49 protein-coding genes and 2 riboswitches are annotated in these 57,671 nt (G+C 49.2%); all 49 genes read left to right on the forward strand.

The window, feature by feature from the left end:
- Positions 1-234, forward strand: a 234-nt coding sequence (locus JFN88_RS11370) for a hypothetical protein (protein ID WP_199019416.1), incomplete at its 5' end; no start/stop codon positions are given.
- Between the two features lie 131 nt (positions 235-365).
- Positions 366-788, forward strand: coding sequence for a YceI family protein (locus tag JFN88_RS11375; protein WP_199019417.1), 423 nt, complete (start codon positions 366-368; stop codon positions 786-788).
- Between the two features lie 247 nt (positions 789-1,035).
- A riboswitch (cobalamin riboswitch) is annotated at positions 1,036-1,236 on the forward strand.
- A gap of 178 nt (positions 1,237-1,414) precedes the next feature.
- A complete protein-coding gene (locus tag JFN88_RS11380; protein ID WP_199019418.1) occupies positions 1,415-2,203 on the forward strand; it encodes a DUF4430 domain-containing protein in 789 nt (262 codons plus the stop codon).
- 587 nt (positions 2,204-2,790) lie between these two features.
- On the forward strand, positions 2,791-6,426 hold the full coding sequence (locus tag JFN88_RS11385) for an S-layer homology domain-containing protein (protein WP_199019419.1): 3,636 nt from the start codon (positions 2,791-2,793) through the stop codon (positions 6,424-6,426).
- 110 nt (positions 6,427-6,536) lie between these two features.
- A complete protein-coding gene (locus JFN88_RS11390; protein WP_199019420.1) occupies positions 6,537-7,556 on the forward strand; it encodes a DUF4430 domain-containing protein in 1,020 nt (339 codons plus the stop codon).
- Complete coding sequence (locus tag JFN88_RS11395; protein ID WP_199019421.1) at positions 7,540-8,445, forward strand: energy-coupling factor transporter transmembrane component T; 906 nt, start codon at positions 7,540-7,542, stop codon at positions 8,443-8,445. The genes JFN88_RS11390 and JFN88_RS11395 overlap by 17 nt, the downstream gene beginning before the upstream one ends.
- Positions 8,418-10,157 (forward strand): ABC transporter ATP-binding protein, encoded by a 1,740-nt coding sequence (locus tag JFN88_RS11400; RefSeq protein WP_199019422.1) that lies wholly within the window; start codon positions 8,418-8,420, stop codon positions 10,155-10,157. The genes JFN88_RS11395 and JFN88_RS11400 overlap by 28 nt, the downstream gene beginning before the upstream one ends.
- Positions 10,127-10,819 carry an ECF transporter S component gene (locus JFN88_RS11405; RefSeq protein ID WP_379166701.1) on the forward strand — a complete coding sequence of 231 codons (693 nt, stop codon included), beginning with the start codon at positions 10,127-10,129 and terminating at the stop codon, positions 10,817-10,819. The genes JFN88_RS11400 and JFN88_RS11405 overlap by 31 nt, the downstream gene beginning before the upstream one ends.
- 120 nt (positions 10,820-10,939) lie before the next feature.
- Positions 10,940-11,608, forward strand: a complete 669-nt coding sequence (gene spoIIR / locus JFN88_RS11410; protein ID WP_199019423.1) for a stage II sporulation protein R — start codon at positions 10,940-10,942, stop codon at positions 11,606-11,608.
- A gap of 176 nt (positions 11,609-11,784) precedes the next feature.
- Positions 11,785-12,852, forward strand: a complete 1,068-nt coding sequence (locus JFN88_RS11415) for an L-threonylcarbamoyladenylate synthase (protein ID WP_332908467.1) — start codon at positions 11,785-11,787, stop codon at positions 12,850-12,852.
- Between the two features lie 72 nt (positions 12,853-12,924).
- Positions 12,925-13,485 carry a manganese efflux pump MntP gene (locus JFN88_RS11420; RefSeq protein WP_199019425.1) on the forward strand — a complete coding sequence of 187 codons (561 nt, stop codon included), beginning with the start codon at positions 12,925-12,927 and terminating at the stop codon, positions 13,483-13,485.
- Positions 13,486-13,582: 97 nt separating this feature from the next.
- A complete protein-coding gene (locus JFN88_RS11425) occupies positions 13,583-14,167 on the forward strand; it encodes a low molecular weight protein arginine phosphatase (protein WP_199019426.1) in 585 nt (194 codons plus the stop codon).
- A gap of 54 nt (positions 14,168-14,221) precedes the next feature.
- Positions 14,222-14,302, forward strand: a riboswitch (ZMP/ZTP riboswitch).
- Between the two features lie 198 nt (positions 14,303-14,500).
- Complete coding sequence (gene rpiB, locus JFN88_RS11430; RefSeq protein ID WP_199019427.1) at positions 14,501-14,959, forward strand: ribose 5-phosphate isomerase B; 459 nt, start codon at positions 14,501-14,503, stop codon at positions 14,957-14,959.
- Between the two features lie 13 nt (positions 14,960-14,972).
- Entirely contained in the window at positions 14,973-15,581 is a 609-nt protein-coding gene (locus tag JFN88_RS11435) for a TIGR01440 family protein (RefSeq protein WP_199019428.1), read from the forward strand.
- Positions 15,582-15,635: 54 nt separating this feature from the next.
- Complete coding sequence (gene glyA, locus JFN88_RS11440; protein ID WP_199019429.1) at positions 15,636-16,883, forward strand: serine hydroxymethyltransferase; 1,248 nt, start codon at positions 15,636-15,638, stop codon at positions 16,881-16,883.
- Positions 16,884-17,132: 249 nt separating this feature from the next.
- On the forward strand, positions 17,133-17,768 hold the full coding sequence (gene upp / locus JFN88_RS11445) for a uracil phosphoribosyltransferase (RefSeq protein WP_199019430.1): 636 nt from the start codon (positions 17,133-17,135) through the stop codon (positions 17,766-17,768).
- 30 nt (positions 17,769-17,798) lie between these two features.
- The gene (gene wecB / locus JFN88_RS11450) at positions 17,799-18,947 is read left to right on the forward strand and encodes a non-hydrolyzing UDP-N-acetylglucosamine 2-epimerase (RefSeq protein WP_269846554.1); all 1,149 of its coding nucleotides are present in this window, start codon (positions 17,799-17,801) and stop codon (positions 18,945-18,947) included.
- Between the two features lie 190 nt (positions 18,948-19,137).
- The gene (locus JFN88_RS11455; RefSeq protein ID WP_199019432.1) at positions 19,138-19,359 is read left to right on the forward strand and encodes an AtpZ/AtpI family protein; all 222 of its coding nucleotides are present in this window, start codon (positions 19,138-19,140) and stop codon (positions 19,357-19,359) included.
- A complete protein-coding gene (locus tag JFN88_RS11460; protein ID WP_199019433.1) occupies positions 19,352-19,732 on the forward strand; it encodes an ATP synthase subunit I in 381 nt (126 codons plus the stop codon). The genes JFN88_RS11455 and JFN88_RS11460 overlap by 8 nt, the downstream gene beginning before the upstream one ends.
- 9 nt (positions 19,733-19,741) lie before the next feature.
- Complete coding sequence (gene atpB, locus JFN88_RS11465) at positions 19,742-20,515, forward strand: F0F1 ATP synthase subunit A (RefSeq protein WP_199019434.1); 774 nt, start codon at positions 19,742-19,744, stop codon at positions 20,513-20,515.
- A gap of 99 nt (positions 20,516-20,614) precedes the next feature.
- Positions 20,615-20,827 (forward strand): F0F1 ATP synthase subunit C, encoded by a 213-nt coding sequence (atpE, locus tag JFN88_RS11470; protein WP_199019435.1) that lies wholly within the window; start codon positions 20,615-20,617, stop codon positions 20,825-20,827.
- 112 nt (positions 20,828-20,939) lie between these two features.
- Positions 20,940-21,425: a F0F1 ATP synthase subunit B gene (atpF, locus tag JFN88_RS11475; protein WP_199019436.1), complete on the forward strand. Its 486-nt coding sequence runs from the start codon at positions 20,940-20,942 to the stop codon at positions 21,423-21,425.
- On the forward strand, positions 21,422-21,961 hold the full coding sequence (locus tag JFN88_RS11480) for a F0F1 ATP synthase subunit delta (RefSeq protein WP_199019437.1): 540 nt from the start codon (positions 21,422-21,424) through the stop codon (positions 21,959-21,961). The genes atpF and JFN88_RS11480 overlap by 4 nt, the downstream gene beginning before the upstream one ends.
- Positions 21,962-21,988: 27 nt before the next feature.
- A complete protein-coding gene (gene atpA / locus JFN88_RS11485; protein ID WP_199019438.1) occupies positions 21,989-23,503 on the forward strand; it encodes a F0F1 ATP synthase subunit alpha in 1,515 nt (504 codons plus the stop codon).
- 102 nt (positions 23,504-23,605) lie between these two features.
- The gene (atpG, locus tag JFN88_RS11490; protein ID WP_199019439.1) at positions 23,606-24,463 is read left to right on the forward strand and encodes an ATP synthase F1 subunit gamma; all 858 of its coding nucleotides are present in this window, start codon (positions 23,606-23,608) and stop codon (positions 24,461-24,463) included.
- Between the two features lie 34 nt (positions 24,464-24,497).
- Positions 24,498-25,901: a F0F1 ATP synthase subunit beta gene (gene atpD / locus JFN88_RS11495; protein ID WP_199019440.1), complete on the forward strand. Its 1,404-nt coding sequence runs from the start codon at positions 24,498-24,500 to the stop codon at positions 25,899-25,901.
- Positions 25,902-25,924: 23 nt separating this feature from the next.
- Positions 25,925-26,326: a F0F1 ATP synthase subunit epsilon gene (locus JFN88_RS11500; RefSeq protein WP_199019441.1), complete on the forward strand. Its 402-nt coding sequence runs from the start codon at positions 25,925-25,927 to the stop codon at positions 26,324-26,326.
- A gap of 267 nt (positions 26,327-26,593) precedes the next feature.
- Positions 26,594-27,064: a Dps family protein gene (locus tag JFN88_RS11505; protein ID WP_199019442.1), complete on the forward strand. Its 471-nt coding sequence runs from the start codon at positions 26,594-26,596 to the stop codon at positions 27,062-27,064.
- A gap of 187 nt (positions 27,065-27,251) precedes the next feature.
- On the forward strand, positions 27,252-29,036 hold the full coding sequence (locus tag JFN88_RS11510) for a proton-conducting transporter transmembrane domain-containing protein (RefSeq protein ID WP_199019443.1): 1,785 nt from the start codon (positions 27,252-27,254) through the stop codon (positions 29,034-29,036).
- A 5-nt stretch (positions 29,037-29,041) separates the two neighbouring features.
- A complete protein-coding gene (locus tag JFN88_RS11515) occupies positions 29,042-30,646 on the forward strand; it encodes a complex I subunit 4 family protein (protein ID WP_199019444.1) in 1,605 nt (534 codons plus the stop codon).
- 5 nt (positions 30,647-30,651) lie between these two features.
- Positions 30,652-31,287 (forward strand): proton-conducting transporter transmembrane domain-containing protein, encoded by a 636-nt coding sequence (locus JFN88_RS11520; RefSeq protein WP_199019445.1) that lies wholly within the window; start codon positions 30,652-30,654, stop codon positions 31,285-31,287.
- A 173-nt stretch (positions 31,288-31,460) separates the two neighbouring features.
- On the forward strand, positions 31,461-34,457 hold the full coding sequence (locus JFN88_RS11525; protein ID WP_199019446.1) for a S8 family peptidase: 2,997 nt from the start codon (positions 31,461-31,463) through the stop codon (positions 34,455-34,457).
- A 47-nt stretch (positions 34,458-34,504) separates the two neighbouring features.
- Positions 34,505-34,753 carry a DUF1146 family protein gene (locus JFN88_RS11530; protein WP_199019447.1) on the forward strand — a complete coding sequence of 83 codons (249 nt, stop codon included), beginning with the start codon at positions 34,505-34,507 and terminating at the stop codon, positions 34,751-34,753.
- 247 nt (positions 34,754-35,000) lie between these two features.
- Positions 35,001-36,425 (forward strand): UDP-N-acetylglucosamine 1-carboxyvinyltransferase, encoded by a 1,425-nt coding sequence (gene murA, locus JFN88_RS11535; protein WP_199019448.1) that lies wholly within the window; start codon positions 35,001-35,003, stop codon positions 36,423-36,425.
- Positions 36,426-36,647: 222 nt separating this feature from the next.
- Positions 36,648-37,748: a stage II sporulation protein D gene (gene spoIID, locus JFN88_RS11540; RefSeq protein ID WP_233167725.1), complete on the forward strand. Its 1,101-nt coding sequence runs from the start codon at positions 36,648-36,650 to the stop codon at positions 37,746-37,748.
- A gap of 75 nt (positions 37,749-37,823) precedes the next feature.
- Entirely contained in the window at positions 37,824-38,570 is a 747-nt protein-coding gene (locus JFN88_RS11545; protein ID WP_199019449.1) for a M23 family metallopeptidase, read from the forward strand.
- Between the two features lie 194 nt (positions 38,571-38,764).
- On the forward strand, positions 38,765-39,052 hold the full coding sequence (spoIIID, locus tag JFN88_RS11550; protein WP_199019450.1) for a sporulation transcriptional regulator SpoIIID: 288 nt from the start codon (positions 38,765-38,767) through the stop codon (positions 39,050-39,052).
- A gap of 216 nt (positions 39,053-39,268) precedes the next feature.
- A complete protein-coding gene (locus JFN88_RS11555; RefSeq protein WP_199019451.1) occupies positions 39,269-40,267 on the forward strand; it encodes a rod shape-determining protein in 999 nt (332 codons plus the stop codon).
- A 113-nt stretch (positions 40,268-40,380) separates the two neighbouring features.
- The gene (locus JFN88_RS11560; RefSeq protein ID WP_199019452.1) at positions 40,381-41,247 is read left to right on the forward strand and encodes a flagellar hook-basal body protein; all 867 of its coding nucleotides are present in this window, start codon (positions 40,381-40,383) and stop codon (positions 41,245-41,247) included.
- A 13-nt stretch (positions 41,248-41,260) separates the two neighbouring features.
- Positions 41,261-42,094: a flagellar hook-basal body protein gene (locus tag JFN88_RS11565; protein ID WP_199019453.1), complete on the forward strand. Its 834-nt coding sequence runs from the start codon at positions 41,261-41,263 to the stop codon at positions 42,092-42,094.
- 19 nt (positions 42,095-42,113) lie between these two features.
- The gene (locus JFN88_RS11570) at positions 42,114-42,455 is read left to right on the forward strand and encodes a DNA-directed RNA polymerase subunit beta (protein WP_199019454.1); all 342 of its coding nucleotides are present in this window, start codon (positions 42,114-42,116) and stop codon (positions 42,453-42,455) included.
- A 359-nt stretch (positions 42,456-42,814) separates the two neighbouring features.
- Positions 42,815-45,415, forward strand: a complete 2,601-nt coding sequence (locus tag JFN88_RS11575; RefSeq protein ID WP_199019455.1) for an Ig-like domain-containing protein — start codon at positions 42,815-42,817, stop codon at positions 45,413-45,415.
- A 339-nt stretch (positions 45,416-45,754) separates the two neighbouring features.
- Positions 45,755-46,207, forward strand: coding sequence for a 3-hydroxyacyl-ACP dehydratase FabZ (fabZ, locus tag JFN88_RS11580; RefSeq protein WP_199019456.1), 453 nt, complete (start codon positions 45,755-45,757; stop codon positions 46,205-46,207).
- Positions 46,204-47,913, forward strand: a complete 1,710-nt coding sequence (locus JFN88_RS11585) for a phospho-sugar mutase (RefSeq protein ID WP_199019457.1) — start codon at positions 46,204-46,206, stop codon at positions 47,911-47,913. The genes fabZ and JFN88_RS11585 overlap by 4 nt, the downstream gene beginning before the upstream one ends.
- Positions 47,914-47,925: 12 nt before the next feature.
- A complete protein-coding gene (locus JFN88_RS11590; protein WP_199019458.1) occupies positions 47,926-50,043 on the forward strand; it encodes a DUF5693 family protein in 2,118 nt (705 codons plus the stop codon).
- Positions 50,010-51,161, forward strand: coding sequence for a polysaccharide pyruvyl transferase CsaB (csaB, locus tag JFN88_RS11595; RefSeq protein ID WP_199019459.1), 1,152 nt, complete (start codon positions 50,010-50,012; stop codon positions 51,159-51,161). The genes JFN88_RS11590 and csaB overlap by 34 nt, the downstream gene beginning before the upstream one ends.
- Positions 51,162-51,170: 9 nt before the next feature.
- On the forward strand, positions 51,171-51,926 hold the full coding sequence (locus JFN88_RS11600; RefSeq protein ID WP_199019460.1) for a WecB/TagA/CpsF family glycosyltransferase: 756 nt from the start codon (positions 51,171-51,173) through the stop codon (positions 51,924-51,926).
- 113 nt (positions 51,927-52,039) lie between these two features.
- Positions 52,040-53,176 (forward strand): glycosyltransferase family 4 protein, encoded by a 1,137-nt coding sequence (locus JFN88_RS11605; protein WP_199019461.1) that lies wholly within the window; start codon positions 52,040-52,042, stop codon positions 53,174-53,176.
- A 156-nt stretch (positions 53,177-53,332) separates the two neighbouring features.
- Positions 53,333-57,412, forward strand: a complete 4,080-nt coding sequence (locus JFN88_RS11610) for an S-layer homology domain-containing protein (RefSeq protein ID WP_199019462.1) — start codon at positions 53,333-53,335, stop codon at positions 57,410-57,412.
- Positions 57,413-57,671: the final 259 nt, after the last annotated feature.

The raw sequence follows: 57,671 nt of genomic DNA on the forward strand, positions 1-57,671 counted from the left end.
AAAACTTCTGAAATTCCGGACGCTGCTAAAAAGCAATCGGGCGGAAAAACCGGTGTAAAAGCAGGTAAAGCAGATAAAGCAGATAAAGATCAGGTTACACTCGAGGAAGTAGAAGGCGTGAATGTGGAAGACATTAAAGCGAATGCCCAAGAAGGAAAAATAATAAAAACTTCTGAAATTCCGGATTCTATTAAGAAGCAGCTGAGTGGAAAAACAACAGGTGTAAAAAAATAAACCATCATAAGATGGGGATGTCCCATAAGTGTTAAAACCAAAAAGTTGGGCGGAACATGGTTTCCGTCCAACTTTTTTACGCAAATTCACCTTGTTTAAGTTCCTAAGTTCGTTGAACATGAACCGGTTTCATGCGGACTCGCGGAGATAAAGGTTCCTGCTCTTGTAAAGCGGAAATTCAGGGTTCCGGCAGCATAGCGATCGATCAGCTCAACTCCGACAGCAAGCAACGGGATGAACATATTATAGGTGCGGATTACTTCGATGCCGAGCAATTCCCGACCGCTGAATTCATAGCGGACTCATTCTCGGGACTTCCGGACAAATGGATTGAAGATCAGGCATATCCCTTTACGATGAATGGCAAGCTGACGGTGCGCGGCATTGAAAAAGAGGTAACCTTCACCGGACAAGCCTTGTATACGGATAACCAAATTAAATTATCCAGTCAAACCGTCGTCACTTTCACCGACTTTGGCATGGTAAGCCCGCACTCGATCGTACTGAGCGCGGAAAATGACGTTAACGTTCATCTTGAACTCGTTTTGCGTTGATTCCGACAAGGTCGGCAAATCGACGAATTCATATTGGGCAATAATAAAACCAGTGATGGCGAAGAGCATTCTCTCTTTGCTATCACTGGTTTTATTTATCCTAATGATAGGATATTGAAAAAACTTATTGATTTATTTTGGCCGGAGCACTCTCTCGCTGCCGAGTGCATAAGTCATGTGATCTATATTCCGATTGCAATTTGCGGAAATTATAGTATACTCTAAATCGGTTGGGAAATTTCAACAACTAAATACCCTCCATAATGGTGCTTATCTTCGCGGCTTAACAGCTGGATGAGATAGGCTTAATAGGGAAGTCCGGTGCAAAACCGGCGCGGTCCCGCCACTGTAAAGCGGAGCAGGCTGTAATCACCCACTGTGCAAACGGGAAGGGACAGCCTTAGCAATGATGCTGAGCCAGGAGACCTGCCACTATGGAACATTACCGCGCTCACGAGGATGAGGAGGAGGTGAAACGGGACTACATATGCCGTCCAGATAATACCCTGGTCCGGCTGTCTCTGCATTCGCATCTTTCTTCAATGAGGAAAGGTGTATTTGTGTTTTCCAGAGGTTATCTACCTGCAGTTCAACACCCACTTTAATTGACGGAAGGAATGTGAAATATGAAGACAAATGTATGGAAGAAAACGCTAGGTTTATGGCTCGGTTTACTGCTTCTTCTTTCTGTACTTCAGCCTGCCCTGGCAATGGCGGCCGGCAGCAGCTCGACCGGAGTGCCGGTACAGGTCCGTATTGAAGGATGGAGCCAGACGATTGTTCCGCTTAAGCAATTTAACATTGCCGCATATGATATTACCGATACTGTGGGGAACAACAGCGTCGGCAACTGGTATCAGACCAGTTCGACACCGCTTGTTATTCACGCCATCATTAAAGCGCTTGAGCTTGATGGATTTGATGTAACGGACCCTGACGTCATTGATGTCCCGTATGGCGGAAACTACATCAGGGGTATTGGTGGAGAAGCGGAGCGTAGCCAGGGCACTAACTCCGGCTGGATGTATAAAGTTAACGGCGTACTTCCGCTTCTTGGGGTAGGGCAGCAAACATTGCAAGCTAATGATTTGCTCGAAGTATATTTTATTGGCGACTACAACACTTACGATTTCGGTAAAATCACGGCATCGGCAACCTCGATTCAGGCTGGACAAAGCGTAACATTTACCGTAACTGGCGAGCCTTCAAGCTGGGGTACTCCGCTACCGTTCGCCCCGATATCCGGAGCTACCCTTAGCATTAATGGGGCTTCGAGCGTCTACACCACGAATGTCAGCGGACAAGCAACCGTTACATTTAACACACCAGGAACTTACAGAGTCACCGCTAACAAATTTGGCGCCAATTACTATAATCTGGTCCGTCCGGTTCCCGTTGTTATTCAAGTGAATTAGTGAATTGGAATTCCATTGTCCTAAATAAAGAAATCATTGTAACAAGTCACGGTGCTTTTGTTGCTGTGACTTGTTTTTCTAGCAATATGGAATTAATAAATATGGCTCAAAACCAAATTAGTGCTGGACCTCTAGGGAGGAGGGTAGCGCTACAGGGCAGAGGATTCTTCCAATCGCTGTTAAAGCCTGATTCCTTTATTTGATAGAGGTTTGCAGGGAGAATCGGGCTTTAACATAGTTTTCATTCATGCGCATATAATTTCCTCGTAGTCTATGAGTTTAATGCTCATCATAAGTCGAGAGAATTCATGATATAACAATCGAGCAGTCGTCGCCCATTGATTGCTGTCGTTGCATATGTAAATCAATTTTTTGAAAGGATAGTGAGCATGAGAACCAATGTGTGGCAAAAGATTCTAGTATTGTGGTTGTCTCTACTTTTATTGTTATCGGGGGCACAGCCTCTTATTATTCATGCAACCTCAAACGATTCACCTGCTGTCGCTGCTATAGCTGAATCAGAGGAAACAACTGACTCCGCAATAACTGACAATGAACCGGCTAAGGAGCAGGAGATTCCATTGAATATGGAAGAAAAGAGTGAAGATGCTCCTGTTCCACTTGCTGCGGACGAAGCGGGTAAAAAGGAAGAAGATACACGAGCAAAAATTACTGATCCTCAGGACATAATCGAAAAAGTAGGTAAATGGATTTTATTTGACACGAATTTTGGAGTGTATAACTCGCTCAATGACTGGGATGCAATGGCATTAGCCTTGGGGGGGCTAGAGGTGCCAAGGATTTATTACCCGGTTGTGAAAGATTTTGTAGTTGTAAATAAGGCAATAACAGATAAGAGTACGGATATTCAAAGAACATTAATGGGAATTACAGCTGCTGGTCTGAATCCTGAGAATGTGGGCGGGTTTAATCTAGTTGAAAAAATATACAATCATCCCAAAATGTTGTCTCAAGACGCCAATGCAGCAACCTACGCCCTTATTGCCTTGGACACGCGCAAATTCGAAGTGCCGGAGAATGCTTTATGGACACGAAGTAAGCTAATTGAACGTTTATTAACTTTTCAGCAAGAGGACGGTAGTTTCATAATTGGTACCGAAGGCAGAACTTCATCGGACCCGGACACGACTGCCATGGCTATTCAGGCACTCGCCAGTTATCAGGATCGGCAGGAAGTGAAAGCAGCGATTGAACGTGCCTTGAATTGGCTATCCAGTGTGCAGACGAGAAGCGGCGGATTTGTTTCTGCGATGGCAACAAACGGGGAAGAATCCAGTGAAAGCTCGGCACAAGTCGTTATTGCTTTATCTGCTTTGGGAATCGATTCTAAAACGGACCCGCGCTTTGTGAAGCAGGGAGGCAGTGTATGGGATGCTTTGTCCAGCTTCATCTATGTTGTGGAGAAGAATCCTGATTATATTGCCTTCAGGCACATGCATACTCATTCTGTGGTCAATGTGATGGCGACCCATCAAGGCGTGCTGGCCGCTGTCGCTTATAAGCGGTTTCTCGATGGCAAATCCAGACTCTACGATATGACCGATGTGGTTCAAATTCCTGAGCCGGCGGAAAACAGGTGGCCGACGACCGCAGAACCCGAAATTATTGATTTTACTCAGGAGCAGATTGATACCGGAATACTAATTGTTGTAGCTCAAAGGACAAGAAATTTAATTGTAACCATACCTGCAGAAAATAAGTATGAGGTTAAAGTTGAGCCATACGGAACTACTGTTCCGGGGCTTGATGTCAAATATGGAGATGTTTCGTTCTATCTGCCGCGAACTAGAATTCAGTTGAACGGAAGCAAGCTCCTTCTTCCGAACGTCCTGCCGGACTCCCCGGAAAAGCTTCAAAGAGATATCAATTTGCAGATCGCACCAGCCAAAATCAAAGAAGTCAAGTCAGCCATCCGCTTCGGAGGGAAGACTTCGACCTCATTCGAGGGTCATGCGACGATAACCTTTAACGGGCAAGGCGATTATCAAGCGGGCTATTATGATGAAAATGATCAATTCCATCCCATCCCTCTAAACAAGGATGCTTCGCTTGCCGCATATTCGTATGAGGAAGATGGGAATCTGGTCGTAAAGATCAATCGATTTGCGGCTATTGTTACATATCGGCCTGACAACAGCGGCGGCAATCCGTCTCCGGGCAGCGGCGGCAGTGATCCTGCAGTGAAGCTGTCCATTGAAAAAATCTCTATCAATGAGGGCTACATTGTAGAGCCGGTGCTCGTTCCGCTTGCGGAAGGGGATACCGCTTATTCATTAATGCGGCGCTATGCTCTAAACCGCAATATCTCCATCAGGGCCATTGGGTCGGGCAGCACGCTATATGTACAAGGAATTGATGGACTGTCTGAATTTGACCATGGCCCTTATAGCGGATGGATGTATTCGGTTAATGGCGTGTACCCGGACCACAGCGCAGACACCAAGTTTCTCAAAGATGGCGATGTTTTGAGATGGAGATATACGAAAGATTTGGGCAAGGATATTGGGGGATATGATTCTATAGTCAGCTCCAATAACAGGGAGGAATTGCAAAAGAAGCTTGCAGAGGTTCAGGCTCTTAAAGAGGCCGACTATACAGCTTCGTCCTGGCGTGAACTGAAGCGGGTTATCGACCTGGTAGAGAATGCGCTCAAGGACAATGCTTACAATGACCTGGAACTTGTCAAACTGTTGAGGGAATTAATCGATGCCCAGAGAAATCTGGTGCCAGCCGCCACCCTGCTGGAGAACTTGAATGCCTTCATTCAAAAATCAGCCGATTGGATTTTGAAAAATACAGATTTCAAGACCTATGATCCCTTCCATGATTGGGACGCAATTGCTCTGGTGCGCTCAGGCAAACAAGTTCCTGATACGTACTACAGGTCACTGGAAAGCTATGTGAAGGAAGTGAACGGCAGCTTCCGCAAAGTGACCGATTATGAACGCACCGTGATGGCTGTTGCAGCCATTGGGAAAGACCCTGCCGCAATTGCCGGATTCGATTTTCTGGAGAAAATCTACAACAATGAGCGATTGACCGCGCAAGGCACGAATGGAGCGATCTATGCCCTGATTGCCTTTGATGCTGCGGGCGCAAAAATTCCGCTGGGCGCTAAATGGAACCGCGAGCGGTTGATAGATTGGCTCCTGACCCAACAGAATAAAGATGGCGGCTTCCCGCTTAGCAAAGATCAGGATGGAGAAAGTGATGTGGATGTCACGGCTATGTCTCTTCAAGCACTGGCTGGTTATCAGCATCAGGATAAAGTAAAGCAAGCCAGAGATCAAGCACTGGAATGGCTGTCCAGGCAGCAGCTTGAAAATGGCGGCATGAACGCTTGGGGCAAGGAGAACAGCGAAAGTGTATCCCAGGTCATCATTGCCTTGTCTGCACTGGGCATCCCGCTGGACGATAAGCGTTTCGTGAAGGAAAAAGGCAACCTGCACAGCAACCTGATCCGTTTTGTGAATGCGGATGGCGGCATCGCTCATAGCGTTGGCGGAGAGTCCAACTTCATGGCGACCCATCAGGGTCTGCTGGGATTGCTCGCTCACAAGCGGTTCTTGCAAAAGGAAAAGGCGCTTTATGATTTCTCGGACATCCGAAAAACAGGTGCGCAAATGGAAGGAAAGCCGGATATAAGCAAATTATTCAAGGATGAATCGAACATCTCGCCATGGGCAGTTGATGCGGTTCACAAAGCCGCAGCAGCAGGGTTCGTTCAGGGGACGGGCGCTTCGGGGCAATTTATGCCGGAGCATGAGATGACACGAGCTGAATTTGCCGCCGTATTGGTTCGCTACTTGGGATTAAATATTGAAGAGCAGACCAATTCGGTATACACTGATGTAATGACAGATCGCTGGTATGCAGCATCCATCGCCGCAGCCAGCAAAGCAGGGATTGTAACAGGCTCCGGTGCAGGCGCCTTCAGACCGGGTGAATCGCTCACGCGTCAGGAAATGGCCGTCATGCTGGGCAGGGCGCTAGGATTTGCAGATGCCAGGCAGACCAGCGGCAAGCAGCCTTCTGACCTGCAGCAAGTATCGCCGTGGGCGGCTCCATCGGTGACTTATCTCTATCAAGCAGGCTTGATGACAGGGGAGAACGGTGCGTTTAGTCCTGCGGGACACGTAACACGCGAGCTTGCCGTATTTATTTTGATGCAATTTTACGAGTCTGACAAACAGGCTGCTTAAGCAAGCGCCTATCAAATTTAGAACCATACAGGAAAAAGAGACGACTCGTCTCTTTTTCCTGATTAAAAGGGCCAACTGCAATTTCACAAGAATGGAGGCGACCGATTATTTTGCATCGGACACAAAGGCGCTGTCTGCTTCTTGTCGCAGGCTTCATCCTGCTGGCAGCTATTCTGGCAGGCTGCTCAATCGGGGAATCTAACGAGATATCAGAGCAAGGGGACAAGGTTTCCAATGCCGCTCACAAGCAGGACGTTGAGCAGGATAATGATGGGACAGAGCAATCGCATAGCGATATAGGGAGCAGCCGGCAGGAGGAAGCCGCCTTGTCGGGCGGCAAATCCGATGGGCAGCCTGTAGATGAGACCGGGAATCAGACCAAGGGCGCAGAAGAATCATCGGCCTCGCCTGACGCACAGACGGCCGCTGATTCAAACGAGCAACCGGCCGCAAATGGGAAGGGAGACTCGGGCAGCCCCGCTGGTGCAGCAGGCGGCGTCGCAAAAGGGGAAGAGACGGACAAGGAAGGAACGAGGTCTTCCAGCGTGGAGACTGTCCCTTCAGGTGGAACATCCAAGTCAGCCGGGCAAGCAGCCTCTGGTTCTTCTGAAAAACCGTCCTCGGGGACGGTGAAGACGCCAAAGCCTGCCGACTCCGCTGCTCCGCCCAACAGCGAAACAGGCAGGGCGGGCAGTACGGCTACCGAGCCGTCCCAAGCAGCCGGGGACAAGGATACGAAGTCTTCTGCTGCCCGCAAGCAGGATACAGTGAACTTCACCATCGTCGGGCCGTCTGATGTGGGGGATATTTTGAAGACGACCGAGGTCAAGATTGAAAAGAACGATACCGTGCTGGATGTGCTGAAACGTGTGACGCGTGCCAACAAGATTCATATGGAGTTCCGCGGCAGAGGCGCAACCGCCTATATTGAGGGGATCGATAATATCTACGAATTTGATTACGGCTCCGGCAGCGGATGGATGTACAACATTAATGGCAAGTATCCAAACCGCGGAGCTGGCGTATGGTCTGTCAAGGCGGGAGACAAGATCGAGTGGCGCTATACCGAGGATCTGGGCAAGGATCTTGGCGTAGAGATGGGCGGTTTATGGGATGGAAAAGAAGAATAAATGGCCCGGCGGCTTTTACTCGCTTCATCCGGCCATAAGCTTCATTTATTTTGTCGTCGTCTTCGGAGCAGCGGTCATGCTGAAGCACCCGCTCTACCTGCTGACCGTGCTGGCCGTGGCAATTGCCATTGCTGTTTTGCAGGATGGGGGCCGCGGACTTGTGAGGCCGCTGCCTTTTTACCTGTTGATGGCACTCATTATCTTCATTAGCAATCCGTTGCTTACGAGCCGGGGCAGGACGATTTTATTTTATTTCAGGGATTTGCCGGTCACGCTTGAGGCGATTGCTTATGGAGCGATATTTGCCGTGTCGCTGCTTGCCGTGCTTATCGGATTTATCGGCTACAACAGCATCATCACCCCGAACCGTTTCTTATATTTATTTGCGAGGTTAGCGCCGCGCACTGTATTGGTCATTACTGTAGCGATGCGGTTTGTCCCTTTGCTGAAGCGCCGGATTATGGAGATCATCCGGGTGCAGAAATCTCAGGGATATTTTTTATATAAAAAGAAGAAGTGGCTTCAGGCCAAAGAAGCGATGGAGACGATGCATACGCTGGTCAGTTGGTCGCTGGAGGAAGCGCTCCAGACCGGCATGTCGATGCGCTCCAGAGGCTACGGATTGGGCAAACGAAGCTCGGCGGTCGTCTACCGGATGGAACGCCGGGACTGGCAGATGCTTGTGTGGCTGGCGGTTACCGGTCTGCTTACATTAATTGGGGCTGCGCTTGGCTACGGTCGTTATTCGGTTTATCCGAAGCTTATGCTCCCGGATTTATCGTATTTAACCGTATTGCATTATGCCTGTTTTGCCGGTTTTTTACTGGCGCCGATTGTAATGGATATCAGAGAGGTGATGAGATGGCGCGCTATCAGATCCGGAATGTAACCTTTACCTTTCCCGAACAGGAGGAGCCTGCCCTTCACGGCATATCTCTGGATATAACGGAAGGGGAGTTTGTCCTGCTCTGCGGTTCGACAGGTTCGGGGAAGACGACGTTCATCCGTCATTTGAAACGGGAAATCTGGCCGGAAGGAAAGCGCACCGGGAGCTTCCTCTACGACGGCTGTCCGCTCGAAGAACTTCCGCCGCAGCGTGCGGCTTCGGAGATCGGAATGGTGTTCCAGGACCCCGAAGCCCAGATAGTGATGGGCACGGTAGAGCAGGAATTGGCATTCGGGTTGGAAAATCTGGGCTTCCCGCCTGCCGTTATCCAGCGCAGGATGGCGGAGATGGTCTCCTTCCTCGGGATGGAGGGCTGGCTCAGGCAATCTGTACATGAGCTGTCCGGCGGGCAAAAGCAGCTTCTGAATCTGGCTTCGGTGCTGCTGCTGCGTCCGAAGGTGCTGCTGCTGGACGAACCGACCGCACAGCTTGATCCGATTGCAGCCAAGGAGTTTTTACAAGTGTTGCATCGACTGAATGAGGAAATGTCCATAACTGTTGTGATAGCCGAGCATCGGCTGGAGGAACTTTTCCCATACGCAAGCCGTGTCTGTCTGTTCCATAGGGGCACGGTGAAATATGCCGGCCCGGCCCGCCAGGTAATTGCAGACGTATGGGCTAGCGGCGATAAAGCAGCGCGGACATTCCTTCCGGCTGTCAGCCGCATGGCATTGGCATGGCCAGACCGCCAGGCAGAAGCCATCCCGCTTACCGTTAAGGAAGGAAAGATGTGGATGGCGCGGGTGGAGGGAGAGCGGGGAGCCGGCCGTGATGCAGGAGAGTCTTCTCAACCTTCGCCTGTTGATGATGCACCAAGCAGCGGCAAACTTCGTATACGCGGCCGTTCCTCCGCGGATGCCATCATGCTCAAGTGCCGCTCGGTCTTTTTCCAGTATGAGAAAGACTCGCCGTTTCTGCTGCACGGCTGCTCCTTTGAAGTTCGCAAAGGGGAACTGATGGCGCTCATGGGAGGCAATGGAGCAGGAAAATCAACCTTGCTGCGCGTGCTGTCCTCCCTGCTGAAGCCGCAAAGAGGAGCGGTAGAACTGGACGGGAAGCCGCTGTCCAAGTGGAAGGAGAAGGAGCGGATCGCCCGTATCGGCTATCTCGCGCAAAATCCGCTGCTTTATTTCAACCGCGATACTGTACGGGAGCTGTTGGACGAGCGGCTCAGCAGGCTTGATCTTTCAGAAGCGGAGCAGAAGCGCCGACTGGAGGAGATGGTAACCCTGTTTGAACTCGAGCCGATTTTGAACCACCACCCTTATGATATTAGCGGCGGTCAGCAGCAGAAGACCGCTCTGGCTCTTGTTCTGCTCGCTGATCCTGAGCTGTTGCTGCTTGACGAGCCGACCAAAGGCCTGGACCCCTATCAAAAGGAAAAGTTGGCAGAGCTGTTGGGAAAATGGCTTCAGGGCAGCCGTTCCATTCTGATGGTCAGCCATGATGTGGAGTTCGCAGCCCGCTATGCCACCCGAAGCGCAATGCTGTTCAACGGATCGGTGATTGGACCGGAGGAAACCTCTTCCTTTTTTCAGCAAAATTATTTCTACACTACGGTAGTCCAGCGTGTCGCGGCAGAGCGGTGGCCTTCGCTGGTGACCGAAGAGGATGTGATCAATAGGTGGCAGGCATTCGCCAAGGGCTCTACCTAAGCGGTTTCGCGATCGCTTTTGTGCTGCTGATTGCAGCGCTATGGCGGGAGGAATATTATCTGCCGCTGAGTATTATTATGATTGTAGCTGTCATGATACCTTTCTGGGTCCGATTTGAACGCAAGTCCTTCCATGCCGAAAGCATGGTCATGATTGCGATGCTGGCAGCGATTGCCGCAGTGGGGCGTGTGCCTTTCGTCTCGCTCCCCAGCGTCCAGCCAACCTCCTTTGTCATTATTGTAAGCGCGCTGGTGCTTGGACCGGAGGTGGGCTTTATTGTAGGCAGTGTGGCTGCGGTGGTGTCGAACCTGTTCCTGGGACAGGGGCCGTGGACGCCCTGGCAGATGTTTTGCTGGGGGATGATGGGCTTCTCCGCCGGACTGTTGCGACACCGGCTATGGATGGCGACGCGCTGGGGCCGGATCGCATTCGGATTTGTCTGGGGCTTTCTGTTCGGCTGGATCATGAACATTTGGTATATTATCGGTTACTTCGGCGAGATGACCTGGCATACTTTTGCCATGGCTTATGCGGCGAGCTTTTATTTTGATTTGGCCCATGCGCTGAGCAATGTGTTTTTCCTGGGACTGTTCGCCGGACGCTGGATCAAGATATTGACCCGGATGAAGGTGAAGTACGGTGTGCTTCAAGAAGATTCGTGATTGAAAGTTTTGGAGATTGATAGGTTTAAAGAGTGAGCAGGCGGACATACTAGGGACATAGACGTTCCGGAACGCAAGCGGCGCACCGACGGGTGCGGATGAGAGGAGCTTGTGTGTCATATGGTAATCCGCAATCATACTCGTAATTCGTTTCGCAAGTCGTTTGGTCTTCTGGTCTTTGCTTTGGCTGTTCTTCTGATGAGCTGGGAAGGGCATCGCATTGATGCTGCAGTTGTAAACGGGGCTATTCCTGAGGAAGCGATCCGGCTGCGTGTGCTGGCCAACTCGGATTCTCCCCAGGATCAGGCTATCAAACGTCATGTGCGTGATGCGATCGTGGAGCAAATGGCTGGCTGGGCGCAAGGCCCTCAGACGATCGAGCAGGCGCGGCTGATGATCGAATCCCGTCTTCCAGAGCTGGAACAGACTGTTGGCGAGGTGCTGGAGACCCGGGGTTTCACATACGGATACAAGGTAGAGCTCGGGGTCGTCCCTTTCCCTACCAAAATGTACGGAAAAACCGTCTATCCGGCTGGCGATTACGAGGCATTGCGAATTACGCTCGGCAGCGGTGAAGGACAGAACTGGTGGTGCGTGCTGTTCCCTCCCCTTTGCTTTGTAGACGGCGTGAGCGGGGAAGCGACAGTGTCGGCAGCGGCTATGGAATCTCCAGACAATTCGGCAACAGGCGGCACTGCGGATGCGTTCGAGGCTCCAGCGCCGGAAGTGAAATTTTTTATCTGGGAGCTTATCCAGTCTGTCATAGATTTTTTCAATGACCTGTTCTAATCGACGCTATCAGATGGCCCGGTATGGTTCATACATCGGGTCATTTATTTTTGTTTTATGGTATAATTACTCGTCAGTCAACAGATTTGGCTATATAAGCTGAACCAAAGAAACGAAAATCGCTGTTTGATTTGGGCCTTATTTTCAACATAAAGGATGAGTGCGAAGTGGAACCCATAAATACCCGTGTCTGGCATCTGCAGCAGGATGAGGAGTCAAACAGGCAGGATATCGAGGAAGCGGCGGCTTGTCTCAAGGAGGGCAAGACGGTCGCTTTCCCGACAGAGACGGTCTACGGCCTCGGGGCAGATGCCCGAAACACAGATGCTGTAGCAAAAATTTTTACGGCCAAAGGACGGCCCTCAGATAATCCGCTCATTGTTCATATTGCCTCTACAACTCAGCTTCTCCAACTGGTCAAACCGTGGGGAGAACTCGCTGACCGATTGATGAAGCGTTTTTGGCCGGGAGCTCTAACCATTGTGCTGCCCGTCAAGGAGGGTGCTGTATCCGCTCTTGTCACAGCGGGCCTGGATACATTGGGCGTGCGAATGCCGCAGCACCGTACCGCACTGCGGTTGATTGAGTCGTCCGGCTGTCCGGTAGCTGCTCCGAGCGCCAATCGTTCCGGACGTCCAAGCCCGACGCTTGCCGCGCATGTAGCTGAAGATTTATCCGGCAGTATCGACGGCCTGGTTGACGATGGTCCGGCGGGTGTCGGGCTGGAATCGACCGTTATTGAAATTGTAGAAGGTCTATCGGGAGAGGCAATTCGTATTCTGCGCCCCGGAGGGGTAACGCGCGAAGAGTTGCAGAAGCTGGGGCATATTCTTGAGGAAAGTGATCCGGCTGGCAGCATAGGACCGGAAGCGGCTCCCCGTTCTCCAGGCATGAAGTACAGGCATTATGCCCCGCGGGGAAGCGTGCGGGTCGTGGATGGAGAGCCAAAGCATGTGCAGGCGCATATTCGGCGCGAGCTTGCCGCCGCATCCATTCGGGGCGAACGCACAGGGGTGCTTGCTTTTGAAGAACATGCAGGCAGGTATGAGGCTGATCTGGTCCTCTCCTGCGGCAGCTTGTCCGACATACGCAGCGCTGCGCACGGTCTGTATGCCGCGCTGCGTGAATTCGACACCCAGGGCATTGAGCTGATCTGGGCTGAGGCGTGCAGGGCCGAGGGAATAGGAGCTGCATATATGAATCGTCTGATTAAAGCGGCGTCCAATCAGCTTCAGCATGTCTAGGCCTGGCTGTTCGTCATGATCCTGAGCCTGTCCGCATATGAATGAGAGAGAAGCGGACAAGGGGGTATATGGATGATAGCAGCAAACGCGTATGCGGGCCAATTTCTGACTATCCTTTTTATGGCGATTGCGCTCGGCATGGACGCGTTCTCGCTTGGCATCGGCATCGGGTTAAAGGGGATTCGTCTCCGGGATATTTTAATACTGAGTTCAGTCATTGCGCTGTTCCATATTTTAATGCCGCTAGCTGGCATGTTTACCGGCGGTTATATGAGTTCATTGCTTGGCGATGTAACAGTACTGGCAGCTGGCGGGTTGCTCATCTTGCTCGGCGGTCATATGATATATAGCTCGTTCAGAGGAGATGCTGTCCCCTCCTTCAATCACCGCACTTTGTGGGGCGTGCTGGTCTTTTCGCTCAGTGTCAGTATTGATTCGTTCTCCGTCGGTGTTTCGCTTGGAATGTTCAATACGGATTTGCTGATGACGGTCATGATGTTCGGCATTTTTGGCGGGTTGATGTCTGTGATGGGTTTGCTGCTTGGCAGACGTGTCAGCCATAATTTGGGCGAGTACGGAGAAGCTTGCGGGGGGATGGTTTTGCTCGCATTTGGGGTCATGTTTTTATTATAATTAAAACGTGGTAAGCTATGACATATAAGATGAACAACAAACAAAGTCGGATGACCACAGTGTACATGGATGATAGAACCAGAAGGAGGCGCACAGCATGAAACGCATCTTGTTTGTATGTACAGGCAACACTTGCCGAAGCCCGATGGCAGAGGCGCTGCTCAGACAAAAGGCGGCTGTCGCAGGGCTTTCTGTTGAATCCCGTTCCGCTGGAGTTTCGACCATGGACGGGCTTCCAGTATCTCCTTTTGCTTTGCAGGCGCTTGCTGCGATGGATATCGTTCACTCTGGCTCTTCGAGAACGGTGACTGCCGAATCGGTCGCAAGGGCGGATTTGATTTTAACTATGACTACAGGGCATAAACGCCATTTGCTGGAGCGCTATCCGCAAGCTGTAGATAAGGCTTATACATTAAAGGAATACGTAGAAGATGATCCCGGTGTGCTGGCAGATATTGCAGAGCTGGAGACGCTGTATACCGAACTGCATATGAATCGGGTGCTGGGAGGCAAGCTTAGTGACAAGCAGCGGCAGCGCGTGCTGGAACTGGAGCGACGTATTCCCGGATTCGATATCGCCGATCCATTCGGCGGGCCGCTTTCCCGATACGAGCAGGCGGCAGATGAGATTTCCATCTTGCTGGAGCGTCTTGTGAACAAGTTGCGGAGCGGGGAAATTTAGGCGAACAGAAGATTGATTTTGCTGCGAAATTCCGTTATGATGAAGAAGATAAAGCAGATCCGGTGTAACTGGCGACGAGAGTGGGTAACCACGATGGAGCATCGGAGTAAACGGCCGGTCGCCTGGGCAAAGAGCTTGCGTGTGTAGTTTGCGCGCTTGCTCTTTTTCGTCTTTTTTGGGGATATGTGCATTTATAAATTTCTTGGGAGAGTGTCGCTGAGCTAGGAATTCTTGTCTTTTAAGATAGGACGAATCAGGTATAATAAGTACGAGCGAAATGAAGCTTATGCCCGGCAAAAGACCTTGGGCAGATCTTATGAGGGGGATTTATGAATGAAAATCGCTATTGGTGCTGATCATGCCGGCTACCGGCTAAAGGATGTTATTGTGCCTTTCCTCCAGGAACTCGGTCACGAAGTTGAGGATTTGGGATGCAATTGCGAGCAATCTGTCGATTATCCGGATTATGCGATCACCGTATGCGACCGCGTCGTTCAGGGCGCCGCTGACCGTGGAATTCTGATCTGCGGCACCGGAATCGGCATGTCCATCGCGGCTAACAAGGTCCCTGGCATTCGATGTGCGCTGGTACATGACCTGTTCTCGGCTAAGGCAACGCGTGAACATAACGATACCAATGTGCTTGCACTGGGTGAGCGCGTTATTGGCCCGGGGGTAGCCCAGGAAATTATTCGTATCTGGCTGGAGACGCCTTTCTCCGAAGGGGAGCGCCATACCGGACGGGTCAACAAGGTTAAAGAACTGGAACACCGGTTCAGCCTTCAACCGTAAAGGACGGACCCTCATGGATACCAGACTTCAGGAAATTACTATGCAGATGGAGACGCTGGTCCGAGAGCTTGCAGCTGCGGGCGGACTAAAGCCTGGCCAGCTTCTCGTAATCGGAGTCAGCACCAGTGAGGTGCTTGGCCGCCATATCGGAACGGCAGGTACGCTGGACGTAGCGCAGGTTATTTATGAAGGAGTAGCTGCTGCTCAGGCGCAGCTTGGATTTTACCCGGTCTTTCAATGTTGTGAGCATCTGAACAGGGCGCTTGTCCTGCCGAGGGAAGCGGCGGAACGCTATGGTCTGGAGGAAGTTGCCGCAGTCCCGGTTCCGGGGGCGGGCGGTTCAATGGCCGCCTATGCTTATCGGCATCTGAAGGATGCTTGTCTGGTGGAGACGGTACAGGCTCACGCTGGAATTGATATCGGGGATACGTTCATCGGGATGCATCTGCGGCGGGTAGCTGTGCCGGCGAGACCGTCAATCAAGCAGTTTGGCGAGGCGCATATAACGATGGCCTGGACAAGGCCAAAGCTGATCGGCGGCGCACGGGCCGTCTATACGATCAATGATTTTAAAGTTGAAGATTCACCCTCTGTGAATTATCAACCAGATACCTGTATGTAATTTTATTTATATAAATATTTTGCCGTCAACACGGTTTCAGGAGGAGAAAGTACAATGGAAAACTTACGCAAGCAGGACCCTGAGATTTTACACGCGCTTAATCTGGAGCTTCAACGTCAGCGCGACAATATTGAATTGATCGCTTCCGAGAATATTGTAAGCGAAGCGGTTCTGGAAGCTATGGGCTCCGCTTTGACTAACAAATATGCGGAAGGTTACCCTGGCAAACGCTTCTATGGCGGTTGTGAGTATGTAGATATCGCTGAGGATATCGCACGCAAGCGTGCAATCGAGTTGTTTGGCGCCGAACATGCCAACGTGCAGCCGCACTCCGGCGCACAAGCGAACATGGCTGTCTATCTGGCGGCTCTCAAACCTGGGGATACTGTACTCGGCATGAATCTGGCCCATGGCGGACACTTGACGCACGGCAGCCCGGTTAATGCTTCCGGACTTTTGTACAACTTTGTGGCGTACGGCGTAAGTGAAGACAGCTTTACAATTGATTATGAAGAAGTTCGCAAGGCAGCGTTCAAGCACCGTCCGAAAATGATCGTTGCAGGCGCAAGCGCATATCCGAGAATTATCGATTTTGAAAAGCTCGGTCAAATCGCTAATGATGTAGGCGCGCTGTTTATGGTTGATATGGCGCATATCGCAGGTCTTGTTGCTGCTGGACAGCATCCGAGCCCGGTTCCGCATGCGCATTTTGTTACCACTACAACCCACAAAACATTGCGTGGTCCGCGCGGTGGTCTGATCCTGTGCCGCAAAGCATGGGCGCAAGCAATTGATAAAGCAGTATTCCCTGGAACACAGGGCGGCCCATTGATGCATATCGTGGCGGCCAAAGCGGTTGCATTCGGAGAGGCGCTTCAGCCTTCCTTCAAAACATATGGTGAAAATGTAGTTAAAAACGCGAAGGTGCTGGCAGAAGAACTGATTTCCCGCGGCCTGAACATTGTTTCCGGCGGTACGGACAACCATTTGCTTCTGATCGATACTCGCGGCCTGAATATCACAGGTAAAGAAGCGGAGCATGTGCTCGACCAAGTTGGCATCACAGTAAACAAAAATGCCATCCCGTTCGATCCGACCAGCCCGTTTGTAACAAGCGGCATCCGTCTGGGTACGCCTGCTGCAACTTCCCGCGGCATGGATGAGCAAGCAATGAAGGTCATTGCTGAAGTTATTTCTGATGTGCTGCACAACACCAAAGACGAGGCGGTTCTGGCGGCTTCCAAAACTAAGGTTCGCCAGTTGACAGCTCAATACCCGCTTTACCAAACTTTGAATTACTAATTTTCACTCTGACAGGGCGCTGCTCCAGGTGCGGGTAACCGCATTTTTAGGGCGGCGCTTTTGTCGACTACTCCTCATGTCTTTCCTTCAACTTATGCCAAATCATTCGGCTCAAACCTGCTTGGACTTATGGTTGAATACCCTGCCCTGTCAAAAAGTTCTCCAATTGTTTTTCGTGCAGCCTTGTCCTGACAATGCTATAATAGTTGGGATAAAAAAGTTGAACAGATGGTTAAGGAGGACGAATTCATGGGCAGATTGATCGTTTGCGATCATCCGCTAATTCAGCATAAGATGACATTTATTCGTGATAAGAATACGAACACCAAGGATTTTCGGGAATTGGTCGATGAGGTTGCGACCTTGATGGCTTATGAGATTACACGTGATGTACCGCTTGTCAGCGTTAATGTCGAAACACCGGTAGCGGTAGCGGAATGCAAGGTGGTATCGGGGCGAATGGTCGGGCTGATCCCAATTCTGCGTGCTGGTTTGGGAATGGTAGAAGGCATGCTGAAGCTGATTCCATCGGCCAAAGTTGGACATATCGGACTAGCCCGAAATCCCGAGACTCTTAGGCCCGTGGAATATTATATCAACCTGCCGACCGATGCGACGGAACGTTTGCTCATTGTCATTGATCCGATGCTGGCTACAGGCGGTTCGGCCAATGCGGCGATCGAATCGCTCAAGAACCGCGGATGCAAGCAGATCAAGCTGATGTGCCTGATTGCTGCTCCGGAAGGTGTTGAAGCTGTCCAGAAGGCACATCCTGACATTGACATTTATTTGGCGGCGCTTGACAGTCGCCTTGACGAGCATGGCTACATTATCCCAGGCCTGGGCGATGCCGGAGACCGCTTGTTTGGAACTATGCATAATTAATAAGGGGCTAACGGATTAGGAGTGAGAATGTTGTCAAAACTGAAAATAATGACGATTTTTGGGACACGTCCGGAAGCAGTGAAGATGGCGCCGCTTGTGCTGGAACTTCAAAAGCATCCGGAACATATTGAACCGCTTGTTTGCGTTACGGCCCAACATCGTCAGATGCTTGATCAGGTTTTGGATTATTTCAAGATTAAGCCAGAGTATGATCTGAACGTCATGAGAGAGCGTCAGACCTTGACAGAGACCACGGTTCGCGTATTGCAAGGACTTGAGCCTGTTTTGCATGAGTCGCAGCCGGATATGGTGCTGGTCCATGGGGATACGCAGACCGCTTTTTTGGCGAGTTACGCTGCATTTCTTCAGCAGATTCAAGTCGGGCATGTGGAGGCTGGTCTGCGCACATGGAACAAGCTGTCGCCATATCCGGAGGAGATGAACCGCCAGCTTGCCGGCGTCCTGTCTGATATTCATTTTGCGCCTACGAACCGTTCAGCGGATAATCTGCGCAAGGAGAACAAGCCGGAGTCTAATATTTATATTACAGGCAACACAGCGACGGACGTCTTCCAATATACCGTTAGCAAGGACTTTACACACCCTGAACTGGAATGGGCTAAAGGCAAGCGCCTGATTCTTATGACGGCACACCGCAGGGAGTCGATCGGCGAACCGCATCGGAATGTGTTCCGTGCCGTTAAACGGATTGCAGACGAGTACGAGGATGTTGCTATTGTGTATGCCGTGCATCTGAATCCGGCAGTGCGGGAGCCAGCCAATGAAATATTGGGCGGACATCCGCGCGTCCGGCTGATTGAGCCGCTTGATGTGTTCGATTTCCATAACTTTTATCCTCATACTTACATGATTATGACGGATTCTGGCGGACTACAGGAGGAAGCGCCTTCCTTTGGCGTGCCGACGCTCGTGCTTCGCGATACAACGGAACGTCCAGAAGGTATTGATGCGGGCACGCTTGAACTTGTAGGCACAGATGAAACTGTCATTTATGAGCGGGCCAAGGCTCTTCTGGATGATGCGGAGATGTACAGCCGGATGAGCAACGCAGCAAACCCTTACGGAGACGGGCAGGCATCTGTTCGTATTGTTCAAGCCATACTCCATCATTTTGGCAAGGTGTCTTCACGACCGAAAGCGTTCACAGAACGTTCATAATTCGTCCCGGGTGCAGGTGATGTCCCCAAACCGGACAGCATACAGTTGTACTGTATGGTTAGGAGGTCCTTTGAACCCATAGCCATCAAGGGTTTTTCGATTTAAGTTCACCAAATGTTTGAATTTATATTGATTGACAAACCTTGCGTCGCTTCGATAAAATATATGAGGATTGACAGGGGTATAAGCCATGAATCCAAAGAATAAAAGGGACAATCCGTTGCTTGCCGCCGGAATGGTTGGCGTGCTGGGCATGAATGTCGCAATTTGCATGTGCTTAGGTTATTTCGTCGGAAGCTGGCTTGGCGGCTCTAAGGGCTGGACCGTGCTAGGTCTTCTTACCGGATTGGCGGTCGGTATTCTGTCCTGCATTTTGCTTGTCAAAAAGGTTCTGGAGGATACCGATGGATGAAATCGTAAGGCGTGCGGTGCGTTCTGCCCTTTTTTTGGTGGCTGCTTGCCTTGTGGTCCGGTTTATGGTTCCTGACGGCAAAACTATTGCTGCAGGCATCATATTGGGCGTAATGGCAAGTCTTATGAATGCGCTTTTGTTGCGAAGAAGGATCAACCTGATTGACCAGGCGCTCCAGCAGGAACGCCCCAAGCGAGTTAGCATCGGGTTAGGCGCGCGATTGGCTACGGTGTTAATTGTTGTCATGATAGCGGTTAAGTTTCCGGAACAGTTCAATCTGCCGTCCACTCTGATTTCCAGTTTTTATGTGCAATTGGTAGTTTTCGCAATTGCTTTTGTTCAAAGCTTGAGAGATTCCAGCGGAAAGGGGTGAAAAACTAATATGCATGAATTCCCGATAATTGAGCTCGGGGGGCTGAGTTTCGATCTCTCTTCCATTATCGCGATTGTTGTATCCACCATCATCTGTATGGTTCTGGGTGTTCTGGCGACCAGGAAGCTTTCGGTTGCCAATCCTTCCAAAATGCAAAATTTTATGGAATGGACCCTTGAGTTCGTACACAATACGGTTGCTAGTACAATGCCGCTGGAGAAAGCGAAGAAATTCATCACGCTTGCAGCGACGCTAATCATGTTCATTTTCGTTTCCAACCTTTTGGGACTGCCATTCGGTGTAACATTCGATGCGCATCATGAGGTGAAATGGGGGAATGTGGTTGTCGTTTCTCAGGAGCTTGTTGATGAAAAGGGTGGAGCCGCTCATATTGCTTTCTGGAAATCTCCGACTGCTGATATTGCTGTGACATCAGGTCTGGCGCTCATCGTATTCTTCCTGATCCACGTGCTTGGAATCAAGATGAATGCGAAGCATTATTTCAAACATTACTTCCATCCATATCCGATATTCTTCCCGCTCAACCTGATCGAACAGGTTGCACGGCCGGTTACACTGGCACTCCGGCTTTACGCCAACATTTTCGCCGGTGAGGTTCTGATTTCTACGATTCTCATGCTGAAGTGGGTTGGTATTCCACTGCTTGCTGTATGGCAGGGCTTCAGTATTTTCGTAGGCGCGATTCAGGCTTTCCTGTTCACAGTTCTAACGATGGTATATATCGCGCAAGCGGTTGTCCATGAAGAACACGAAGCACATTGATTTCCCGTATGAACCTGAATAGAGATACTATTCTTTAATCAGGATTAGCAATATATAAACAGCAATACTAAAAAACCATCCTTAAGGAGGATCTTACAAATGGATTTATTGGCAGCAGCAATTGTTATCGGTTTGGGCGCAATCGGCGCAGGTTTTGGTAACGGTATGATCGTAAGTAAAACAGTAGAAGGTATCGCTCGTCAGCCAGAAGCGAAATCCGCTCTGCAAACGACAATGTTTATCGGTGTTGGTATCGTTGAGGTAGTGCCGATTATCGGTGTTGTACTTGGTTTCCTGATCTTCTTTGGTTAATAATTAAACTGAATCATTTCAAGGCGGGGAAGGCCTTTGCCTCCACGCCTTCGTTATGATTGTCGTTCCCTAAATCTATTAGGAAACCATTTGCGGAAAGGAGTGTTCAGCATTGAGTTTTGAATGGACATCGACAGTGATTGCCATTATTTCATTTGGCTTATTGTACTGGTTCCTTAGCAAGTACGCTTTCGGGCCGTTGTTCGGCATCATGGAGAAGCGGAGAGAACTCGTTCAAGAACAGATTTCAACAGCAGAACAAAATCGCAAGCAGTCCGAGCAGCAGCTCACTGAGCAAAAGCAAGCGCTCCAGGATGCTCGCAAGGAAGCTTACGAGATTATAGAGCAAGCAAGAGTGACCAGCAGCAAACAGGCAGACGATATTTTGGATACTGCCAAATCTGAAGCTTCCCGTTTGAAAAACGAAGCTGTCAAAGATATCGAAACCGAGAAAAACAAAGCAATCGCTGCCCTTCGCGGTGAAGTTAGCGGAATGTCTGTTAAAATCGCTTCCAAAATTATTGAAAAGCAGATTGACGAGAAATCCCAGGAGCAGCTGGTAGACAAATACCTCAAAGAGGTAGGAGGCAAATCATGAGCCGCGATACTGTCGTAGCGAAGCGATATGCCAAAGCGCTATTCGAGCTGGCGCAGCAAAACAACGCTGTGGCAGCTGTTGAGAGCGAGTTGGGGCTTGTTGCGCAGGCAATTGCCGGTGATGAGCAAGTCTCCAAATTTCTCGGAACTCCTAATATATCTTCGGACGCCAAGTCTGAATTGTTAAAGACTGCGCTGAATGGACATGTATCTGAGGATGTGCTGAGAAGTATTGATTTGCTGATCAGCCGCGGCCGGATCGGAATTATCAGTGAAGTTTATGAAGCTTACAAGAAAATCGCTGGCGAGGCGCTTGGCCAGGCTGATGCGACTGTATACACAGCCCAGAAGCTCTCGGAAGAAGAGCTAGCCAAGGTGGCTGCGCAGTTCGGCGCATTGATCGGCAAGAAGATTCGTGCAACACAAATCGAAGCGCCTGCATTGCTCGGTGGCATTCAAGTGCGTATAGGCGACCGCCTGTATGACGGAAGCTTGTCCGGCAAGCTGGAGCGTCTCGAAAAATCGTTGAAAGCATAAAGCACTGTTAAGATAGGGGTGAGCGAATTGAGTATCAGACCTGATGAAATCAGCACGCTGATTAAACAACAGATCGAAAAGTATAAATCCGAGATCCAAGTCGTTGATGTTGGTACGGTAATCAACGTCGGTGACGGTATTGCCCGCATTCACGGCCTGGAGAATGTAATGGCCGGCGAATTGCTTGAATTCGCCAGCGGCGTAGTGGGCATGGCGCAAAACCTTGAAGAAAACAACGTTGGCGCCATCATTCTTGGACCTTACACGGATATTCGCGAGGGGGACCAAGTTAAAAGAACGGGCCGCATTATGGAGGTTCCGGTTGGCGAAGAGCTGCTGGGCCGCGTAGTTAACCCGCTTGGACAACCGCTTGACGGCAAAGGACCGATCAAGACGAAGCAATTCCGTCCAATCGAATCCCCTGCACCAGGCGTAATTGACCGTAAATCGGTACATGAGCCAATGCAGACGGGTATCAAAGCGATCGATGCGATGGTTCCAATTGGCCGCGGCCAACGGGAATTGATCATCGGTGACCGCCAAACCGGTAAAACAGCGATTGCAATCGATGCGATTATCAACCAAAAAGGCAGCGGAATGAAATGTATCTACGTTGCTGTAGGACAAAAACAATCCACGGTTGCAAACGTAGTGGAAACACTTCGCCGCAATGGTGCGCTTGATTACACGATTGTAGTAACGGCTTCTGCATCTGAGCCATCCCCGCTGCTCTTCCTGGCGCCTTATGCCGGTTGTGCAATGGGTGAGTACTTCATGTATAAAGGCGAGCACGTGCTTGTTATCTATGATGACCTGTCCAAACAAGCGGCAGCTTATCGTGAGCTTTCATTGCTGCTCCGTCGTCCGCCGGGCCGTGAGGCATATCCGGGTGACGTATTCTATCTTCATTCCCGTTTGCTGGAGCGCGCAGCGAAGCTTAGCGACGCACTTGGCGGCGGCTCGTTGACAGCCCTGCCGTTCATCGAGACGCAAGCGTCCGACGTGTCCGCATACATCCCGACAAACGTAATATCGATTACAGACGGTCAGATTTTCCTTGAGTCCGATCTGTTCTACTCCGGTCAGCGTCCAGCGGTTAACGTTGGTATCTCGGTATCCCGGGTAGGGGGCTCTGCTCAAATCAAAGCGATGAAGAAGGTTGCCGGTACACTCCGTCTGGACCTTGCCGCTTACCGTGAGCTTGCGGCGTTTGCCCAGTTCGGTTCTGACCTTGACAAATCCACGCTTTCCCGCCTGAACCGCGGTGCGCGCACACTGGAAATCCTGAAACAAGGCGTTAACCAGCCGATGCCGGTTGAAAAACAGGTTATCAGTATCTATGCAGCAGTTAAAGGCCATCTGGATGAAATCCCGGTTGCCGATATTCTTCGTTTTGAGAAAGAATTCCTGGCTTTCCTGGATTCCAACCATGCGGAGATTGCAGCATCGATTCGCGATACGAAAGACCTTGTAGCGGATAACGAGAAAGCGCTTGTGGATGCAATTAATAAATTCAAACGCAGCTTTTCTGTTTCCGTTTAATATATAACCAAACACCAGGCCCAGGGATCACGTGGGGTTCTGTCCTGCTTAAGCGAGGATCAGGCTCCACTGTGGACCGGGCAATAAAGGCGGGTGAAATGAATGGCTAGTGGACGCGATATAAAACGCCAAATCAAATCAATCCAAAACCAGAAGCAAATCACCAAAGCGATGGAGATGGTTGCTGCTGCGAAGCTGCGCCGTGCGCAGGAAGCTGCACAAGCCTCCCGTCCTTATGCGGAGAAGCTGAAGGAAGTTGTGGACAGCATTGCTTCCGGGACGAGGGATGTGAAGCATCCAATGCTTGAGAAGCGTCCGGTTAAGAAGACGGGGTATCTCGTCATCACATCGGATCGTGGTTTGGCTGGGGGCTATAATGCCAACGTACTGCGTAAAGTAACCCAAACCATCCGTCAAAGGCATAAGTCCAACGACGAATATGTATTGTTCGTCATCGGACGCAAAGGACGCGACTACTTCAACCGGCGCAATATGCCAGTTATGGAGGAAGTGACAGGCTTGCCTGACGCGCCAGCTTTTGCGGATATTAAATCCATTGCTTATACATCTGTGAAGAAATTTGCAGAGGGCGCTTATGACGAGTTGTACCTTTACTATAATGAGTTTGTGAATGCATTGACCCAAATTCCGGTTGAAAAGCGACTGCTTCCTCTTGAGGATATGAGCGGCTCTGGCACAGCCACAAGCTATGAGTATGAGCCGTCACCGGAAGGCGTGCTAGAGGTACTGCTTCCAAAATATGCGGAGACGCTGATTTATACAGCATTGCTTGATGGCAAGGCCAGCGAATTTGGCGCCCGTATGACAGCCATGGGCAGTGCAACGAAAAACGCAACGAAGATGGTATCGAATCTTACGTTGACTTACAACCGGGCGCGCCAGGCTGCGATTACCCAGGAAATTTCGGAAATCGTTGCCGGAGCGAACGCACAATCATAGAACGGAATTCAAGAAGGAAGCAGGAGGGAAAAACATGAAAAAAGGACGCGTTGTATCCGTCATGGGTCCAGTTGTCGACGTTGAGTTCGAGCGCGGTCACTTGCCGGAAATTTTGAACGCGATCAAAATTGACCATAAAGGCGATGACAACACCAAAGCGATCAACCTGACGCTTGAAGTTGCCGTTCACCTGGGGGACAACAAGGTTCGTGCGGTTGCAATGAGCTCGACTGACGGTCTGGTTCGTGGCACAGAGGTTATTGATACAGGTGCAGCAATTACTGTACCCGTTGGCTCCGCTACACTTGGACGGATCTTCAATGTTTTGGGAGAGCCGATTGATAATGTAGGCGAAGCAAAATCAGAAGTACACCTTCCGATTCACCGTGAGGCGCCATCATTTGATGAATTGTCCACGCAGGCGGAGATCCTGGAAACAGGAATTAAAGTTATCGACTTGCTGGCTCCTTATGCCAAGGGCGGTAAAATCGGTCTGTTCGGCGGTGCCGGTGTAGGTAAAACGGTAACGATTCAGGAACTGATCAACAACATTGCACAAGAGCATGGCGGGATTTCCGTATTTGCGGGTGTTGGTGAGCGTACACGTGAAGGTAATGACTTGTACCATGAGATGAAGGAAGCTGGCGTTATTACGAAAACAGCAATGGTTTTCGGACAGATGAACGAGCCTCCTGGTGCGCGCCTTCGCGTTGCATTGACCGGTTTGACCATGGCGGAATATTTCCGTGATGTTGAAAATAAAGACGTGTTGTTGTTCGTTGACAACATCTTCCGTTTCACGCAAGCGGGTTCTGAGGTATCCGCATTGCTTGGACGTATGCCGTCTGCGGTAGGTTACCAGCCAACGCTGGCAACCGAGATGGGGCAACTTCAAGAGCGTATCACTTCTACGAAGAAGGGTTCTGTTACTTCCATTCAAGCGATTTACGTGCCTGCCGATGACTATACGGACCCGGCTCCGGCTACTACTTTTGCCCACTTGGATGCAACGACGAACCTGGAGCGTAAAATCTCCGAGATGGGTATCTTCCCTGCGGTAGATCCACTCGCTTCTTCTTCCCGTATTCTTGCGCCTGATGTTCTGGGTGAAGAGCATTACAACGTAGCTCAAGGTGTTAAACAAATTTTGCAGCGCTATAAAGAGCTTCAAGATATCATCGCGATCTTGGGTATGGATGAGTTGTCCGAGGAAGATAAGTTGACTGTTGCGCGTGCGCGTAAAATTCAAAAATTCCTGTCCCAACCGTTCCACGTTGCCGAAGCATTTACAGGAACTCCTGGTAAGTATGTATCCGTTAAAGATACGGTGCGCAGCTTCAGAGAGATTCTGGATGGCAAGCATGATGAGCTGCCGGAAGCGGCGTTTATGTATGTAGGAGCGATTGAAGAGGCCGTGGAGAAAGCCAAAACGCTGTAAGGCGAAAGGCAGGAGGATTTCACATGAGCACCTTTTTATTGGAAATTGTAACGCCTGAGCGCAAGGTATATGCCCAGGATGTTGATATGGTTAGCGTGAAGGGGATTGAAGGGGAATTCGGTATTTTGCCGAACCACATTCCTTTTGTTACGCCACTGCAAATTGCTCCTGTCGTCATCAAAAAAGACCGTCAGGAAGAGTACATTGCAGTGAACGGCGGCTTTGTAGAAGTTCGCAAGGACAAGGTTGTTATTTTGGCTGAAAGTGCTGAACGCCAGACTGACATTGATCTTGACCGCGCGATGGCTGCAAAAAACCGTGCGGAGCAGCGTTTGAAAGCGAAACAGGACGAATTCGATTTCCGTCGTGCCGAGCTTTCCATGCAGCGTGCCATGAACCGGATCAATGTGAAAAAACATCGTTAATCAAATCGTCTTTCGCAGATTACTGCGGGGGACGATTTTTTTAAAATATAAGCATTTATAAACTTTCTTTTATAAATGGCTTCTATTTCTCCGCGAAACGAAGTTTTTGCCCTTCAAAGGACGGCAAAGCCGTTTACGCTTGTGCGGCTAAGATTGCATAAACTGGACTCTCCTTTCACATGATAAACTTGTTTGAGTTCTTGATTACAAGGGTAAACAGATGTCAAGCACATGAAAAACACTATGTTTTTAAGGAGAGGATTTGCAATGGCAACCCATGCCCCCGAAAAAAGACAGCATTCGCTGGAGGTCATCGGAAAACTGAACAGGCAAGTGGCAAACTGGAGTGTATTGTATATGAAGCTCCATCATTTCCATTGGTATGTAAAAGGCCCTCACTTCTTTACCCTGCATGAGAAGTTTGAGGAGCTTTATAATGAAGCTGCTTTAATAGTGGACGAGCTTGCGGAAAGAGTACTGACTCTTGGCGGCAAGCCGACGTCGACGCTGAAAGAACAGTTGTCCCTTGCTTCCATTCGCGAAGCCGAAGGCGGGGAATCTGCAATTGAAATGATAAAGCAGCTTACTGCCGATTTGCAGCAGCTTGCTGCAGAAAGCAAAGAAATTGCGGAGGCTGCTGATGAAGTCGGAGATGCGCCGACGGCAGATATGCTGGTAGGCAGACAGGAATGGATCGAGAAGACCGTATGGATGCTGAAAGCTTATCAAGAGGCTTAAACAAGTATGATTCAGGCAAGCAAGCCAGGCTAAAACCTGCAAAAACGATGGATGTCATGGAGACTTCATCGTTTTTGCAGGTTTTTTTGAAATTTGCGTGAAAGTTATGAAGTTTGAATAGACAATAGACGCAAGAGACAGCATTTGTTAAACTTTTAAAAGGTGATTTCTATAGGAGGCGGAACCGATGCCTACAATGTTTTCTCAATATGCCTGGATTGTGCCTATACTGCCGCTCGCGGCTTTTTTACTCATTACTGCGCTTGGGCGTTCCGCGGATCGAACAGCTTCCTTGTCCGGCGTTGTATCATCGGCATTGGCCCTGTTCTTGTCGATATGGATTTTGCTGGAGCAGCTTGTTTCCAATAACGAATACAGTATCAGCTTCACTTGGTTGAAGGCAGGCAGTTACTCGCTATCGCTGGGGATTGAAATTACCCCGCTTACTTCCCTGATTGCGGCCGTGTTTTGTTTGATTTATTTTTGTGTACAACTATTTTCCTTCTATTATATGGAAAATGATGACAGATCCGCCGTATTCCAAGGATATCTGTCACTGCTTGCATTCGCTATGCTTGGCTTTGTGCTTGCTGTCAATCTGTTGACACTTTTTATTTGCTGGCAGTTGCTTGGTGTGGCAGTCTTGCTCTTGACCGGCTTTTGGTACGACAAGGAAGGAGTGCGCCAGGCAGCCAAGAGAATCTTTCTTTGGGGCGGCATAGGGGATGCAGCGCTGCTTCTTGCCTTGATGCTGCTCTATTGGTATATGCCCGAGCGAGCGCTTGATTTTGCTTCGATTCAAAATGTGTTTGAGGGCCAGTCAACGAGTATCGCACTTGGCATTATATCCGTTATTGCCGGTCTGCTTGCAGTCGCGGCAGCGGCCAAGTCGGGCCTGTTTCCATTTCATAGCTGGCTGCGTTATTCCGTAAAAGCGCCATTGCCTGCTCTAATTCTGATTCATACGGTGACTTTAGTTCCGGCGGCCTTCTTTTTACTAATCCGCAATTTCACTATTATTCAGGCTGCTCCTTCCATTATGGTGATATTGTCCTGGGCCGGGGTGGTCGGTGCGGTCATCGGCGCCTTGACTGCATGGCTGCAAAGCAGTGTGGCTAATCTAGTTGTATATTCGGCCGCCGGCCAACTTGGTCTGATGGTGATGGCAGTTGGCGTTCATTCCCTTAATGGAGCTGTGTATGTCTTTGTCGTGAATGCCTTAGCGCATACAATTGTGCTGATGGCGGGAGGCGCTTTGGTTCAGAGAAGCGCGGGCGGCTCGAACTCCAGCTATGACTCCGGTTATGCCAAGAATCGTTTGGCCAGCGCCAGCGGCAATGCCCGTCGGCTTGCTGTAATTATAGGCATATTGTCTTTATCAGGACTGCCACCGTTCCCAGGGTTCTGGTCCACTCGTTACATACTCGGTGCAGCACTGGACAAGCAGTTGCCTTTGTTTCTGGCTGGTTTGGCTGCTGTTTGTTTAACCGTTCTCTATTCAGCTCGTTTGTTCTTCATGCTACAACAACAGTGGCGGACAACCGAGGGAAAGAGTCAACGAGCAATAGCTGCTCCTGCACTCTGTTTGGCCCTTGTTCTCATCATCTTCGGATTGGCCGAGGCACTGTGGGGAGGACATGGCGGTCTGCTCGGCTGGCTAAATCCTGAGCGAGCAGCTTCAATTCCAAGACTTGCCGTATGGCTGCCCCAGCTTATTGCGACTGCAGCGGGCCTGGGTATGGCTTTTATAAGCTATAAAAAGGCTGCTTCTTTTACAGAACAATCGGTGAAAGAACGCTCCCCGGCATTGCGCGTGTTGAGTGAAGTCTTCTATATCGAATTCATATGGGAGCGCATTTTCCAGACCATTGCAGCTGCCGGGCAATCCATTCATAGGTTGGACCGTTTCCTGCTCGAAAGGGACGTTTTTCGGCTGATCAAGAAGGCAGCTGGGCTAGGGAGAAGGAGGTAGAAGTAATGCTGACGGGATTACCTATTTTAACAATAATTATATGCGCGCCAATAGTTGGCATATTAGCTATCCTCTTGATGCCCAAAGAGCGCGTCTCCTGGATGCGCTATGGAGCGCTTGCAGCCTCTTTGCTGCCCTTAATCTTGTCGTTCATCTTGTTTATCTCCTATCAGCCGGAGCGGGGTGGACAAGCGTTCAGAGAGGTGTATGACTGGCTTGAGCTGCCCTTAGACAGCGGTGCGCTCCAACTGCAATATCATCTTGGCCTTGACGGCCTGTCCTTATGCTTGCTTGTCTTGACGGCACTGCTCTCCGTTATGGCGGTGCTGGCTTCATTTGTTCATATAAAAAAACGTTTTAAAGCATTTTACAGCTTGTTGCTATGGCTGGAAACAGGGCTCCTTGGTCTTTTGCTTGCCAGAGATATCGGACTTTTCTATTTGTTTATGGAGATGTCGCTGCCCGCCATGTTTTTGCTAATTGGCATTTGGGGTGGCGAGCGGCGTGAACAGGCGGCAGGTTCTTTTTTAGTTCATCACGGATTGGGTTCTGTTCTGTTGCTGTCGGCCTTTGTTCTGTTATGGACTGGCGGTACAGCGGAAGGGAATCTGCCTGAGTCCGGGCATGTACTATATAACGGAAGTTACGAGAGCGTGCAGAGTCGTATAACCGGTCCAGACACCTGGGCTTCGCCACTGCTCGGGGAATCTGGAGAAGATATGGTTCCACCCTCTGGAATGAGTGAAGGTATGAAGCAATTGATTTTCACTCTCTTTATTGTGGGATTCTTGATTCGACTGCCAGTTGTCCCCCTGCATGGCTGGCTGCTCAGATTGTACCAGCAGGCGCCTCCGGCTGTCATCATGCTGGTGGTGGGCGGCATTTTGCAGGCAGCAGGTTATGGGCTTCTGAGGTTTGGCCTTTTCATGTTTCCTGATCAGGCTGCTGCCGGGTCGGTCATCTTTGGAATATTAGGCCTTCTTAGTCTCCTATACGGAGGCCTTGCGGCGATGGTACAGGAAGATTTCAAATCGGTGATTGCTTATGCCTCAATCGGTCAAATCGGGCTTGTTTTGCTCGGTATTGCAAGCATGAATGAGCTAGGATTGACGGGGGCCTTGGTTACAATGATAAGCCTCGGTCTGACATCTTCTCTATTAATTCTCATTGTCGGGAGCATTACGGAGCGCACGGGAACGGCCAGACTGGACGATTTGGGAGGGTTGGCGCGCACCATGCCTTATACGAGCGGTATCTTGATTGCTGCCGGTCTTGCGGCGATTGGCATTCCAGGCTTGTCCGGCTTTAACGGCACGCTGTTGACGCTGCTTGGATTGTTTGACAGCATGAAAGGGGTTGCCGTTGCGCTGGTACTCGGGCTGCTGCCCGGCTTTGTATATATACCCCGTGCGGTACTAGGTGTGACCTTTGGCACTGCTCGGGAGTCTGATGGTTCATGGAATGATGCCCGATTCATTGAAGCTGTTCCGATGATTGTACTGCTTGCGTTTGTAATTTTGCTTGGTGTGTATCCATCTCTACTGATGGATCAGGCCGCGGCCAGCTTCAGTCACCTGCTGAGCTCTCTGAATACAAGGATTGGGGGCTAACTGAAATGAGTCATCTGATTTTGCAACTGGCAGCTTCGGTATTCATGATATGGGGGTCCCTGACGACCATCAGACAAACGAATCTTGGACAATTGCTCAAAGCAGGCTTGGTCGTTCATATCGGTTATATCATTACCGCCGCTTCTGTTCCGTCAGAGGGTATTTCGACTGTAAAGTGGCAAATAACCGCATTTTATGGAATAGCAACGCTTATTATGCATGCAGGCATTTTTACCGCCGGTTCGGTTATATGCCGGGCTTCCGGACGCCGGGGACTGAGTGCGCTCTCCGGTCTGTACTATCGGGCGCCAATGACAGCGGCTGCTGTGCTGATTCTGCTAGTTTCACTTTGCGGGTTGCCGGTTTCCATAGGGTTTATCGGAAAATGGATGATCCTTGCAAATGCCGCACAATACAATCAATATGCGACAGGGGCACTGGTGTTGATTTCTACGTTTTTTTCTTATTTCTATTATTTTCGCCTGGCTCGTCAAATGTTTATGCGCACCTTCGACGGACGGGAAGAGGTTCGAATGGCCGTCCTGCCGGTCATCGTTATTTGGTTAAGTGCCCTGTTGGCGCTTGTGGGGGGCATCATGCCGACCCCGCTGCTGAATTTATTGGTCACTCATTTTCCATAACTGGAAATGCATATGGATTTGTTGATAATTTGAAACAACATCCAATAGGATTACGTATCGTTTACGAATATAATAGATAGGAGCATTAGCAGTTTTCGAACAGTGTCATATATTCTTCATGAGTTCAAGCGAAACGATCGTTTCAAACGGGAAATAAGAGGTTAAGGGCAATTATGATGAAAACATGGGTACGCGTCTATACAGATAAAGGGAAAACAATAAAACGGGCGGCCATTCCGGCTATCGGCAAAAGGTGGCTTCTCCTCCTGTTTGTCATGCAGTTTGTTCTGGTTGCAGTGTTGTCTCCCTCCATTTCGGCTGCGCCTTCCAGTCAGGATGGCAAACTCAATTCAGAGCTGATACAGGAGTCCCAACCTGCAATGGTTATGGAGCAGGAGGAAACCGATACAGCGCTGAAAGAAGAAGAGAGCATCGCCGTTCCTCCAGAAGTAGAGGTCGAAACCCCTGAATCCGTAGATGGAACCTGGTTTCTAAAATGGCGCGATCCGGAGCTTGATCCTGCTGCGATGCCGGACAATACGATCCTAGTGAAGCATATGAGCGAAACAGGCGTCAATCTGGTCCGGCCCAAGCCGGAGACAGATCTGGAGGCATGGCTCATCGCCTTGCGGGGCAATCCGGATATTGAGTATGTTCAGGCTAATGGCAAAGTTCAGCTGCTTTCTTCGGTAACGCCGGATGACCCTCTATTTGATAAGCAATCCTATTTGAATCAGATCGGGATTAAGAAAGCCTGGGAAAGTGGAACGTCCCAAACCAAGCTCACAATAGCTGTCGTAGATACTGGGGCGGATTTAACCCATCCTGATTTGAAGGATAACCTTGTAAAGGGGACGAATCTCGTAAGTCCCGGCAAACAACCTCAGGATGATAACGGACACGGTACGCGGGTAGCCGGCGTACTGGCGGCTGTGGGCAATAACGGTGCAGGAATTTCAGGGATGCTTTGGCGAGCTAAAATCATGCCGATCAAAGCGCTTGATGAAGACGGCTATGGAGATGAAGACCGGCTCGGTGAAGCCATCCTCTATGCGGTTAAAAACGGCGCCAAAATCGTGGTGCTGTCTGTCGGTTTGTACAGGGAATCGCCCTACATGCACGATATCGTAAAATATGCGGAAAGCAATGGCGTGCTACTTGTAGCCGCCACAGGCAACGACGGACTGCTGCTGAAATCCAAGGTCTCTGTCAAGTATCCTGCCGCCTACCCCACTGTGCTTGCAGTTGGAGGAGCAACGGCCGGCGGCAAGACGGAGCCGCGCTCAAATTCAGGCCCGGAGGTCGATATTGTGGCTCCGTGGACCGTGTATACGACGGCATTGGGCGGTGGATACGCACAGGAGCAGGGTACATCCATGTCCACTCCGCAGGTAGCTGGCGTCGCGGCTCTTGTCTGGGCCAAATATCCGGATATGAAGCCTTATCAAATTAGAGAGTTGCTTAAGCAAACGGCCAAAAATATAGGTCCAAAGGGCTGGGATCCGCAAACGGGTTATGGGCTGCTTCAAGCAGATGCGGCGCTCACGGTCCCTTATAAAGTAGATTTCAGAGAACCCAATGATACACGCGGCACGGCGTTCCCATTTTCGATAGCCAGCCAGTTGGCCGGGCAATTGACAACAGGGAAAGACAAAGATTATTTTAAAATGGATATCCCCTATGACGGGACGTTGACGATTCAATTCCAGGGGATGACAAATTCCGGTCAGGCGATGCCGCCGGTAAAGATTGCGTATTATTCCGCGTCACAGAAACTCGATGAGAAGCTTGTGAAAATGGGCACGACTTCGGTTGACTTGAAAGTCAAGCAGGGTCAAGGGCATCTGGAGATCAAATTTGACAGTGAACAACAAAAGGAAACCATCCCCTACTTGCTCACTTCAAGCTTTACTATCGCACCGGATGATTTCGAGGACAATGACAGCATCATCAAATCTTTTACACTGTCGCCGCGCAATCAGAAGCTTACCGGCACCTTTCATCAGACCGGAGACCGCGACTGGTTCTCCATTACGTTCGCCCAAGCAGGAACCTTGAAGCTGAAGATGGAGACCGATACGGTGCGCATTGATCCTGCGATGGCTTTTGGCCGGGCGGGAGACGCAATGCTGGAGATTGACGAGAATTCCGACGGGGAGCCGGAGGAGTCGCCGCAAATAAACGTCACGCCGGGAAAATATTATATTCGAATCAATAACGCGGCGGCTTCCAATGCTAGTCCCGTTGTAGGCATTTATACATTATCAATTGAATTTTTATCCGTATATGAAGACCCGAACGAACCGAACAACAAGCCCTACGAAGCGACATCCGTAAGACCAGATACCACTTATGTCGGTGTTATTGATCCCGTTAACGATCAGGATTGGTTTCAAATGAGGCTGACGGGTGAAAGTGTAGTGACAATCAGGCTGGGCGACATTCCTGTCAACCGCACGATGGGAATGGAAGTATTCGATAAGACTCAGAAGTCGCTGTTCAGTTCGCGTTCAGTAAGCGGATCGACATCAATTACAACGAACCGCAAGCTTGCGGCAGGGACTTACTTTATCAAATTATCGGCGAATGCAGCTTTTAATCATCAATATTATCGGTTTTCCGTACAGATTGACAAACTTGTTGCAGGCTTCAGGGACATTGACGGGCACTGGGCCAAAGACGCAATTGTTGCTCTCGCCAGGGACGGGATGATTAACGGCACAGGTGGATATCGATTTGAGCCGAATCGTCCAATTACCAGAGCGGAGGCTGTAGCTTTGCTTGTCAAAGCTTTCCCGACAGGCAAAAGCGATACTGCAGGCAATATGGCTTTCAAGGATCTGAAGTCCAGCCATTGGGCGTATAATTCCATTAGGGAGGCTGTCAATTCCGGATGGGTAAAAGGCTACAGTAATGGAACGTTTGCGCCTGACCGCAGCATAACGCGGGCCGAGATGGCGAGTATGCTTGGAATGGCGATGGGGCTAAAGACTTATCAAGTTGCAACCAATCCCTTTAATGATGTCAAAGCCAATCACTGGGCAGCGCCAATGATTTCGGCATTAAAACAATCAGGATGGATTGATGGCTATGCGGACCGTACTTTCAAGCCGAACGGGCAGGCTGTACGCGCTGAATTTGCGGCTATCTTATATCGAGCACTTCGTTAGCCGATATACTTGTTATCTAATCATGCGCAAGGGAGCTGCTATCCGTTATGTATGAAAGTGTAGGTAATGCCATAGGATTAAACGGGTTGATTTCCATTGTAGTCACGCTGCTCAGCATAACGTTTGCCTGGTATGTGATTCAGGATTTAAAACTGGATGCTTTTCTGAAACGGCCGCGAGGGCCTCAGGCGAGAATGCTCCAAATCCTGTTGGCTGTTGTTTTCGGTCACGGATTTGCCCGTTTTTTTCTGGATTACCTTGAATGGTTCAACAAGTTGAGATGGTTTGTCGAATAACCTGTGCGGATTAAGCAAACAATGGGTAATACAACGCGTGAAAAAATTTAAATATTCTCATTTTCCTATAAAATGCAGCAGGGACAATATCCTTAGCCGCTTGGCAAGAACAAGGGACGCTGATTCAAAAAAATAACGCTTGTCGACATGCAAAGTAAAGTGCTAAGATGAAGTTTGTGATATTAGCTACGTACCATTTTCTAACTGGAAAAGGAAATGAAACGCAGCGCGCGGGGGGAATGCTAAAATGAGCAAAATCATCGTCCGCGGTGGCCGAAGATTGACGGGAACCGTAAAAGTCAGCGGTGCAAAAAACTCTGTTTTACCGATTCTGGCAGCTTCTCTGCTGGCATCGGAGGGGGAAAGCGTCATTCATGACGTGCCGCTTCTTGATGATGTAATTACGATACAGAAAGTGTTGAGTTCGCTTGGAGCGGGCCTGACCTATCAAAGTGAAACGATGCGAATCCATGCTTCTCAATTGACTGCGGTTGAAGCCCCCTACGATCTTGTTCGTAAAATGCGCGCATCCTTTCTGGTCATGGGTCCGTTGTTAGCACGACTTGGTTCTGCCAAAATTTACTTGCCAGGCGGTTGCGCGATCGGCACAAGGCCGATTGACCAGCATTTGAAAGGCTTTGAAGCCATGGGCGCTGAAATCAATTTGGGCCAGGGCTGTATTGAAGCAAAAATAAACGGCAGGTTGCGAGGCGCGAAAATTTATCTGGATGTAGCAAGCGTGGGCGCAACTGAAAACATAATGATGGCAGCTGCACTCGCTGAGGGAACGACCACCATCGAGAATGCAGCAAAAGAGCCGGAGATTGTGGATTTGGCGAATTATTTGAATGCGATGGGTGCCAAAGTGCGCGGCGCGGGAACGGGACTTATCCGTATCGAAGGTGTTCAATCGCTTAAAGGGGCGGTCCATACTGTAATTCCGGATCGTGTTGAAGCAGGAACGTACATAATTGCCGCAGCCATTACCGGCGGAGATGTTTACGTTGAAGGCGCGATTGCAGACCATCTTGCTCCAGTTATCTCCAAGCTTCAGGAGATGGGAGTAGAAATTAGGGAAGGCGACAACGGACTTCATGTCAAAGCCGAAGGACCATTGCGCTCAGTAGACGTTAAAACATTGCCTCATCCGGGCTTCCCGACAGATATGCAATCCCAAATGATGGCGCTGCTGATGGTATCGGAAGGTACCAGCGTCGTCACCGAAACGGTATTTGAGAACCGGTTCATGCATGTCGAGGAGTTCAATAAGTTGCAAGGACAAATCAAGGTAGAGGGCCGCAGCGCCATCGTAAACGGCAATACTCCGCTTGTTGGAGCCAAAGTTTGCGCGACGGATCTTCGTGCCGGCGCCGCGTTGATTTGCGCAGCATTAAGAGCAGAAGGCGAATCGGAAATTACAGGTACGCATCATGTGGACCGCGGGTACGTGGATCTTGCCAAAAAGCTGGGGAGCCTGGGAGCTGAAATCCGCCGCGAAGAGGAGACAGTTGTCTTGCCGCAGGAGGAGTCGGTTGCCGAGCTAATCTCCGAAATCAATCAAGAGGTTGCGGCTATGGCTTCTACAGAAACAGCCGAGCAAGCTTCGGCTGATGCAAGCTACAAGCGGGAAAAAGAGATACCTGTACTAAAAGTACAGCCTACATGGGCTTAATTAAAATTATAGCGGGAATCAGCCATTCACAAGGCTGATTCCCGCTTTTTGATTATATGAATGTATAAACTTCCCCTTAGAAAGGCTTCTATTTTCTAAGCAAAACGTCTACCTTTTGTTCTATCCTATTAATCCGGTTCATAGGATGTAGTATCTCGTCGAAGAGAGAGTCCAGAGTCTAGCATGTGCTGAACAGCTTCATGCACCGGAGGGGGAACAGGAATGAAAGCCTTAGGATACAAGCTTTGGTTGAGCATCGTTCTAGCTGTAATGACGGGGGTGATTCTATTACTTAGGGGACAAGCTTCCCCAGCTCCGCCGTCGTCTGTCACAGAACAACATGAGGTCTCCAAGCCTCGCCCCGCTTCAATTCAGTCTTCAAAGACTCTTCCCGAGAGTCCGGGCAAGGAGCATCGGGATTTTTCGGAGGAACATTCGGCATCCGTTTATCAGAAGAATAAGCAAGCTGCGGCTGCGCTAGCCAAAATAAATGTATCGGTTCAACTTGTAAGTATGAAAAAGACGGAAGAAGTTCCGCTCGAGCTCTATGTCAGGGGCGTGCTTGCCGGGGAGATGCCTGCTGATTTTGAGCTTGAAGCGCTGAAGGCGCAGGCCATTGCGGCAAGAACCTATATTGTCCGACATATGACCAATGGGTTGAAAGAACCGGTTCAAATTACCGATACCGTTCAGGATCAGGTATATATTCCACTCAAGAAACTGGAGAAGCACTGGGGTTCGGAAACGGAAGAGAAGCTGGCTAAACTGACCCAAGCGGTAGAAGAAACCACAGGACAGATTATAACCTATAAGGGAGAGCCTATTGAAGCGCTCTTCTTCTCTACCAGCAACGGCTATACGGAAAATTCGGAAGACTACTGGGCCAATCCAGTCCCTTATCTCAGGAGTGTCGCGAGTCCATGGGATGTAACGTTATCGCCCAAATACAAGCAAACGGCGACCATGAGGCTCTCGGAATTCCGTTCCAGGCTCGGGGTGGGGAAGGGAGCAGAAAAGTCATTGAAAGTACTAAGCTATACAGAAGGCCGCAGGGTCAAGCAGGTGAAGGTGGGAAACAAGAATCTGACGGGTAGAGAGTTTCGGGAGAAGTTGGGTCTTGGCTCCAGCCAGTTTACCTGGGACATTCAGGGAAACTGGATTACATTTACGACTTTCGGATACGGTCACGGGGTTGGCATGAGCCAGTGGGGAGCTGATGCCATGGCTAAGCGAGGCCGAACAGCATCGCAGATTATAGCTCACTACTATTCTGGAACGAAGATAGACACGGCGCCAGTATGGCTTGGCAGATTCGAAAGTTAGCAATCTTATAAATTAGCAATCGCCTCACGTATAAAAGAGTCCGATCTGGCAACAATGGCTAGTGAGGTGATCAATATGAGTGAACAAAACAAGTCCAAGCAAAAGCAGGAGGAAACTCCCAAATCGATGCAGGGAGCACCATCTGCTGTTAAGGCCTCTTCATGGAAAAGGCTGCTGTCGAAAAAATGGGTGACACCGGCAGCTTTTATGGCCGCGGCAGCAATTATCGTAACCTTAATGTGGGTCTATCAGGGAGCGCAGCAGCAACAGGATCTGCCGACTCAGACAAGCGAAATCTCCGAAGAGAAACAAGGTGACGATACCGTTGTCAAAGAGACAGCGGAAGAAACCAAGGAAGTTGTCGTCGGGGAAGAGAAGATTCAATGGCCGGTTCTCAAGCCGGAGGATGTGCAGGTGCTGATGCGGTTCTATGATGCCAAGGCGACCAATGAGGAGCGTCAGGCTGCGCTGGTGCATTACGACAACACCTTTATACCGAATACGGGAATCGATATTGGCGGTGCGAATGAGCAGGCTTTTGATGTAGTCGCGGCATTAAGCGGTAAAGTCACCCACGTTGAGAATCACCCGCTCAACGGCAATGTGGTAGAAATTACGCATCCGGGCGGCTACGTAACGATCTATCAAAGCTTGTCCGATGTGTTGGTGAAAAACGGGGACGAGGTTAAGCAGGGAACGCTTTTCGCCAAATCCGGAACAAGTGAGCTGAAGAAAGAGCTTGGCAACCACATTCATTTTGAAGTTCGTGAAGAAGGCAAGGCCATCAATCCGCTCACTGTGCTTCCGCAAGAAGAGCAGTAGCAATTGGGAAAGGCGGGGGCAACCCTGCCTTTTTGTTATGACGGTTGACTTTTCAAAGGGCATTATCCTCAGGGAATTGGCTGTCTCCAGGAAAATAAATGCAGTAAAATAGCTTGTCACGCTTGGCAACAAAGAATATCTACCCGCTCCACTCATATAATGTACCAAACTATCTCGAGTAGGGAGGCGGGAACGTGCACGATTACATCAAAGAAAGAACGATAAAAATCGGCCGCTGCATCGTGGAGACCAAAAATACGGTTCGGACGATCGCCAAAGAATTTGGTGTTTCCAAAAGCACGGTGCATAAGGATTTGACCGAGCGGCTTCCAGAAATCAATCCTGATCTGGCGGATCAGGTGAAGCACATTCTCGAATACCACAAGTCGATCCGACATTTGAGAGGAGGAGAAGCAACCAAAATCAAGTATAAAAAAACAAGCGGCAAAAAAAGAGAGGCGATTGCAGTAGGGAAGATTTAACGTTTTTTTCTACAAAAATAGAGGATTTTCGCTTTTCATAGCGAATTAAATTCTAGATGTTTAGGAGTTTTTTTCGCTGCTTGTTTTTGGAAGTGGAATTGGTCAGGAAGCCGATTCTTTCTGCTTGAAACGATGCGTTTGTCTGTCAGGAACGGCAAAGTCGTGTACGCCTGGAAATTAAAATTTGATTATAATAGTGTGGGGGATTTGCGCCTTATGTTGAGCAATGATATCGGAATTGATCTCGGAACGGCTAATGTATCCATTCATGTAAAGGGGAGAGGCGTCGTTCTTGATGAGCCTTCAGTTGTAGCCATTGAAAATGATACCAAGAAGGTCCTGGCCGTCGGCGAGGAAGCTCACCGCATGGTTGGACGTACGCCTGGCAATATTGTGGCCATTCGCCCTTTGAAAGACGGTGTAATCGCCGACTTCGAAATTACAGAAATTATGCTGAAATCTTTTATTGAACGGGTTGGCGCCCGCAAATGGTACAGTCGGCCGAGAATTCTGATATGTGCTCCAACAAATATTACTTCTGTCGAGCAGAAGGCGATTCGGGAAGCTGCGGAACGCAGCGGAGCGAAGGAAGTATTTTTGGAAGAAGAACCTAAGGCGGCGGCTATCGGGGCTGGAATGGATATATTCCAGCCTAGCGGCAATATGGTAGTAGATATCGGCGGAGGGACGACGGACGTTGCGGTGCTATCCATGGGCGACGTCGTTACCGCCTCTTCTATTAAAGTTGCAGGGGACAAGTTCGACTCCGCCATCATGAAATATATCAAGAATAAATATAAGCTGCTGATCGGAGAGCGGACAAGCGAGGACATCAAAATCAAGATCGGCACAGTCTATCAGAGTGGACGGAAGGAAAAGATGGACATTAGAGGCCGTGATATGGTGACGGGTCTTCCGCTTACAATTACGATTCATTCCGAAGAGGTTCGTGAAGCGTTATGGGATTCGGTGCTTTCCATCGTAGCGGCTGCAAAATCTGTGCTGGAACGGACACCGCCCGAGCTGTCAGCCGATATTATCGATCGCGGAGTTATTCTGACCGGGGGCGGAGCGCTGTTGGACGGGCTGGATACCTTGCTTGCGGAAGAGCTCAAGGTGCCTGTGCTCATTGCGGAAGATCCCATGCATTGCGTTGTAAAAGGTACCGGCATTATGCTGGACAACCTCGACAAAGTCGTCAAAAAAATGCTGTAGGCTGGCACAAACGCATACGGGTACTTGGCGATTGAAGCTAATGAAACGGCAACGGAATTCCGATAATTAGGATAGCCTAATTTCGGATACGACTTTGGAGGAGGACAAGCTTCATGTTAAGAGGCCTTTATACCGCTGCGGCAGGCATGGTCACCCAGCAGCGTCGCCATGATACCGTAACAAACAATATTTCCAACTTGAATACGCCGGGCTTCAAGCAGGTGAATGCCATCTCCCGTTCTTTCCCGGATATGTTGATTTCTCTTACCGGGCTTGAGCCGGAGCATGACAAACGCCTTGGTGTTGTCAATACCGGAGTATTCGCGGAAGAAAGTCTGTCCATTCATTTGCAGGGGGATTTGTCATCTACAGACCGCCCTTCCGATTTTGCCATTCTGTCCGATATCGACGTTCCCGGCATGAGCTTTGACTCCTCCGGCAAATATGTGAACGAAAATGGAGAAACTACTTTTCAGCCACAGGTGTTTTTTACGCTTCGGGATCGCAGCGGCGAAACCAGGTACACGCGGGACGGGAAATTTACGCTCAATAACGAAGGCTTTCTGGTTACCGGAGACGGCTCATTCGTGCTTGGTATAGATAATAATCCGATTCAGTTTGCTCCGAATATTGCGATTGACCAGTTGAAGCTCAATGCAAATCAGCAGTTCATTGACAATCTGACAGGCAATAACACAGGCGAGCAGTTGCTGCTTACCCGGATTGAAAACCCGAATATGCTGGTCCGCGAAGGAAATAGCAAGTTCCAGCTTGTAGGAGAGGACAACCAGTCGCGTGCAGTCAATGCTGGAGATCGATTTGAGGTTCGTCAAGGTTATGTGGAGCGTTCCAATGTTGACGCTTCTCAATCCATGATTGATATAATGGCAGCCCTTCGCGCTTATGAAGCGAATCAAAAGGTCGTTCAGTATTACGACCGCAGTCTTGAGAAGGCCGTTAACGAAGTAGGACGCATATAGGAGGCGGCTATTCATGAACAGTTCTATGATTAATGCGATGGTGTCCATGAACGGGATGCAACAAAAGCTTGATCTGCTTGCGGACAACATCGCTAATGTAAATACAGTCGGTTACAAGCGCAAGGAGGCCTCGTTTGAGGACCTGTTAACGAATATGAAACAGCAGGGAGATGCCTTCAGGCAGCCCGTGCGATTGACACCGCTTGGATTCAATCAAGGGTGGGGTTCCAGATTGACGATGGTTCAGCCGGATATGGCTCAAGGTCCGATTCAGCCAAGCGATAATCCGTATGACATTGCCATTCAGGGAGATGCCTTGTTTGAAGTTCAGACAAGTCCGGACGGCAACAGAGCCTATACGCGCAGTGGCTCCTTTCAGATGACGCTGGATGCGAACGGGATCGCGCAGTTGACTACACCTGACGGGTATCCGGTTATCGCTCAGCTTCCTGACGGCCAAGAAGGCCCGATTCGGCTCCCCGATGGCTACACGCTGCGTGTGCAGAATAATGGTGAGCTCGAAGGGGTATCCCGGGATGGTTTTACAACCGTTCAGCTTGGCAGAATGAAGTTGGTCCAGGCTATGAAGCCGGGCGTGCTCACGCCAGTGGCCGACAACCTGTTTGTCGTTGCTGAAGGGCTGGATCGTGAAGCTGTGGTTCGTACCGTAGTGCCTGGTGAAAATCAAGAGATCAACCTGATGCAGGGATATTTGGAGCAATCCAATGTGAATCTGACGAATGAAATGACCGAGTTGATGATTGTGCAGCGGGCATATCAAATGAGCGCGCGGGCATTGACCTCCAGCGACACGATGATGGGGCTTGCCAATAGTCTGCGCGGTTAATGAGATTGGAAGGATTGAAATGGGAATAGATCAAGATGAAGTACAAAGACGCCGATCTTCTCAAGGAGGAGACGGATTTGAGCCTCGCCGCGCCGCGAAGGAAGAAGACGCGAGCCGCGAACCAAGCGGCAATGGGAAGAAGGAAAACAAGAAGAAGCCTGGCAAGAAGAAGCGACGGCCTCTTCCTGTTCGGATTCTGCTTTTTCTGCTTCGGACAAGCATTGTACCGCTCATTCTGATTATTGCATTAATCGCCGGTTTGTACATCGGTTATGTTATGTTGGGCAAAGGCCCGGAGGGCGATGTATGGGAGTGGCAGACTTGGCGTCATATGTATGATCTTATTTTTTCTGATTCATAGCATATACGTCTGTTCGACTGCAACGGCGGAAGTTGGGTATGATGCTTGGCTTGATAGGCACCGCTTTTCGGGAGAGTCTCCTGAATTTGCGGTGTCTTCTTTTTGCCTGCCTGGTTAATGGCAGTGTTTGGCCGGAAGTTTTGCTAAGAAAAATGTCGAAATTGTCTTCAATATTGGCTGCCAGCGGCCGATGTAATAGATAGAGAATGCAAAACGATGTCGAAGTTGGAAGATTTTTAGCGCTGAGCAGTTTGGGAAAGGAGAAGCGAGAAGAGGATGTCGGACCATTTGGCGATAACCGGGTCGCGCATCTATAACCTTTCAGATTCAAATGTGTATGACAAGGAGGAAATGAGTTTATGTTAAGTAAATTCCGTCCCGCAGTCCTGGCTTTATTGATTATGGTGCTTATTGCGCAAAGTGCAGGGAGCGTATTCGCTAGTGAAAGTGAAATTTCCCGTCTTGTATTGAACAAGAACGACGTTTCACTGGAAGCGGGAGAAACCACTTCCCTGACAGCAACGGCCGTATATGTAAACGGCAATACAAGCGATGTAACCATCAAGACTGAATGGAGCAGCGGGACCACGGATGTTGCGACCGTATATGCAGGCGCCATTACAGCCAAGAAGGAAGGCACAGCTGTTATTACGGCAACCTACCTGGGCAAGACGGTAGTGGTGAATGTGACTGTAAGCAAGAAGGTCAAAGCACTGACGATGAGCGTGAATGACTTCGATCTGCGCATAGGCAAGGAAAAGCAGATTGAATTGACGGCTATTTACGAAGATGGCTCAAGCGAGGCTGTAACGAAGAAAGCGGCTTGGTCTGTAGATAATTATTCCGTAGCGAATGTTATTAATGGCCTCGTCACAGGGAAAAAATCCGGTTATGCCAAAATCACTGCCAAGTACGGAAATCAATCCGTGACAATAGAAGCTGCAGTAGAGATTGCCCGGCGTCTCGATGTAGCAAAATCCGAGTTGAGTCTGTTGCTAAATGAAGAGAAAACAATAGAACTGACTGCAACCTACCCGGATGGCACTACCGAAAATGTAGCCGATAAGGCGGAGTGGAAAAGCGACGACGATAAAGTTGCGGATGCGATTAAAGGGACGATTAAGGCTTACAAAGCGGGTAAAACCACCATTACAGCAACTTATGGTACAAAATCAGTAACTATTGAGGTTAGCGTGGACGCATCCAGAAAGCTGGAAGCAAGCAAGGAGGAACTGTTCCTTCGCACGGGGACGTCGGAAAAGCTTACGTTAACGCTGACTTATATGGACGGTAGACAAGCAGACGTTACGGACAAGGCGAAATGGAGTTCCTCTGATGAAGCAGTTGCGTTTGCATCTAAAGGGGAAATCTTTGCCTATAAATCTGGTGAAGCGGAAATTACGGCGATATATGGAGATAAAAGCGTCAAGATCCAAGTCGATGTTGAAGTTCCCAAGCGACTGGATCTGGATTCGGATACTATTGATTTGGAATTGAATGCATCCAAAGAACTGAAGTTGTATGCGACATTCGCGGACGGCAATAAAGAACTGATTACAGACAAAGCGCAATGGAGTTCTGACAATAAAGACATCGCAGATATAACGCTTGGGAAGGTAACCGGTTATAAGTCTGGAACGACACAAATAAAGGCCTCTTATGGTGGCAAACAGATTTCTGCTACTGTACGTGTAGATGTACCGAACCAGATAACGATCGACAAGGACTCGGTTGATATGCAAGTCGGAGCTACATTGTCTCTGAAAGCTAATGCCAACTACGACAATAATCGTGTTGTCGACATCACACAGACGGCCGAGTGGACCTCATCCAGTCCTGAGGTAGTAGAAGTGAATAAAGGAACCATTACAGCGATTAAGGATGGTACTTCAACCATTACAGTGAAATATGGCAATCGAACAGCAACAACTGTGGTGTCGGTAGGCGTAATCGAGAAGCTGACGCCAAGCGAGAAAAAAATTGTTCTTCGCAAAAATAAGGAAGCCACCATTACACTGACCGCAAAATACAAGGATGGAACAACAAAGGATGTTACGACATCCGCCGAGTGGCAATCTTCCAAGCCGGATGTTGCATCCGTATATAAAGGAAATGTTACGGCTAATGGAAATGGTACAGCTGTAATTACCGCTACTTTTGGCGGAGAGAAGGTTACCATCAATGTGGAAGTAGATGTGGCGGAAAAGCTGACCGCGGACATCTATACCGTGTTGCTTGAGCTTTCCGAGACCAAGCAGGTAACGCTGACGGCTATCGACGGCCTGGACAACAAATCCGATGTAACAGATGCGGCTGAATGGTCTGTCAGTTCGAAGACTGTAGCGGAAGTGAACAACGGTTTGATTAGCGCACTGGCAGTTGGTAAAACCAATGTCACCGCCAAGTTTGGCGGCAAAACCGTAACGATTAGCGTAGAGGTCGGTTCAGTACAAAAGCTGGAAGCCAGCACTGAGATTTTGACCATGCAGTCCGGAACAACAGAGACGCTGAAAATCACGGCAACTTTGCCAGACGGCAGAACCAAAGATGTGACGGATCTGGCCGAGTGGAAATCCGCAAATGTGAAAGTTGCATCCGTGAACCAGGGCAAAGTTACTGCGCAGGGATATGGGAAAACAAGAATTACAGCCAAATACAACGGCAAAACCGTCACGATCAACCTGGATGTGGATATGCTGAAATATTTGGATGTTTACAACAATAGCAGACCGACTACACAGCTTGTCTTGAAAAGGGATCAGACGATTCAGCTGGAAGGAATCGCTACCTATATGGATAATACAGAAAGAAATATTTCATCGGACGGAGTCTGGAGTTCCTCCAAAGCGACTGTGGCCCATGTCAAGCATGGTCTGATTACGGCGCAAGGCAAAGGAAAAGCAACCCTAACCGTGAAATTCGGCAATAAATCAGCGAAAATCCGAATTGTTGTCGAATAAAAACTTTCTCATCTTTTCATGCGGCTATTTGCTGAAAAGCACTGTTGTTCAAGGGAAATCGGCTGTTTGCTTAAGGAAATGAATCTTTTGGACTGTCGCTTTATGAAGAAACCACCCGACGTTGGGTGGTTTTTTTTTTGGTTGGGGAGAGGTATAATGATTGGGAAGCTCTGTAAAGAAAGGAACAAGGCAAATGCAGAAGCATCGTTCTCCATTGGCCCCGTTCCCTTATCTTAACCCTCATGACTGCAGTTCATGAAGGGATACTTATAGTGTTGCTACATGAGCATCATTTTATTACATAGATATGCTACAAATTTGTAAAAGGAGCTGGAATTTATGATGGACATTGTACAAATCCAAGAAACAATCCCGCATCGACACCCTTTCTTGCTGGTAGACCGCATATTGGAACTGGAGGAAGGGGTTCGCGCCGTTGGTATAAAAAGCGTTTCCTATAATGAGCCATACTTTGCGGGGCATTTTCCCGGTCATCCGGTTATGCCAGGCGTACTTATTGTAGAAGCGCTTGCCCAAGTAGGCGCAGCGGCAATTTTGAAGGTAGAGCAATTCAATAACAAACTCGGGTTTCTCGCGGGTGTAGACGGCTTCCGCTTCCGCGGTCAGGTTGTTCCAGGGGATACGCTGCGTCTTGAGGTTGAGATTATTCGCTTGAAAGGAACCGTCGGCAAAGGAAAAGCGACTGCCAGCGTGGATGGAAAAGTTGTTGCTTCCGGTGAAATCATGTTTGCATTAGTGGATAAACCAGGTACTGAAGAGGTGGCGGAATGACACAAATAAAGCAGGCTTTGGAGCGGTTTGAATCATGGATCAACGACCCGCTTATTGATGAAGCTACAAAGGCAGAGTTGAATGCGATCGCAGGACAAGAAAAAGAAATCGAAGATCGTTTTTACCGTGAACTGGAGTTCGGTACAGGGGGACTTCGTGGGATTATGGGGGCGGGTACGAATCGTCTGAATCGTTACACCGTCGGAAAAGCAACACAAGGTCTTGCGGATTGGCTGCTGAAGCGCAGCGACAAGCCGTCGGTGGTTATCGCTCATGATTCAAGGAACCAGTCTCCCGAATTCTCGCTCGAAGCGGCGCGAGTGCTTGCTGCCAATGGGATTGTCACTTATTTATATAAAGGCTTGCGTCCAACGCCTCAGTTGTCTTTCAGCGTGAGACATTTGGGGGCAACTGGAGGGATTGTCATTACGGCAAGTCATAACCCTCCTGAGTATAATGGATATAAAGTATATGGTTCAGATGGATGTCAGCTTATTCCTGCGGATGCGGAGCAGGTTATTTCTGCAATCGGAGAAGTCGCCGGATTTGATCAGATCAAACGAATTACTCAGTCAGACGCCGAAGCTGCCGGACTTATCCGCTGGCTCGGAGATGAAGAGGATCAGGCTTATATCGATATCGTAGCTTCTCAAAGCTTGAACAGCACTCTGCTGAAGGACGAACTGGGTGAATCCATCAGCGTTGTATATACGCCGTTGCATGGCGCAGGCAATATGCCAGTTCGGGAGGTACTCAAAGCCGTCGGTTTCAAGCAGGTGCATATTGTGGCCGAGCAGGAGCAGCCGGACGGTTATTTCAGCACAGTCAAATCGCCTAACCCTGAAGAACGGGAGGCGTTCACGCTAGCGATTGAGCTTGGACGGGAGAAGAATGCCGACATTATTATCGGCACAGACCCGGATTGCGACCGTATGGGAGCCGTGGTGAAGAACAATGAAGGCGAATATGTGGTGCTCACCGGCAATCAGTCCGGTGCGCTTATGGTCTACTACTTGCTCAGCCAGTTGAAGGACCAAGGTCGCTTGCCGGATAACGGCGTCGTGGTCAAGACCATCGTAACCAGCGAGATGGGAGCAGATATTGCCAAGTCCTTTGGCGCTGAGGTCGTCAACACCTTGACCGGGTTCAAATATATTGGCGAGAAAATGAATCAATATGAAAAATCGGGCAAGCAAGCATTTTTATTCGGATATGAGGAAAGCTATGGTTACCTGACAGGTACATATGCAAGAGACAAGGATGCCGTTGTCGCTTCCCTGCTGATCTGTGAAGCTGCCGCTTATTATAAAAAGCAAGGCAAGACCTTGTACGATGTTCTGCTTGAGCTTTACAGCAAGTACGGTACTTATTTGGAAAAGCTGGAGTCCCGCACATTAAAAGGCGTAGACGGGGTACAAAAGATCGGGGCTATTATGGAAGACTGGCGTGTGAGCGCTCCGGCAGAAGTTGCTGGAGTCAAGGTCGAGCAGGTGCTGGACTACTTGCCGGGCATTAATGGCCTGCCGCCGGAAAATGTCTTGAAATTTCTGCTGGCTGATGGCTCATGGTTCTGCCTGCGCCCCTCAGGTACAGAACCGAAAATTAAGGTGTATTTTGCTGTATGCGGCAAATCGCCGGAAGAAGCTTCCGCTTCCCTGGACAAGTTGGTCAAGCAAGTGATGCAAAAGGTTGATTTTCAAGCTTAAGGAGTGGAAGGCGTGTTTCAATTCCTACAACAATGGAATCACAAGGTCAGGAAATGGATGTGGCTACTGACGATTGTTGGCGTGCTGGCAGCCATGCCGATCGGGTATTTGCGTATGCAAATGGAGGAAACATCCCCGGAAGTTGAATTCGTATTCAATTATAAAGATTTATTGCAAATTTCAGCCTATCAAGGAAATCCGCAACAATTTACAGCCGAACAGCTCGATCATTTGAAGGAAGCTGGAATCGGGACAATGGCCATATTTGAGAGTACGCTGGATGAGCTTAGTCTTGCCAGACGGCTGACAATTTATAATTCGTCCCAAATCGCAACACTTCAAAACAAAACGGCTCCTTTAAACGAAAATTATACGTATGTTCTGTTTTCCGACATCCCGACACAACAGTCGCTCTCATCTATGATTGAATATGTGTTCGAGCGCTCGGGAATCAATGTAACGCCATGGAGTTTTGACGGGCGTGAAGGTCTGGTTATTGAGACGCCTGTCGAGAATGCGGTCGTCAAGCGAATGCCCCCAGATCCGGTTGCCTTGCAGGATTTGCATAATAGAGGCTTCCAGTTGCTGCCGAGGCTGTCCGACCGGACAAGACCTTACGACGCCGAGCTAGTGGAGAGGATGTTTCAGAGCTTCAAGGATCTTGGTGTGACCCGCATTTTGTTCGACGGCACGGCTGTCACCGGATACGAGGATAATGCCGCCGAAAAAACCCTGCATGCATTCGCGGATCAACTGAACAAGCATGGAATCGGAATTGCAGCCATCGAAAATCTGAAGGCTCCGCAAAAAGGTTTTAACCTGCTGGCGAACTTGACCGATTATAATGTAGCAAGACTGTATTCGCTGTCCGATGCGGATGCCATGAATTTGAGTCCCGATGTCATTGCAGATCGGTTCCTGCTCGCTGCAAAAGATCGGAACATCCGTATGTTCTACATTAATGGTCAAGTGTTGCGCAGTGTGGACAAGGCTGCTGTTATCAACTCCCTTGACAATACGTACCACGCGCTGAAAGGCAATGAAGAAATTAAAGGCGCTGTAGCGCAGCTTGAACAGCAAGGCTTTAAGAACGGTTCGGCCAAAGCATTCCAATATGAAAATAAGTCATGGGCAAAGCCGCTCAAAGCAGTTGTTGCTCTTGGCGCGATTGCGCTGATTGCGTTGCTTATCGGAAAGTTTATTCCGGTGCTGCTGCTTCCTTCCTTCATTATTGGGTTAATTGGAAGTGCAGGACTGTTCGTTATCTCCCATTCCGTACTGGAACAAGGGCTTGCGCTCGGGGCAGGCATTGCGGCGCCTACGCTGGCATTGATCTGGGCTTTGGGCCGCGTTCGCTTGCATACCGAGGGAGACCAGCGAATGGTCGGAGGACCATGGAGAGGCAAGCAAGAGAACAGCGACGCGCTGTTTGGAGGACAGTGGATATTTGAAGGTCAGCGGGCATCCCGCCGTGTGACAATGGCAATTGGTCTGTTTGTTTCTACTTCAATTATCTCACTGCTCGGAGTGCCTTTTGTGTTCGGATTGCTTCATAATATTACGTACAGCCTTGTGCTTCAGCAATTTAGGGGGGTAAGCCTGCTTCATTTGGCGCCGATTGTGCTTGTCGCTTTATATCTGTTCCTGTACACCGGAACGCAGTCGGTATGGACAAATATTCGCAAGCTGCTCTCACTCCAGATAACCGTATTGTGGGTTGTTGTGGCGGGAGTGCTGGGAGCGGTAGGCATGTACTATCTCTCCAGAACAGGGAATTCAGGCCAGGCGTCTGGAATGGAAATTATATTCCGGAACTTGCTGGAGACGACAATTGGCGTGCGTCCAAGGTTCAAAGAATTTTTGTTTGCGCATCCGCTATTCCTGTTCGGCCTGTTCCTTTCGCTAAAATACCGTGCCGCGTGGATTTTGTTTATTGTCGCTTCAATCGGGCAACTGTCCATGATCGATACATTTGCCCATATTCATACGCCGCTGTATATTTCTTTCATTCGAGTGCTGCTGGGCTTAGGGATTGGGGCGATTATCGGGCTGGTCTTTATAGGTGTATGGCAGCTTGCGGAAGGAGTTTGGCGTAAATGGGTATCGAAGCCAGTCAAGTCTTCCGCATAGCGATATCGGGTTACTACGGCTTTCGCAACAGCGGTGACGAAGCGGTATTAAAGTCGATCCTGCTGGCGCTGGATGAGTGCGGGCAGGAAGCCGGCATTCGCATCCAACCGATTGTGTTGTCCATTGATCCCGAGTGGACGTCGGGCATGTATGGTGTTGAAGCTGTCCACCGCATGCAGCCCAAGGAGGTTATCTCCCTGCTGAGAGCCAGCGATGGATTGCTCAGCGGTGGAGGCAGCCTTCTGCAGGATGCTACAAGCGCGAAGACAATTCCTTATTATGCTGGTATTATCAAGCTTGCCCAGTGGCTGGGCAAGCCGACTTTTATCTACTCACAGGGGGTTGGTCCTGTGAACCGCGGCTGGATGAATCCGCTGATCCGCAGCGCCATGAAAGCCAGCCGGTATGTTTCCGTCCGCGACAAAGAATCTGCCGAACTGCTGGATAGAATCGGAGTCCCGCTTAACCGAATTGAGGTTGTGCCTGATCCGGTAATGGGCTTGCCGCTCCCGGAGCAGGAGGCATCGGGGGCAGACCGGCACAGTCACGAGCCAGTGGCGGGAGGGCGCGAACCTGTTATAGGTATTTCGCTGCGTTTCTGGCGCAAGGATCGGGCCGATCTGGACAGAATTGCCGGCGCTCTGCTGGAATTGCTCGGAACCAGAGACGTACAGCTAAGGTTCTTGCCTTTTCATACGCCGGAAGATGTTGAAGCAGCCGCTTATGTTATTGGCAAGCTGGGCGCCTCCGGCGCTGGCAAAACGGACATACGGGAGGCCGGGGATGATCCGCAGCGGATGCTTCATGAGGTCAGTCAATGTGATGTGCTGTTAGGGATGAGGCTTCATGCGCTGATCTATGCCGCCAATATGAAGGTGCCGCTGCTCGGCATCTCTTACGATCCCAAGATTGACCAGTTTCTTGGACGGCTGCAGTTAAAGCCGATAGGGACAACGGAATCTCTTGACTCTGCAGCATTTGTATCACACGTTACGGCATTGATTGACAATGCTTCTGGATGGGTTCAATCCAAAAATGATATAATTGACCAATTGAAACAGGAATCGCGGCAACCAGCCAGGCAAATCGTGAACTATTTGCGTGAATTGAAGAGGTGACAAGTCAACATGAGTTCAAAACAGGCTAACGCTTGTGTTCCAATATTTGGCGTCCCGTTCTCACGTATGAACATGGACGAGACCGTACATTATTTAACTGAATCCATTGAACACCGCCGGGTCACACAAGTCATAACGGCCAATCCCATTATGGTCATGATGGCGCTTGAAAGCCCTGATTACTACCGGATCATGAAGCAGGCAGAGCTCATTGTCCCTGACGGCGCAGGGGTTGTATGGGCCGCGGGCTACGTTGGCATGCCGGTGAAAGAAAGGGTGGCCGGTTTTGATTTGCTTCATCAATTGATGCAAGTTGGAGAGACGAAGCGTTGGAAGGTATATTTGCTTGGTACTTCGCAAGAAATTATTGAGGAGGCCGCTTCCCGGCTGCAGCAGCAATATCCGCTCGTTCAAATTGTCGGTCATCAAAATGGATTTTTCGGTGAAGCGGAAGACGAGGCGGTAATTGCCGCGGTCAAGGAGACCAATCCTGACCTGTTGTTTGTAGCAAGGGCGGCAAATAACCAGGAACCATGGATTCATAAACATAAAGAAGCGCTTGGCGTCCCCGTAGTGATGGGTGTCGGGGGAAGCTTCGATATCATCTCCGGGCGTCTCAAGCGTGCTCCGTTGATTTTTCAAAAACTCCGGCTGGAATGGTTGTATAGGCTGATTCAAGAGCCCAAACGGTACAAAAGGATGCTCGCGCTGCCGAAATTTGTAGTGAAAGTGGTGCGAGAGAAAGAAAACGTCACAAAACGTTAGCCAACTCCGTCAAAAACGCTTGAAAATGATTAAAATAGCGTAAAAACGGCATTGGAATTTCTTTTTGAATCGGAGTATAATTCAATCCGGTAGAACCAAAAGGAGAGTTGGAAATGTCAGTTAGCTTTCTTTATTTTTCAGGCTTTGCAATTGCACTTGTATTCGCTCTTGTTCTAACACCGCTTGTTAAAAAATTTGCATTCGCAGTTGGCGCAATTGATAAGCCCAACCACCGAAAAGTACATACTCGTATTATGCCGAGGCTTGGCGGGCTTGCGATTTATGTAGCTTTTGCAGCAGGATTGCTCATCCTTCTTCCGTTTGCTCCTGAGGGATTGTTCGATAGTTCTGACATGAACTTGATCCGGGCTATGCTGGCTGGGGGTACCCTCATTGTACTGATAGGCGCACTCGATGACCGCTATGAGCTTTCTGCCAAAGTCAAGCTTGTCGGTCAGCTGGCAGCTGCCTGCATTGTCGTATTCGGCTTTGATGTAAAAATCAATTTTGTAAACATTCCGTTTGGCGGATCGATGCAATCCATTGCCGAATGGATTAGTATACCGCTTACCGTTTTCTGGATCGTCGGCGTGACCAATGCCATCAACCTGATTGACGGCCTTGATGGTCTTGCGTCGGGTGTATCGGGCATTGCAATTGGCACCATTTTGGTCATGGCGACGCTGATGGGCTTCGAGCCTATTATTTTAATGAGTGCGTTGTTGCTTGGCGGCATCATTGGCTTTCTGTTTTTCAATTTCCATCCGGCCAAGATCTTCATGGGGGATTCCGGCTCATTGTTCCTTGGATTCAGCTTGGCGATGATGTCCATGCTGGCGTTTAAGCAAATTACGATCGTTTCTTTCGTAACGCCGCTCCTTATTATCGGAGTTCCGCTATCGGATACCTTCTTCGCCATTGTGCGTCGTTTGGTGAACAAGAAGCCGATCTTTGCACCGGATAAGGGCCATCTGCATCACTGCTTGCGTGAGCTTGGCTTCAGTCACCGCAAGACGGTGCTGATCATTTATGGGATTGCGGCATTCTTTGGCGCTTGTGCAATTATCCAGGCCGTTGTCATCCGCTCGGATGCGGCCAATTGGGTAACCTTTGTTGTCGTATGTTTGCTCGTATTCGGCCTTCAGATCGGCGCCGAGCTGATCGGTATTGTAGACAAGACGAAAAGGCCTGTTATTAACTTTATCCAGCGCACGCTGCTGAGGGTGGATACGGAGTCGCGTTCGAAGTAATAGCTGGAAAGTCCAATAGAACTGCTGCGAGCTAGAAGCTTGCGGCAGTTTTTTTGTATTTCCCTTCAATTTTCGACATATTGAACCGATAACAAACCTATAGAAATCTATAGAAATTCGAGCAGACAAATCTACGAAATTGGGGAGGACAATGTGTTGAAGAAGGCTTTATCCATTCTGTTGACGATTGCGCTGATTATTACCTTGCTGCCGCCATCAGCTCCGGTTGCAAAAGCAGCGGGAGCGAATAACTTCACTTTTGTAAATGAACAGTATTCTCCGGAATCCGCCCGGGTTACTACCAATGAGCGGGTTACGCTGAACGGAACGATCAACAATGTGATCGGGAGTACGATCTCTTACAGCGTGTACCAGATCAATCTGGTTGGAGATCAGCAGCAGGTGGTCAATTCCAATGAGAACCAGACCTCGAACATTACGTTGAGTGGAAACTCGATTGCTGTGTACAACTTGCAGTTATTTCCCGGATTGAACCGCATTACGTTCAAGGGAACACAAGGAAATTCGGACGTTTCCGATTCCATTTATATTGAATACCGCAATAGCCCGACACTCTATAATCTTGTTGCCAGCCTGGACGGCTTGCAGTATGAGATTCAGGAGGAAGGAACAACGGTCATCCATTCAGTGCCTTCCCAAGGCAAATCAAGCGCGGACATCAGTATTAGCGGACGTGCTCCCAATGCGGACAAAGTAACGGTTATCGTAAACAACAAGAGCTATACGTATTCGGTGAATAGTACGACGAACTGGAGCTTTATTGCTTCGCCAGTTAACATTCGCAAAGGCAAGAACACCGTTACCATCCGTGTGTTTAATAAAAATCAATTTGTAGAGACTGTCCGCGATGTAGCTTTTTACAACGGGCAGGTTACGTTCTATGATATGAATTTGACTACTGTATCGGATGCAGCAAGTCTGGAGAGAAATCCAAACTTTTCAGTAGAGGCAGAGAACATCAAACTGAAAGGAAAAGCGATTGTTCCTGTAAAGTATGATGCAGATACCGGTACGTACAAGCCTTCCATCACAGAGGCTGATTTGAAGTATCGCAGGACTGCTAATGGCGCGTACAGCCTTATTCCTGTCGTTACGAATGAGCCGGGATATACGCCAACGCCTTCAACCAGATTTATGACACTCCTTTTTGAAATTGACTTGGGGACGGCCGGCTCGGGGGCTTTGCCATTCGACACGCTTCAGTATCTTCAATTCCAGGGAATGAACGTTGTGAAGGTGCCGGCAGGGACGGATACATCCGATTTGTATACTTTCCGTCTCCGCAACAAAGGACTTGCGTTTATTGAAGAGATTAAATTTTTGCCAGGATTTTCGGGTTCAACGTCTGATACACAGCTCGAGGGAATGCAGGGTCTGGATATGAAGGATGCGGATGTATTCTCCTTGCCAATGGGGGTTGAGTTGCTCATTGGAAATCCCGATGCAGTCGCCGGTAATCTTAATATTGTACAAATCAAAAGCATCACGGATTCAACGGGCAAAAGATATACGGACACTGATGCAGTCAAGAAGTATGATTATGAGCAAAGAGATGTGCATTATTTCACTGTCAAAAATGTAGATGGTATTGAAAAGCAATACGCTCGAGTATTTGTTCAGATTAACAAATTACCTTCTACAGGCAAGCAAACACTAAATTTTGCCTTGGCAAATGCCCAGGCGACAACGGATGAGTTTCCTGTTCCAATTACCCTGCTCTACGGGCCATATGCGAAATTCGAAACCATTTATGACGGCATGCAAATAAAATTTGATACAACCATGCAGGACTCGGAAGGAATAGACATTATAACTAATGAATTCGGAGACTTTAAAGGAGAGCTTCTGAATATCGCAAATAGCAATGACATCCGTTATACAGCGGCCGGGGGGGAGACACAGACTGTATTTTTCTATGTGAACAATACAGAGATTCCGCTTGAGATGGATGATGCAGCTAACAATACTAACAAGGCCAAATTCAGATTGGCGGATGGAGTGGAAAACAAAAAAGCAGCTTACAATGCTCTGTATAAATCAGGCGAGAACAACATTCGGATTATTTTCCGCACGAACAAAAATAATTACCAGCGGGATATCAAGATTACCCTGATACCAACGAATTTGCCTGTAATTCCAGCGCCTAATACAGAAGGTGTCTTCCCTTATTCGGTGAGCTATAATGATCCGATGCCTAATGATCCGAATTTTCAACTGACGGGCAATGTATATGCAACCAAAGAGGCGCGGGCAAAAATTTACGGTACGTTTGGTTTTATTGATTTGGGCACAACGTTGACGAGCGCAAATTCAAAGCGAAATAGCCTCGGAGACCAAAGGACAAACTACCGTTTGAAAATTACAACAGCGGGCAAGAAGGATATCAACTGGACATTGGACAACCAGCTGGTAACGAAATCGACGACGAACGCTAGTGATAACAACCAGATTCTAGCCGGTAATGTGGTAGAGGGTATAACGGTTCTATACGACTTTGATAAACAAAGCTTTGCTTTTATGTTGCCAGCGCAGGATCTTCCGAGCGACGGCAGTCCGCTCGTCTATAACTTTTATGTATATAACAGTGGCGAAAATGGCCCGCGGGCAAGCTACAGACTGGAAATCAACCCGACGACTATCCCGTACACCGTGCTTGCTCCAATCAGAGAGAAACGCACATTAAACCAGAACTATGTAGAAGTTATTATTAATTCTCCTGGCGCGGAGACGATCACAATCAATAAAGTGCCTGCGAAGAAAGTGATCTTCCGCGATTACAATGATATGGTGGATGGATTGCCTAGACTGATTCCGGCTTTCAGCGCTCAGGTGACCAATCTGAGGGCAGGCAGGGACAATAAGATTGATATTGTCATAACGCGCGGCAAGGATAGAATAACAGATTACTTTAATGTCAAATATGTACCGGAGAATATTCCAGGCGCGCAGATGCTTCAAAAAATGACGTCATCTCATAAGGTGTTTGACAATAAGCTGACGCTATCCTTTACTAAAGGAACGAATTTGATTCGTCCGGACTACAATTTGCCGGAAAATCTTAAAGGACAGGTTTATGAAGGGAACAATCTTCTGTTCGCTATTGCGAATCCTGAGGATGGCGTCGTGGATCGGCATGATTACGAGACCGTGCCCGCCAACTATGATCTTGATCTGTCGCTAGGCAAAATTTTATTTTCGGCCAGCTTCCCTCAGCGTTTTATCAAATCCAGTCCGGTTTATTGGATTGATGCGGGACAGGCGGATGATCCGCAAACGGACAAGGTCTATGATCCGGTGGCATATGGATTTGATCCTTATCCATTCTCTGTCATTGAAGGAGAGTCCAGGCCCTATTATTTCAATCGTCCGAATAACCGTGAGCTCGTTCCTTCCAAGCGGGGAACGCTGACGTTGTCTTACGATCCAAGCATTCGTCAAAGCGGCGGTGTTCTGGTAACGGTATTCCGCTTTGACTACTATACACAGCAGTGGGAGAACATTGGCGGAGTCGTAGACGACAAGAAGAACACCGTCAGGGTTCCTTTTGATAAATTCGGTTATTATGTGGTTGCCAAGCTGTCTTACGGGTTCAACGACGTTACCGATCACCCGTACGGTAGAGAGTCGATGGAGTCCATTTTTGCCAAAGGGGTCATGAATGCGGTAGATCCGAGCGGTTCCTTTGGAGGGGATCAATATGTAACGCGTGCCGAATTCTCCAGAATGCTGGTCAGGGCGCTGGAAATGAAGCTCAGTTATGATGGGGCTACTCACTTTGTAGACGTCCCTAATCTGGGCAGTGGGATTAACATGGAGTCTCTGTGGGATTATCGCTACGTAGAGACAGCGGCAAGGGCCGGGATTGTCCGCGGAACACAGCCAAGGGTGTTTGACCCGGAGTCCGCTATTATTAGGCAGGATGCTGCTGTTATGCTTGCTAAAGCTCTGAATATGAAACTGGAGACCGATGCTTCCAAAGTCAGGTCTGCTTTGCAAAAAGCATTTATGGATGAAGGAAGTATGGACTTCTATGCTTCGCCTTCCATACTTGCGATTCAGAAAAAAGGCTTTATTCAGGGAGCTCCTGTAGACGTGAATGATCCTAAGCGAGGAAAAGTATTCCAGCCTAAAGCCCGACTGCTCAGAAGTGATGCTGCAATCATTATCGCCAAGGTAATGGCTGACCAGAAAAAGCTGCCTAAGCTATTATCGTAATAAAGCTGAAAAATGATTTTTATGGAGCGGCTTGAATGCCGCTTCATATTTTTTGCAATTCATAGGTGCTTTAAGTTATAATAAAATAATGACATTTAATCTATTAATTTAAGGACAAACTGTCATACCAGATAATTGAATAGTAGACAAGCTTCGACAGCTTGAAACAATCCCCATGGAAAATGTTTAATATCGACGGAATTGGGGTAACGAGTTATACTAAAAATCGTTCCATGTACATACACAAAGCGTGAGCAAA

Source organism: Paenibacillus roseus (genome assembly GCF_016424485.1).
Lineage (GTDB): Bacteria > Bacillota > Bacilli > Paenibacillales > Paenibacillaceae > Paenibacillus_D > Paenibacillus_D roseus.

Bases quoted from the DNA above. Each gene is read 5' to 3' on its own strand.
- JFN88_RS11375 (WP_199019417.1), top strand. From the start codon at position 366: ATGCGGACTCGCGGAGATAAAGGTTCCTGCTCTTGTAAAGCGGAAATT.
- JFN88_RS11380 (WP_199019418.1), top strand. From the start codon at position 1,415: ATGAAGACAAATGTATGGAAGAAAACGCTAGGTTTATGGCTCGGTTTA.
- JFN88_RS11385 (WP_199019419.1), top strand. From the start codon at position 2,791: ATGGAAGAAAAGAGTGAAGATGCTCCTGTTCCACTTGCTGCGGACGAA.
- JFN88_RS11395 (WP_199019421.1), top strand. From the start codon at position 7,540: ATGGAAAAGAAGAATAAATGGCCCGGCGGCTTTTACTCGCTTCATCCG.
- JFN88_RS11400 (WP_199019422.1), top strand. From the start codon at position 8,418: ATGGCGCGCTATCAGATCCGGAATGTAACCTTTACCTTTCCCGAACAG.
- spoIIR (WP_199019423.1), top strand. From the start codon at position 10,940: ATGGTAATCCGCAATCATACTCGTAATTCGTTTCGCAAGTCGTTTGGT.
- JFN88_RS11420 (WP_199019425.1), top strand. From the start codon at position 12,925: ATGATAGCAGCAAACGCGTATGCGGGCCAATTTCTGACTATCCTTTTT.
- JFN88_RS11425 (WP_199019426.1), top strand. From the start codon at position 13,583: ATGAAACGCATCTTGTTTGTATGTACAGGCAACACTTGCCGAAGCCCG.
- rpiB (WP_199019427.1), top strand. From the start codon at position 14,501: ATGAAAATCGCTATTGGTGCTGATCATGCCGGCTACCGGCTAAAGGAT.
- JFN88_RS11435 (WP_199019428.1), top strand. From the start codon at position 14,973: ATGGATACCAGACTTCAGGAAATTACTATGCAGATGGAGACGCTGGTC.
- glyA (WP_199019429.1), top strand. From the start codon at position 15,636: ATGGAAAACTTACGCAAGCAGGACCCTGAGATTTTACACGCGCTTAAT.
- upp (WP_199019430.1), top strand. From the start codon at position 17,133: ATGGGCAGATTGATCGTTTGCGATCATCCGCTAATTCAGCATAAGATG.
- JFN88_RS11455 (WP_199019432.1), top strand. From the start codon at position 19,138: ATGAATCCAAAGAATAAAAGGGACAATCCGTTGCTTGCCGCCGGAATG.
- JFN88_RS11460 (WP_199019433.1), top strand. From the start codon at position 19,352: ATGGATGAAATCGTAAGGCGTGCGGTGCGTTCTGCCCTTTTTTTGGTG.
- atpB (WP_199019434.1), top strand. From the start codon at position 19,742: ATGCATGAATTCCCGATAATTGAGCTCGGGGGGCTGAGTTTCGATCTC.
- atpE (WP_199019435.1), top strand. From the start codon at position 20,615: ATGGATTTATTGGCAGCAGCAATTGTTATCGGTTTGGGCGCAATCGGC.
- JFN88_RS11480 (WP_199019437.1), top strand. From the start codon at position 21,422: ATGAGCCGCGATACTGTCGTAGCGAAGCGATATGCCAAAGCGCTATTC.
- atpG (WP_199019439.1), top strand. From the start codon at position 23,606: ATGGCTAGTGGACGCGATATAAAACGCCAAATCAAATCAATCCAAAAC.
- atpD (WP_199019440.1), top strand. From the start codon at position 24,498: ATGAAAAAAGGACGCGTTGTATCCGTCATGGGTCCAGTTGTCGACGTT.
- JFN88_RS11500 (WP_199019441.1), top strand. From the start codon at position 25,925: ATGAGCACCTTTTTATTGGAAATTGTAACGCCTGAGCGCAAGGTATAT.
- JFN88_RS11505 (WP_199019442.1), top strand. From the start codon at position 26,594: ATGGCAACCCATGCCCCCGAAAAAAGACAGCATTCGCTGGAGGTCATC.
- JFN88_RS11510 (WP_199019443.1), top strand. From the start codon at position 27,252: ATGCCTACAATGTTTTCTCAATATGCCTGGATTGTGCCTATACTGCCG.
- JFN88_RS11515 (WP_199019444.1), top strand. From the start codon at position 29,042: ATGCTGACGGGATTACCTATTTTAACAATAATTATATGCGCGCCAATA.
- JFN88_RS11520 (WP_199019445.1), top strand. From the start codon at position 30,652: ATGAGTCATCTGATTTTGCAACTGGCAGCTTCGGTATTCATGATATGG.
- JFN88_RS11525 (WP_199019446.1), top strand. From the start codon at position 31,461: ATGATGAAAACATGGGTACGCGTCTATACAGATAAAGGGAAAACAATA.
- JFN88_RS11530 (WP_199019447.1), top strand. From the start codon at position 34,505: ATGTATGAAAGTGTAGGTAATGCCATAGGATTAAACGGGTTGATTTCC.
- murA (WP_199019448.1), top strand. From the start codon at position 35,001: ATGAGCAAAATCATCGTCCGCGGTGGCCGAAGATTGACGGGAACCGTA.
- spoIID (WP_233167725.1), top strand. From the start codon at position 36,648: ATGAAAGCCTTAGGATACAAGCTTTGGTTGAGCATCGTTCTAGCTGTA.
- JFN88_RS11545 (WP_199019449.1), top strand. From the start codon at position 37,824: ATGAGTGAACAAAACAAGTCCAAGCAAAAGCAGGAGGAAACTCCCAAA.
- JFN88_RS11555 (WP_199019451.1), top strand. From the start codon at position 39,269: ATGTTGAGCAATGATATCGGAATTGATCTCGGAACGGCTAATGTATCC.
- JFN88_RS11560 (WP_199019452.1), top strand. From the start codon at position 40,381: ATGTTAAGAGGCCTTTATACCGCTGCGGCAGGCATGGTCACCCAGCAG.
- JFN88_RS11565 (WP_199019453.1), top strand. From the start codon at position 41,261: ATGAACAGTTCTATGATTAATGCGATGGTGTCCATGAACGGGATGCAA.
- JFN88_RS11570 (WP_199019454.1), top strand. From the start codon at position 42,114: ATGGGAATAGATCAAGATGAAGTACAAAGACGCCGATCTTCTCAAGGA.
- JFN88_RS11575 (WP_199019455.1), top strand. From the start codon at position 42,815: ATGTTAAGTAAATTCCGTCCCGCAGTCCTGGCTTTATTGATTATGGTG.
- fabZ (WP_199019456.1), top strand. From the start codon at position 45,755: ATGATGGACATTGTACAAATCCAAGAAACAATCCCGCATCGACACCCT.
- JFN88_RS11585 (WP_199019457.1), top strand. From the start codon at position 46,204: ATGACACAAATAAAGCAGGCTTTGGAGCGGTTTGAATCATGGATCAAC.
- csaB (WP_199019459.1), top strand. From the start codon at position 50,010: ATGGGTATCGAAGCCAGTCAAGTCTTCCGCATAGCGATATCGGGTTAC.
- JFN88_RS11600 (WP_199019460.1), top strand. From the start codon at position 51,171: ATGAGTTCAAAACAGGCTAACGCTTGTGTTCCAATATTTGGCGTCCCG.
- JFN88_RS11605 (WP_199019461.1), top strand. From the start codon at position 52,040: ATGTCAGTTAGCTTTCTTTATTTTTCAGGCTTTGCAATTGCACTTGTA.